Raw genomic sequence first — 57,671 nt, forward strand, 5'->3', positions numbered from 1 at the left:
CGCCGCCCGCGGTGCAGACCTGGGTCTGGCGCGACGCGGCCTATGGACTCGACACCGGCGACGCATGCGCCGCGTGGTTCTCGACATTTCTCGGTGTGCCCGCGCGGCTCTTGCGCTTTAATCCCGAACGCGAACGCATTGTCGATCCGGACTACACGGAGAGCGTGGGCGGCGCCACCACCCATTTCGCGGATGGGTTTCCGCTGCTGGTCATCGGCCAGGCGTCGCTGGACGATCTGAACACGCGCCTGAACGTCAAGGGCGCGCCGTCGATTCCGATCGACCGCTTCCGTCCCAACGTGGTGCTGAGCGGGCTCGACGCGTATGAGGAGGACTATGTGGAGACGCTGAGCGTCGCTGGCGAAGCAGGCGGGGGCGCGCAACTGCAACTGGTCAAGCCCTGCACGCGCTGTCCGATGCCGACCATCGACCAGGCGAAAGGCGCGCCCGATCCGGACTGGCCGAATGAGCCGACCGACACGATGAGCGTCTATCGCGCGAATCCGCAGCGAAACGGGGCGATCACGTTCGGCAACAATGCGCTTGTCGCGAGTGGCGCCGGAACGTGGCTGCGAGTCGGGCAGGCAGTGGAAGCGGAATTGGGCTTCGGCGATTGAGTTGAGGGCTAATGCCGGACACCCACGGTCAACGCCGCGAGAATCACCGGCATCGGCACTGGCTTGACGAAATGATGGTCGAAGCCGGAGCGCAGTGATTCGCTCACTTCCTCGGCACGTTCGAGCCCGGTGACCGCGACCAGCGTCGGCGCCGGAATATCGCCCACGTAGCGGATTCGCCGCGCCACTGCGCGCCCGTCCAGACGCGGCATTTCGACGTCCAGCAGCGCGGCCTGCGGATGCCATGCGCAGTATTGAGCCAGCGCATCGAGGCCGTTGCGCGCCGTTCGGATCTCGAAGCCATGCGCGCTGAAGTAGTGTACGTAAGCGGCCAGCAGATTCGCGTCGTCGTCGGCGATCAGAAGGCGTGCGGCTGGGTGATGGGCCATCTGATTTCCCTCAGGTTGTGATCCTGTCAGGTGAGCAATTTGAAGTCCCGACAGAATCGACGCTCCATCAAGTGACTTTCAGGCCGGATCGGCAAGGATAGGCAGCACCGCTTCTCACGAATAAATTACCGCCCGGCAACGCTGCAAACGCCTGCATCGCGCGCAATATCGAGGCCGTCCAGCATCTCCACGCGATGCCTTCCACCCCGCGCATGATCCTCAAGAACACAGCATGGCTTTGCCGCCGTGGCCCGCGTCACGGCGCAAATCTACAAGGTGGGCAGTTATATCTCCGTACCGATCATTTTTCCCGACGGCAGCTATTTCGGTAATCTCTGCGCGATTGAGCCGAATCCTGGCCGAGGTGTCGAACCCGCGCCTGAGAGTAGCGAGCGGACTTGATTGGTCGAGCAACGCGTGAACCGCTCACGCGGCCTGCGCGATTGCCTCGCGCGCGCCCGGCATGTCGGTTTGCATCGCGTCCCCTTCGCCGCGCCGTGCGTTATCTCCCGCCCACACGCGCTCGACGCTCTCGCCGATCGCGCTGCCCACCAAAATCACCGCCGGGCTGCCGAAGCCCGCGTTCGTCGCATCCGCAGCGAGCCGATCGAGGCGGCTCATCAGACGCCGTTCGTTGCCGCCACCGGCCCATTGCACCACGGCAGCGGGTGTATCGCCCGGCAGACTCGCGAGCAACGCGGCCGCGATACTGTCGATGCGCCGCATCCCCATATAGATCGCCAGCGTGGTGCGTGTCGCGGCCAACGCGGCCCAATCCGGCTCGCCGTGATCCTCGGTATGTGCGGTCACGAAACTGACGCCGTGGCAATGGCGGCGATGCGTGAGCGAAATGCCGAGCCCCGCGGCGGCCGCGAACCCCGATGAGATGCCGTTGACGATCTCCACGGGAATGCCGGCGCCGCGCAAGACCGCGAGTTCTTCGCCGGCGCGTCCGAACAGCAGCGCTTCGCCGCCTTTCACCCGCACCACGTGCAAGCCCTTGAGCGCATAGCGGCGCATCAACCGTTCGATAAACGCTTGCGGTGTCGAGCGGCAGCCACCGCGTTTGCCGACGCGAATCACCCGCGCTTGCGGCGCCAGCGTCACGATCTCGGGATTCGCGAGGTCGTCGAGCAGCACGACGTCGGCGGCGGCTAGCGCTTTCGCGGCCTTGAGCGTAAGCAGATCGAGATCACCGGGGCCGGCGCTCAATAAGGTGACCTTGCCGGTGTTCGTGTTCATCGCGGTATCCATCACGGTGTCCTTCGCTTCTGTGTCGGCCGGCGATCGCTGTCGCGCCGGCGCCCAATAAAAAACGGCGTCCGCTCGTGGTGATCACGAGGGGACGCCGTTGTCCGTTTACTGCGTGTGTGCTGCTCTGCCGTTTCGCTTCCAGCACGGCGAAAACACAGCGTTGTGTTTCGCCCGCATGGGTATGTGCTGCATGTCGTGGCTGCCGCATTGCCGCCATGAACTCGCCACTGCTTATGCAAGGACTACGCCATGCATCGGCCACGCGCGCTGTACGCCTTGCCACGCCTCGCAAATAACGCCGCCGACGCGCACGCTCCGCACCGTTCGCAAGCGTGCACCTCGCACGCGCAGGGTGCTGCGTCGCACCATCCATGTGCCCCGCTGCATCAAAACGCGTCGTGCGCCCGCTTTGCCGCACACGCATGCGATTCGCCGCAAACCCCCGTGCCACGGCCTCCTTACGGGCATTTGGTGCAACTGGCATAGGCTTTGCATTAAGCCTTGCCATCGGATCAACGTGGATCCGGCGCGAGTGCAACACAAAGTACTCGCTGCAGGACAGGTCAGGACAACGGCGTCCCCGAATTCAGTCATCGACTGGGTTCGCGGGACGCCGTTTTTATTTCCAGAATCGTTTTCGCCACCTGCCATACGGCGTCGCTCGCAACCAGCACATTGAGGAAACCGCGCTCATGAAAATCATCGTTATCGGTCACGGGATGGTCGGTCACAAACTGGTCGAGTGCCTCGCCCAGGACGCCGCGCACGGCCTCGATATCACCGTGCTGTGCGAGGAATCGCGGCCGGCCTACGATCGCGTGCACCTGTCCGAGTTTTTCGCGGGCAAGACGGCGGACGATCTCTCGCTGGTCGAACCGGGTTTCTTCGAACGCCAGAACGTGCTGCTGAAGCTGAACGCGAAGGCCGTGGCGATCGATCGCGATGCGCGCACCGTGACGGTATCGACGGGCGAAACGCTGCCCTATGACAAGCTGGTTTTCGCCACCGGCTCCTATCCGTTCGTGCCGCCCGTGCAGGGCCGCGAGCGCGCGGATTGTTTCGTGTACCGAACCATCGACGATCTCGAAGCGATGCGTGAATGCGGCGCGCGTTCGAAGACGGGCACGGTGGTCGGCGGCGGACTGCTCGGGCTCGAATGCGCGAAGGCGCTGCGCGACATGGGCCTGCAAACGCACGTGGTCGAATTCGCGCCGCGTCTGATGGCCGTGCAGGTGGACGACGGCGGCGGCCGCGTGCTGCGCAGCAAGATCGAAGAACTGGGCGTGACGGTGCATACGCAGAAGAACACCACGGCGATCGTCGATGGCGAGCAGGGCACGCACCGCATGCAATTCGCCGACGGCAGCCACCTCGACACCGACATGATCGTGTTCTCCGCGGGCATTCGTCCGCGTGACGACCTGGCGCGCGCGAGCGGACTGACGCTCGGCCCGCGCGGCGGCATCGTGATCGACAACGCATGCCGCACGAGCGATCCGCACATCTATGCGATCGGCGAATGCGCGCTGTGGAACGGCCAGTTGTTCGGCCTCGTGGCGCCGGGTTACGACATGGCTCGCGCAGTGGCGAAACAACTGCTCGGCGACACGGCCGAATTCGCCGGCGCGGACATGAGCACCAAGCTCAAGCTGATGGGCGTGGACGTGGCCAGCATCGGCGACGCGCACGGCAACACGCCGGGCAGCCGCGCGTATCAGTTCAGCGACGAGCGCAAGCAGGTCTACAAGAAGCTGGTGGTGTCCGAGTGCGGCAAATATCTGCTGGGCGGCGTGATGGTGGGCGACGCCGGCGAATACGGCACGCTGCTGCAAATGATGTTGAACCGCATCGAATTGCCCGCGTCGCCTGAATTCCTGATTCTGCCAGCGGCCGACGGCAATGCGAAACCCGCGCTCGGCGTTGATTCCTTGCCGGCTTCCGCGCAAATCTGCTCGTGCAACAACGTCTCGAAGGGAGAGTTGTGCGCCGCCGTTTGTGCCGGCGCGACCGATATCGGCGCTTTGAAATGCGCGACGACCGCCGGCACCTCGTGCGGCGGCTGCGTGCCGCTCGTCACTCAGGTGATGAAGGCCGAGATGAAGAAGCAGGGCCTCGCGGTCAATAACCATGTCTGCGAACACTTCGCGTATTCGCGCCAGGAGTTGTATCACATCGTGCGTGTGGAAGGCGTGCGCAGCTTCGGCGAATTGCTCGCGAAGCACGGCCACGGCCTGGGCTGCGATATCTGCAAACCGGTGGTGGCGAGCGTGCTCGCGTCGTGCTGGAACGAGTTCGTGCTGAAGAAGGAGCACGCTTCGCTGCAGGACACCAACGACTACTACCTCGCCAACATTCAGCGTGATGGCACCTATTCTGTCGTGCCGCGCATGGCGGGTGGCGAAGTCACCCCCGATGGTTTGATCGCGGTCGGCCAGGTTGCGAAGAAGTACGGCCTCTATACGAAGATCACCGGCGGTCAGCGTGTCGATCTGTTCGGCGCGCGCGTCGAGCAACTGCCGCTCATCTGGGAAGAACTGATCGCCGCCGGTTTCGAATCCGGCCACGCGTATGGCAAGTCGCTGCGTACCGTGAAGTCGTGTGTCGGTTCGACGTGGTGCCGCTACGGCGTCGGCGATTCGGTGGGTCTCGCCGTGGAGATCGAGAACCGCTACAAGGGCCTGCGCACGCCGCACAAGATCAAGTTCGGCGTGTCGGGCTGCACCCGCGAATGCGCGGAAGCGCAGGGCAAGGACGTCGGCATCATCGCGACCGAAAAGGGCTGGAATCTCTATGTGTGCGGCAACGGCGGCATGAAGCCGCGCCACGCCGAACTGCTCGCGTCGGACCTCGATAAGGAAACGCTGGTGCGCTACATCGACCGTTTCCTGATGTTCTACGTGCGCACCGCCGACCGTCTGCAACGTACCAGCGTGTGGCGCGAGAGCCTCGAAGGCGGGCTCGATTACCTGATCGACGTGGTCGTCAACGATCGTCTCGGGGTGGCCGGTGAACTCGAGTCGGAAATGCAGCACGTGGTCGACACCTACGAGTGCGAATGGAAGAAGGCCGTCACCGATCCCGAAACGCGCAAGCGCTTCCGTCATTTCGTCAACAGCGCCGAGTCGGACAGCCATGTCGCGTTCGTCGAGGAGCGCGGCCAGATCCGGCCGGCCACACCCGCCGAGCGGCGCTCGAAGCTCGCCGCAATTCCCGTTGTCGTCGAAACCGTTTGATTGAACCGCACTATTCACCGAGGACTTCCGTCATGAACAACGATCGCCTGCCACGCTCCTGGACGCCGGTTTGCCCGCTCGACGACATCGTGCCCAACACGGGTGTTTGCGCGCTCGTCAACGGCGAACAGGTCGCGGTTTTTCACGTGAACAACGGTGACGCGGACCCGATCGTGTACGCGATCGAAAACTTCGATCCGGGCTCGCAGGCGGCGGTGCTCTCGCGCGGATTGATCGGCAGTCTCGGCGAACGCATCGTCGTGGCCTCGCCGATCTACAAGCATCACTTCGATTTGCGTACCGGCGAGTGCCTCGAAACACCGGCGCACTCCGTCGGCGCGTTTGCCGCGCGCGTGGAAAACGGCCAGGTGTGGGTCGCGGTTTGAATCGCTGAATTCTTTTTTAACGACGTTGCCCGCCCATGTCCTCTACAAACGTAAAAACCGTGTGCCCCTACTGTGGCGTTGGCTGCGGCATGGTGCTGCACGTGGAGGACGGCCAGGTCGTAAAAATCTCCGGCGACAAGGAGCATCCGGCCAACTTCGGACGGCTGTGCACGAAGGGGCAATCGGCGCATGTCGCGTTGCGCAAGTCTGGGCGTCTCGAAGGCGCGTTCGTGCGTCACGCGCGTGGCCAGGACCCGGCGCCGCTGCCGATGGCACAGGCGATCAGCACCACCGCAGCGCGTTTGCGCGGCCTGCTCGATGAACATGGGCCGGACGCGCTGTCGTTCTACGTCTCCGGGCAGATGTCGATCGAGGCACAGTACCTCGTCAACAAGCTCGCCAAGGGCTTTGTCGGCACCAACAACATCGAATCGAATTCGCGCCTGTGCATGGCGAGCGCGGGCAGCGGCTACAAACTGTCGCTCGGCGCGGACGGCCCTCCCGGATCGTACGAAGACATCGATCACGCTGACCTGTTCTTCGTGATCGGCGCGAATATCGCCGACTGCCACCCGATTCTGTTCCTGCGCATGATGGATCGCGTGAAGGCGGGCGCCAAACTGATTGTCGTCGATCCGCGCCGCAACACCACGGCGGAGAAGGCCGATCTGTTCATGCAGATCAAGCCGGGCACCGATCTCGCGTTGCTCAACGGCCTGCTGCATCTGCTGCACGAAAACGGCCAGACGGATGCCGCATTTATCGCCGAGGCTACCGAAGGCTGGGATGCGATGCCCGCATTTCTCGCCGATTACACGCCGGATAGCGTCGCGCAAATCACCGGCATCGCCGTCGAGGATATCCGCGAGGCCGCGCGGATGATCGGCACGGCCAAAGAGTGGATCAGTTGCTGGACCATGGGCCTGAATCAGAGCACGCACGGCACCTGGCACACCAACGCGATCTGCAACCTGCATCTGGCGACGGGCAAGATTTGCCGGCGCGGCAGCGGTCCGTTTTCGCTGACGGGCCAGCCCAATGCGATGGGCGGCCGCGAAATGGGTTACATGGGGCCGGGCCTGCCGGGCCAGCGGTCGGTGCTGGTCGAACAGGACCGCGCGTTTATCGAAGACCTGTGGCGCATTCCGAAGGGCACGCTCAAGCCACAGGTCGGCAACGGCACGATCGATATGTTCGCGCGCATGGCGGCGGGCGAGATCAAGGCGTGCTGGATCATCTGCACGAATCCGGTGGCGAGCGTGGCGAATCGTCAGAATGTGATCGACGGTTTGAGCGCGGCGCAACTCGTGATCGCGCAGGACGCGTTCCTCGATACCGAGACCAACCGTTATGCCGACGTGCTGTTGCCCGGCGCGCTGTGGGCCGAAGCCGAAGGCGTGATGATCAACTCCGAGCGCAATCTGACGCTGATGCAAAAGGGCATCGAGCCGCCGGGCGCGGCGCTGCCGGACTGGCGGATCATCGCGCGCGTTGCGTGCGAAATGGGTTTCGCCGATGCCTTCACTTACGCGAGCGCCGAGGAAGTCTTTGCGGAGATCACCCGCGCGTCGAATCCGAAAACCGGGTACGACTTGCGTGGTGCGAGCTATCGCCGCCTGAAGGAGACTCCGTTGCAATGGCCGCTTGCATCGGATGATTCTGCCGACCGCAACCCGGTTCGCTACCTTAACGACGGCGTGAGCCAACCGCTCGAGGAACGGCCCGACGGCAGCCGTCCGCGGCTCGTGTTTCCGACGGCGAGCGGTAAGGCGATGTTCTTCGCACGCGCCTACGCGGCGCCCGCTGAACTGCCGGATCGTGAGTTTCCGATCGTATTGAACACAGGCCGCTTGCAGCATCAATGGCACACCATGACCAAGACCGGCAAGGTCGCGATGCTCAACAGGCTGAACCCGGGCCCGTTCGTCGAGATTCATCCCGAAGATGCCGCCACGCTCGGCATCAAGGCCAAAGACCCGGTGGAGATTCGTTCGCGCCGTGGTCGCGCGGTGTTGCCGGCTGTCGTGACCGAGCGCGTGAGCGCGGGACAGTGCTTTGCGCCGATGCACTGGAACGACGTGTTCGGCGACGACCTGTGCATCAACGCCGTGACGAACGACGCCATCGACCCGGTCTCGCAGCAGCCCGAACTCAAGTTCTGCGCCGTGGCGCTGAGCCCGGTGGCGGTCGAGCGCGTCGAGCCGTTCCTGAATGACGACGACGTATCGTTGGCGGATGCATCCGTTGCAGTCGCCGCGAGCGCTGCGCTGGCCGACACCGTATCGGCTAGCGCCGAGGACCTGGATATGCCCCGTATCGAAGCACTCACCAGCCTGTTGCAGTTGTCGCCGGCTCCCGCGCCTTCATTCACCGATCAGGAGCGCACGTATCTCGCCGGCTTCGTGAATGGACTGCGCTCGGCGGAAGCGCAAGGTATCGACCGCGTGCCGGTTCTGCCGGGTAGCGCGCCGTTCGATACGGCGAGCCGTCTTTACGTCGACGGTCTACTGGCCGGTCTTTATAGCCGCAGTGCGACCGTTCTGGCTGATGCGTTGGCAACGCCGCACGCCGCGGCGAATACAGAAACATTGCACGGGTCGTCCGGCGTGCGCATCGTGCGCGCGCGGCCGAAGGTCACGCTGCTGTGGGCCTCGCAAACCGGCAACACCGAGTCGCTGACCGAAGCCTACGCAACGCGGTTGATGGAGTCGGGCTTCGAAATCCGCACGTCGTGCATGGCGGACTATCAGGCATCGACGCTCGCCAAAGCTCAATACGTGCTGCTGATGACGAGCACCTTCGGCGACGGCGATCCACCCGACAACGCACAAAGCTTGTGGACGCAATTGAACGGCGAGGGCGCGCCGCGCCTCGACGGCGTGCGCTTCGCGGTGCTCGCGCTCGGCGATCGCAACTACGACCAGTTCTGTGGCCACGGCCGGCGTCTCGACGATCGACTCGCTGCACAAGGCGCGCTGCGCCTGACGGAGCGCGTCGATTGCGATAGCGAGTATCAGGAAAGCGCGGACGCGTGGCTCGAACGCATCATCGTGCGTATCAAGGAAGAGGATGCCGCACTGTATGCCGCGCCGCCGGGCGGCATGATCAACGCGGTCGTGCCGGGCACGGTGGCGACCAAAACGCGGCCGGCCGCATCGCGGCTCGTCAGCAATCTGCGCCTGAACAAACAGGGCGCGGCGAAAGACACGCGCTACTTTTCGCTGCGCACCGGCGACTCGGGACTTGAATACGAAGCAGGCGATGCGCTCGGCGTCTGGCCGAGCAACTGCCCGGAACTCGTCGACGAATTGATCGCACTGAGCGGCGTGAGCGCGGACGCCGCGGTGAACGTGGCCGGCGTGGGCGAAATGCGTCTTGCCGATGCGCTCGGCAAGCACTACGAGATCGCGCGGCCGAGTCCCGATCTGCTCGCGTTCGTCGCCGCGCGCAGCAACAACGGCACGCTGCGCGATCTGCTGTCGCCCGAGCGCAAGGCCGACCTCAAGCAGTGGTTGTGGGGCCAGCAGATCGCCGACGTGCTGCACGAATTTCCGCTAAGGCTCACGGCCGCCGAATTGACCGGCATGCTCAAGCGTCTGCAGCCGCGTCTCTATTCGATTGCGTCGAGCCCGAAAGCCCATGTGGGCGAAGTTCATCTGACGGTTGCCGCGGTGCGCTACAGCAATGGCCGGCGTCATCGCAAAGGCGTGTCGTCGACGTTTCTCGCCGACCGCGCGGGTGATGTCAACGTGCCTGTGTTCGTGCAGAAGTCCGCGCACTTTCGTCCTCCTCATGGTTCCGATACGCCGATGATCATGGTCGGTCCCGGCACCGGCGTTGCACCGTTTCGCGGCTTTCTGCACGAGCGGCGTGCGCGCGGCGATACGGGACGCAACTGGCTCTTCTTCGGCGAGCAGCACGCGGCCTCCGATTTCTACTATCGCGACGAACTCGAATCGTTGCGCGATACCGGTGTGCTAACCCGCCTCGACGTCGCGTTCTCGCGCGACCAGGCGGACAAGGTCTATGTGCAGGACCGCATGCGCGAACAGGGTGCGCAACTGTGGTCGTGGCTCGAAGACGGTGCGCATTTCTACGTATGCGGCGACGCCAACCGGATGGCGAAAGATGTCGACGCGGCGCTCAAGGAAGTGGTGGCCCGTCACGGCGGCATGAGCGACGAAAAAGCTCTCGAATACGTGAACCGCCTCGCGCAGGAAAAGCGCTACGCACGCGACGTTTATTGATAGTCATGCGGTTTTCAGCGCAACGAGCGCGCTCGCGTTTCAAGGTTTCAAGGTTTCAAAGAGTACGCAGTACAGCTTCAAAAGAAGGAACCGCATGGCATGGAGGTTGCGTGTTTATGCCGATTATCAACATGGTGATCATTCCGGTGCGTGGCGCGTAGCGCGATCTGCTGGATAGTCGAAAAATCAGTTTTGTGAGGATATCTGATGAAAAACGTGATGAGCTCCCTAAAGAGTGGGGACTGGCGCGCGCTGGTGGCGTGTTTCCTCTATTTCGACACGGGCTTTACCGTGTGGGTCCTGTATGGACCGCTCGCACCGTTCATCAGCAAGAGCATCGCGATGACGCCCGCGCAACAGGGTTTGCTGGTCGCGGTGCCGGTGCTGTCGGCCGCTATCCTGCGCGTGACGCTCGGTAACCTGTATCAATCCGCACATGGCAAGCGCATCGCGCTGATGGGCGTGCTGTTGTCGGCGGTGCCGACCATCGTGTTGCCGTTGATGCCGTCCGTACCGTCGTACACGATGCTGCTGGTGCTCGGCGTGTTCCTCGGCGTGGGCGGTGCGAGTTTCGCGGTGGCGCTGCCGATGGCGGGCAGCAACTATCCGCCGAAGGTGCAGGGCCTCGTGTTGGGCCTCGCCGCGGCCGGCAATATCGGCGCGGTGCTCGACGGCTTTCTGTTCCCGCAACTGGCGACGCACTACGGCTGGCAGATGGCTGCCGGCGGCGCTCTGCCGTTGCTCGCGATCGCCGCGATCACGCTGTATTTCTGGGCGAACGACTCCGGCGTGAAAACGGGCAGCGCGCTACGCGCATTCGGCAGCTTCGCGGTGACGCTGATCGGCTTGATCGTGCTGGTGCTGCTGGTCGAAGCCGGCATGTTCGGCTCGGGCAAAACAGGTGTGCTGCTGTTGCCGGTGATCGGCGCTCTGCTGGCGATTGCGGTACTGCCCAAGCGTTATCGCGCAGTGCTGGCCGAGCGTGACACGTGGGCCATCATGCTGGTGTACAGCATTACGTTCGGCGGATTCGTCGGCATGTCCTCGTATGTCACGCTGCTGCTGACCAACCTCTATCAGCTCTCGAAGATCGACGCCGGCCTCTTCATGGCGCTGCTCGCCGCGACTGGCGCGATGGTGCGTCCGCTCGGCGGTCTGATCGCCGACAAGGTGTCCGGCGTGCGCGCGCTGACCGTCCTGCTCGCGATCATCTCGTTGTGCGACTTCGTGTTCGCTGCGGTGATGCCGACCATGGCCGGCGGCATCGCGTTGCTGCTGTGCCTGTACGTGGCCTTCGGTCTCGGCAACGGCGCGACCTTCCAGCTGGTGCCGCATCGCTGGGCCGGCCGCACGGGTCTGATGTCGGGCATTGTCGGCGCCGCGGGCGGCATCGGCGGATTCTATCTGCCTGTCGTGATGGGTATTGCGAAGGAGAGCACGGGCAGCTATCAGATGGGCTTCGCGACGTTCGGCGCGCTCGCGGCCTGCGCGTTCGTCGCGATCGTCGCGCTGCGCCGTCCGTGGATGGCGTGGTCGATGCACACCGGTGTGATGCACGCGCACGCAACGGAGTGATGCAGTAACGCAGTAACGCGCGCGATCCGGCTGCCACGCTGCCACGCTGACGTGGCGCTGCGGATCGCGCGCCGCGGCCGATCAAAAATCAGCATGAGCGCGTTCGTGAAGAAAACGCAGACGGGATGAGCCACGCAGTGCCGCGTTATTGTCGTATGCTTGGCGTTTTCCAGAACGTCGGGCAAATGTAATGTACAACTGGTGGCACGCGGTGTGGGCAGCCGCCCGGGCAGAGTTCTCCGATCTCGGCAGCGCGGCCGACGTCACTCAGGTCCTGATGCGCCTCGGGCTGGCCTTGATACTCGGCGGCATACTGGGTTTCGAGCGTGAGATGTCACGGCGCGACGCCGGCATGCGCACGCACATGATGGTGTCGGTCGGCGCGGCCTTGTTCGTGGTCGTGCCGCTGCAGGCCGGTTTTTCGCAGGACAACATGAGCCGGGTCTTGCAGGGACTCGTGTCCGGGGTCGGTTTTCTGGGCGCGGGCGCCATCATCAAGCTCAGCGCCGAGCGCGAGGTGCGCGGTCTGACGACGGCGGCAAGCTTGTGGCTCAGCGCGGGCGTCGGCGTGGCGGCGGGGCTCGGGCGCGAGGCCACGGCGATTCTCAGCGTGGCGATCGCGCTGGCCATTCTGTCGAGCGCGCGGCTGTTCAAGAGCGGGGAACAGGAAGAAAAATAAAGGCACGGTGGGCGCATGAGCCTACGAAAAACCAGCATGCAAAAATGCAGTCAAATACTTGCATGTTGGCCGCGCGGCTTCTAATATGCAGCTCGCGACTATGTTGCATGGTCGACAGGAGGCTGCATATGAACACATCCACCGATCGCATCGAAAAACAGATTCTGCTGAAGGCGCCGCGCTCGCGAGTCTGGCGTGCATTGTCCAATGCCGAGGAATTCGGTAACTGGTTCGGCGTGAATCTCACCGGCAAAGAGTTCGTGGCCGGCCAGTCCGTGCAGGGCAACATTACTTATCCGGGCTACGAGTATCTGGTCATGGACGTGCATGTTGAACGCGTCGAACCGGAGCATCACCTGTCTTGGCGCTGGCATCCGGCCGCGGTCGATATCAAGGTGGACTATTCGCCGGAGCCGACCACGCTGGTGGTCTTCGAGCTGACCGAGGTCGAGTCGGGCACCCTGTTGCGCGTGGTCGAGTCGGGCTTCGATCAACTTCCCCCCGGCCGCCGCGAAGAGGCGTTCCGTATGAATAGCGGCGGTTGGGAAGAACAGATGACCAACATCGAACAGCATGTCGCCAAGGCTTAAGAAGGCGTCTGGCGGAGCGGCTCTGAAGGCGGCGGCGCTGCGCAGTTCCGCGGCCATTTTCGCGGCGCTCGGCGACGAGACACGTCTGCGTCTGGTCGCGGTATTGTGCGCGGGCAGCGCGATGTCGATCGCGCAACTCACGGCGGGAACGGACATCACGCGGCAGTCCGTCACGCAGCATTTGCAGGTGCTCGCCAACGCGGGTCTCGTGCGCGACGTGAAGGTGGGCCGTGAACGCTTGTGGGAATTCGAGCCCACCCAACTCGACGCAGCGCGCCGCGCGCTCGACGCGATCTCGCGGCAGTGGGATCACGCGTTGTCGAAGTTGAAGGCGGCGGTGGAGGACTGAAAACCGTCGCTTAAAACTTATGCCGCAGCGCCAGCCGAACGGCGACCTGCGTGCCCGTCGACGACGGTGCCTGCACACCGGGAATGAACGCGTTGTCGAGAATCGAGTGAGTCGAATCGCCCGCGACCTTCTGATACTCGCCCTGCACATACACGTCGGTGCGCTTCGACAGGTTGTAATCCGCCATCAGGCCGACCGAGTGAATCTTCGGCTTCACGCTGCCTGACGACGCATCGTAGTTTTCCATCGTGTACACGTACTGCGCGCCGACAAAGAACGCCGGCGTGAACTGGTATTTGCCGTTCACTTCGAAGTTCTGATACTTCAGCGTATTCAACGTGACGCCCGGCGCGGCCAGCGGACTGCCGATATAGCCGTTGCCCGTCGGATTCTTGTAGTTCGAGTTGGTGTAGGCAAAACCGGCCGTCGCCGAGCCGAACGTGTAGTTGATGCCGCCGCCGAACACCCGCATGCGTCCGGCGATAAAGCTGGCGTCGTTTGCGGTAATCGCGCCGGTCGAGCCCACGCCGGGATTGTCCGCCTGCATATAGGCCGCCGCGACCAGCAGCCCGCCGTTCGCATATTGACCGCCGAAGCTATACGCGCGGTTGTTCGCGAAGTGGGTGTCGTTACTGAAGGCGTAAGCGCCGCCGAACTGAAAGCCCGCCATCTCCGGGCTCGCGTACTTCACGCTGTTGCCGAGGCGGAACGAGTTGTCGGTGTTGTCGTTGTCATACGGATGCGCGAACAGGTAGCCGGCCCAGTTGCCGTTGGCCGTGGTCTGCGCGAGGTAATCGACCACGGAATCGTACTGGTGCCCAAGCGTGACCGTGCCGAAGCGACCATCGCTCAGACCCACATACGCCTGACGCCCGAACATGCGGCCGCCCTGGGCGAGCCGTCCCGAACTCACGTCGAAGCCGTTTTCGAGTTGAAACACGGCCTTCAGGCCGCCGCCCAGATCCTCCGAACCCTTCATGCCCCAGCGGCTGCCTTGCGCATAGCCGCTCGCCATTTCCCACACCGCGCCGTGCCCCGCGTTGTTGGTGTAGTCGATGCCTTCGTCGAGCACGCCGTACAGCGTGACGCTGCTTTGAGCGAAGGCCGGCGACGCCACCAGCGAGGCGAGTGCGGCGAACGCGGCGGTCGCAATGCGGTTCTTTTTCATCATGAGCTCCATACCTTGGTAGTGAGCGGACCGAATTCCCCGGACGAACCCGCAGGCGTTCGACGACCGCTGCTTTTTGGCAAAGCCCGGATTCTGCTATTCGGGATGGGAATCGCGAATGAGGCACATCCCTGGATAAACGTGATTTTTTCGAATGTTTGTCCCGCGAATTATTCGCTTGTGGCGGGGCGGTGACCCAGAGAAAAATTCCGTTCATGCACCTTTGGCATGAAGGCCATAGCCGAGGGCAATGCGTTTTTCGCACCATGCTTTTCAGGAGACGACCATGCGACTCGATCGGAATTTTGCTAACGGCCGGTTTATCGAACCCGCGACCGACACCGCTAGCCGCGAGCTCATTGCCGTTTGCAATCCGGCCACCGAGGCCGTGATCGCCCATGTCACCGGCGCCACCCAGGCCGAAGTCATCGCCGCGGTCGATGCCGCCGCGGTTGCGCAAAAGGGCTGGCGCAAGCTGCCGGCGGCCGAGCGCGCCGTCTATCTGCACAAACTCGCCGACGCGCTGACCGAATGCTCGCCCGCCATTGGCGCGGCGCTCGCGCTGGAGTCCGGCAAGAGCGTGGCCGACGCCACCAACGAAGCGATCTACGCCGGCCAGATCACCCGCTACCACGCAGAGTGGGCGCGCCGCATCGAAGGCGAAGTGATTCCAAGCGATACGCCCGACGAAAACCTCGTGCTGCATCGCGAGCCGATCGGCGTGGTCGCGTGTCTGATCCCGTTCAACTATCCGGTCTATACGTTCATGCGCAAAGTGGCGCCGGCGCTGATCGCCGGCAACACGGTCGTCGTGCGTCCGAGCAACAACACGCCGACATCCGCATTCGAAATCGCCAGGGCGGTGGAGAAGGCCGGTTTGCCGGCGGGCGTCGTCAACATTCTCGCGATGAACCACGCCACCGCCGAGGCGCTTTGCACGCATCCCAAGGTGGGCATGATCACGCTGACGGGCAGCGTCGGCGCGGGCCGCAAGGTGCTCGACTATTGCAAGGCGAACATCGCCAAGCCGTCGCTCGAACTGGGCGGCAAGACGCCCGCGATCATCGAGGCCGATGCCGATCTCGAGAAAGCCGCGCGCGATCTGGTCGCGTCCAAGACCACGCATTGCGGCCAGTTGTGCACGGCGATCGAACGCGTCTACGTGCAGGAAAGCGTGCATGACCGCTTCGTCGCGCTGCTTAAAAAGCACATGAGCGCGGTGGAAAGCGGCGATCGCAGCGAACAGCCGTCGTTGATGGGTCCGCTCGTCAACGAGGCGTCGCGCCAGTCGATTCACGCGATGGTGGAACGTGCGGTCGCAGCGGGCGCCACGCTCGAAACCGGCGGCAAGCTGCCCGTACCCGGTCAAGGCAAAGGCTTCTTCTATCCGGCCACGTTGCTAACGAACTGCCGTCAGGACATGGAAATCATCCAGGAAGAGACCTTCGGTCCGATCATGCCGGTCGTCAAATACCGCACGCTCGACGAAGCGCTGGAGATGGCCAACGATCATCAATTCGGTCTCTCGTCGGTGTTGTATACGGAGAACTATCGCAGCGCGATGAAGATCGCCAACGGCATTGAAGCCGGTGAACTGTACGTGAACCGTACGCCGGCCGATCCGTATCAGGGCTTCCACGCCGGCTGGAAACGTTCGGGCCTCGGCGGCGACGACGGCAAGCACGGCATGCTCGAATTCACCCAGACCCGGCTCGTGGTCATGAAGTACTGAAGCTGAACCGGCGCGCGCCGCATGTTGAAGCTTCGGCGCGTGTCTGCCTTGCAACCTGAAAACGCGCAGCGATTCTGCTGCCAGTCCAAAACAAAACATATTGGAGACCGGGCGGCCCGATGGGCCGGCGCTGTGTCTCTGAGGAGCGCTCACGTGTCATCCCAACCCGTTCGAACCGATGCTTCGCTCGCTTTAAGCGACGAAGAGGCCGCGCTGCAAAACAGCAAGACGCAGCGTTATGTCCAGCTCATTCTGCTGGTGATCGCAGCCGGCGCGATCTATCCGATTCTGTATCTGCGGCAGGTGTATCAGCCGACGATGCTCGAAGTGTTCCACATCACCGATAGCCAGCTCGGCTATCTGTATTCGTCGCTGGGCACGATCTTTCTGTTGAGTTATCTGCCGAGCGGCTGGCTCGCGGACCGCATCGCGCCGCGTTTGCTGATCTGCTTTTCTCTGATCGCCACCGGCGTGCTCGGGCTGTGGTATTCGACCGCGCCGTCGTTCCCGATGCTGATGATGATCTTCGGCGGCTGGGGCTTATCGACCGGTTTGACGTTCTGGGCCGCGGTCATCAAGCGCGTGACGATGATTGCCGGCACGCATGAACAGGGCCGTTTCTTCGGCTTGCTCGACGGCGGACGCGGCCTGATCGAGGCGATGCTCGCAACCATTGCGATCACGCTGTTCGCGTGGATCACGCAGACCAAGGGCGAACCGGTCGCGGCCGGATTCAAGCTGGTGGTGTACATGTACGCGTTTCTTTGCATTGCGCTTGGCGTCGTGCTCGCACTCGTCAAGGATTCGCAGGGCAAAGCAGATGCCGCCGCCAATCGCGCCGCGCGTCAACGCAACAACGTTCTGGTCGATCTGAAGACGCTCGCGAAGATTCCCGAACTGTGGCTCGTCGCGGCGATCGTGTTCTGCGGTTACCAGGTGTTCTGGGCGACCTACAGTTTCTCCGCGTATCTGCATGAAGGCGAAATCGGCCTGACGGTCGTGATGGCCGGCACGATCACCACGCTCAAGCTGTGGATGCGGCCGATCGGCGGCATCGGCGGCGGCTTTCTCGGCGATCGCTATTCGAAGGTGTCGGTGCTCGTGATCGCGCTCTTTCTGGCCGCGCTGTCGCTGCTGGGTCTGATGGCGGCGCCGCGTATTTCGAGCCACGTGCTGCTGGTGTTTCTCGTGCTGTTCATCGGCATTCTGACTTACGCGATTCGCGGCCTGTACTGGTCGCTGCTGGATCGCTGCAATATTCCGGTTGCCACGATGGGTCTCGCGATCGGCCTCATCTCCGTGCTCGGCTATTCGCCGGACGTGTTCCTGCCGCTCATCAACGGCTATCTGACGCAGACGTTCCCCGGGGTCTTCGGCTACCAGCTCTACTTCGGCTATGTAGCCGCGATGGCGGCGCTCGGCGGCTTTGCCGGGCTCGCGCTGAGAAGCATGCTCAATAGAAAAGAGGTTGCGTAAATGAAAGTCGTCTCGCTCGAAACGCATATCGTCGCCGTACCGCCGCCGCATGTGGGCGGCATGTACTGGATCTTCGTCAAGCTCAAGACCGATTGCGGGATTGAAGGTGTCGGCGAAATCTATTCGGCGACGTTCCATCCGAAAGCGATGACCCACGTCATCGACGATGTATTCGGCCGCTATCTGCTCGACAAGGACCCGCACCATATCGAGCGGCTCTGGCGCGAAGCGTATTCGAGCGGTTTTACGCAACGCCCCGATCTGACCATGATGGGCGTGGTCAGCGGCCTCGAAATGGCGTGCTGGGACATTATCGGCAAGGCGGCTAACAAGCCGGTGTATGAGTTGCTGGGCGGCATGGTGAATCAGCGCCTGCGTTCATATACCTATCTGTATCCGAAGAACAGCCGCGGCGAATACGACTACGACGATCCCGATCTGGCCGCCGAATGCGCGCTCGAAAACGTCAAACGCGGCTTCACGGCGGTGAAGTTCGATCCGGCCGGACCGTACACGGCGTACTCGGGCCATCAACTGTCGATGGAAGTGCTGGACCGTTGCGAAACCTTCTGCCGGCGCGTGCGCGAAGCAGTCGGCAGCAAGGCGGATCTGCTGTTCGGCACGCACGGGCAGATGGTGCCGTCGTCGGCGATCCGGCTTGCGAAACGCCTCGAAAAGTACGACCCGCTATGGTTCGAAGAGCCGGTTCCGCCGGGGCAGGAAGGAGCGATGGCGCAGGTCGCGCGGCACACCAGCATTCCGATTGCCGCGGGTGAACGCCTCACTACCAAGTACGAATTCTTCAAGCTGCTGGAAGCCGGCGCCGCGTCGATTCTGCAATTGAACGTGGCGCGTGTTGGTGGCTTGCTCGAAGCGAAGAAAGTCGCCACGCTGGCCGAGGTGTACTGCGCGCAGATCGCGCCGCATCTGTACAACGGGCCGATCGGCGCGGCGGCCAGCATTCAGCTCGCGACGTGCACGCCGAACTTCCTGATTCAGGAAAGTATCGGTACGTGGGACGGTTTTCATGCGGCCGTGCTGAAGAAGCCGATTCAATGGGAAGACGGCTACATCATTCCGTCGCAGGAACCGGGCCTTGGCGTCGAGCTGAACATGGAAGTCGTCAGGCAGCACACGCCGTACACCGGCGAGCGTTTGCATCTGCAAATGGCGGCGCAACCGGCGGATGTGAAGGATCTCGCGCCGGCCAAGGGTTGAGTGCGCCTTGCATTTGACGGGTTTCACCACTACGTTTCAATGGATTGAGCGCCGTCTGGCGATATAGAGCATGAACTACGATTACATCATCGTCGGCGCGGGTTCGGCGGGCTGCATTCTCGCCAATCGCCTGTCGGCGTCGGGTCAATATTCGGTGCTGCTGCTCGAAGCGGGCGGCAAGGATAGCTCGTTCTGGTTCAAGATTCCGGTGGGTTTCACCAAGACGTACTACAACGAAACCTACAACTGGATGTACTACAGCGAGCCGGAAAAAGAACTCGACAACCGGCCGATCTATTGTCCGCGCGGCAAGGTGCAGGGTGGTTCCGGCTCGATCAACGCCATGATCTACGTGCGCGGCCAGCCGCACGATTTCGACGACTGGGCCGCCGCCGGCAACCCGGGCTGGGCATTTCGCGACGTGCTGCCGTACTTCCGCAAGCTCGAATCGCATCCGCTCGGCAACACGGACTATCACGGCGCGGACGGCCCGATCCGCATCTCGCCGATGAAAGACGCGGTGCATCCGATCTGCCACGTGTTCCTGAAAGGCTGCGATCAAGCCGGCTATCAGCGCAGCGACGACTTCAATGGCGCGCAATTCGAAGGCGCCGGCATTTATGACGTGAATACGCGCAACGGGCAGCGCTCGTCGAGCAGCTTCGAGTATCTGCACCCGGTGCTGTCGCGCAAGAACCTCACGGTCGAACGAGACGTGCTGGCAAGCCGCGTTCTATTCGACGGCAACCAACGCGCAATCGGCGTGAGCGTCACGCAGAATGGCACCACACGGCAATTCATGGCGACGCGCGAAGTGATTCTGTCGGCGGGCGCGGTCGATTCGCCGAAGCTGCTGCAACTCTCCGGCGTGGGCGACAGCGCATTGCTGGCGAAGCATCGCATCGCCATGGTGAAAGAACTGCCCGCGGTGGGCCAGAATCTGCAGGACCATTTGTGCGTGAGCTTCTACTATCGCGCGAACATGAAAACGCTGAACGACGAAATGCGGCCGCTGCTCGGCAAGCTCAAGCTCGGTCTGCAATATCTGCTGACGCGCAAGGGGCCGCTCGCGATGAGCGTGAACCAGTCGGGCGGCTTCTTCAAGGGCAACGATCGGCAAGCGCAGCCGAATCTGCAGTTGTACTTCAATCCGCTGTCGTACCGGATTCCGAAGAGCAACAAGGCGAATCTCGAACCTGAACCGTATTCGGGCTTTCTGCTGGCGTTCAATCCGTGCCGGCCGACCAGCCGCGGTTCGATCGAGATCGCGTCGAATCGCGCCGAAGACGCCGCGAAGATCCGCATCAACGCGCTGACCACGGAGAAGGACATCGACGAAGTGATCCAGGGTTGCGAACTGGTGCGCAAGGTGATGGCGTCGCCAGCGCTGAAGGCGATCACGGTCGAGGAAATCTCGCCAGGGCCGCAGGTGAAGACGCGCGAGGATTTTCTGCAGTACTTCCGTGAGCAATCAGGTTCGATCTATCATCTGTGCGGTTCGTGCGCGATGGGCGACGACCCGCGAAGCTCGGTGGTGGATGCGCGTTTGCGGGTCCACGGTATCGCCGGTTTGCGCGTGGTCGATGCGTCGATCTTTCCAAACATCACGTCGGGCAATATCAATGCGCCGACCATGATGGTGGCGGAGAAGGGCGCCGACATGATTCTCGAGGACGCCGCGAGCGAAGTTGCGTATCGGCCTGTGGCGGCGGAGATGGCCGCGACGGCTTGATGCGGTAGCGCAGGTGTTAACCGGCGTCGCTCAAAGGCGCCGATTCGGACGCATCCAGCGCCCGTCCGCTCAACCAGATTTCCTGCTGCAGCCAGTCGCGAAACAGCGCGACGTGCGGCAGTTCTTCCTGTTCCGTGCGCGTGACGAACCAGTACGACTGATGCCCATCCACGTGCACGTTCAACACCTGCACGAGTTGGCCTTCGGCCAGTTCGCGCGCGATCATGTGGCGATCGGCGATGGTCACGCCGAGCCCGTCGATTGCCGCGCGAATCGCGTGATCGAGCAGATCGAATTCGTAACCCCCGCGCGTATCCACGTTTTCAATGCCCGCCGCCTTGAGCCAATGCTGCCAGGTGAGGTAGCGCTGATCGGCGCTCGCCAGCACATGCAACAGCGTGAACTGATTCAGATCGATTGCCGCGCTGCCTGCCTGGCGCGCGAGCAAGGCGGGCGAGCAGACCGCGATATGCCGCTCGCTCATCAACAGGCGGTTTTCGACACCTTCCCATTCGCCATTGCCGAAGCGGATAGCGCAATCGAGCACGCCGGATTCCGCGAGGTCGTCGTCGACGCGCGTCGACAGACTCAGTTCGAGTTGCGGATGCGCGTCACGCAGGCGGCCGAGGCGCGGCATGAGCCAGCGGCTGGTGAAGGTGGGCGGCGCATTGATGCGCAGGCGATTGCGATGGGTCTTTTCCTGCAGGCCGCGTACCGTGAGTTCGATACGATCGAACGACTGCTGCAGCGCTTGCAGAAGAACGCGGCCGGCAGCCGACAGTTCCAGATGGTGATGGTGACGCTGCAGCAGCGTCTCGCCCAATTGCGCCTCGAGTTGCCGGACCTGGCGGCTGACCGCGCTTTGCGTGACGTTGAGCAGTTCCGCGGCGCGGGTGAAGCTGCCCGTGCGGCCGGCGACTTCGAAGGCTTTTAGCGCGTTCAGCGCGGGCATTTTGCGTTTCAAGATGTTCGACCGGGAGGTAAGGCGCGGCGGCGCGATATCCCGGTATTTTACTGGTTTGCCTGCGCGGCGCGGCGCCCATGATGCGCCGTGCAGGCGTCGCAGCGTCAATAAGCAATACAGACCGACTTGCTCTCCGTATAGGAATCGATGATCGATTTGCCGTGTTCGCGGCCGATGCCCGACGCCTTGAAGCCGCCGAACGGCATGGCCGGATCGACCATGTTGTGCGTGTTGACCCACACCGTTCCGGCCTCGATGCCGTCCACGAGCCGCAGCGCCTTGTCGAGCTGATTGGTCCAGACGCTCGCGCCGAGACCGTATTCGGAGGCGTTCGCCTGAGCCAGCACTTCATCCAGGTCGTCGTAAGGCATGGCGACCAGCACCGGGCCGAACACCTCTTCCCTGACGACGGAAAGCGGCTTGCAGGCGCGATTGGCGATCACGGTCGGACGCACGAAGTAGCCCTCGCGCTCCACGCGCGCGTCACGCGACACGATCTCGCCGCCTTCGTCCTTGCCCTGCGCGATCATGCCGGCCACTTTGTCGCGATGCCGCGCGGAGACCATCGGGCCCATCTGCGTCGCCGCGTCGAAGCCGGAGCCGAGCGTGATGCCGTCGGCGACGGCGGCAATGCCTTGCACGACTTCGTCGTAAATGGAGCGCGCGACATACAGGCGCGAGCCCGCCGTGCAAACCTGGCCGTGATTGAAGAAGATCGCGCCGGCCGCGCCTTCGATCGCCTTGCGCGGATCGCAGTCGTCGAGCACGATCACCGGGCTCTTGCCGCCCAGTTCGAGCGACGCGCGCTTCAGATCGTCCGCGCACTGACGGCCGATGATGCGCCCGACCTCGGTCGATCCGGTGAAAGTGACCTTGTTCACCAGCGGATGCCGCACGAGCGCCGCGCCTGCTGTTTCGCCGCGGCCGGTCACCACGTTGAACACGCCGGCCGGGAAACCCGCTTCATGCGCGAGTTCGGCGAGACGGATGGCCGTCAGCGGCGTTTCTTCAGCCGGTTTCAGCACGACGGTGCAGCCGCAGGCCAGCGCCGGGGCAATTTTCCATACCGCCATCAGCAGCGGAAAATTCCACGGGACGATGGCGGCCACCACGCCCGCCGGCACGCGTCTGGTGGAGGCGTTGTAGCGTGTGCCCGGCGGGAACGGAATCGACAGATCGAACGTGCTGCCTTCGATCTTGGTCGCCCAGCCTGCCATATAGCGCAGCCATTGGACGCTGCCCGCCACTTCCAGCATCTTCGAGAAACCGATCAGCTTGCCCTGATTCAGCGTTTCCAGCGCGGCGAGTTCGTCGCTATGCCGCTCGACGAGGTCGGCGAGTTTCAGCAGCAGACCCTCGCGGACGGCCGGCGGCATTCTGCGCCACGCGTCGGATTCGAAAGCCGCCTTCGAGGTTCTGACGGCGTGATCGATATCGGCTTCCGACGCGTCGGGAATCTGCGCGATTTCTTCCGCGGTGGCCGGGTTGAATACCGGAAAGGTTTGGCCCGCGGCGCTGCCGGTTTGTTCGCCGTTGATGAACATGGTGTGCGGCAATATGGCCGCCAGCTTGTGTTCGGTCATGGTGGTTCGTCTCCGTTGGGGGTGAGTGGCCGTGGCGCTAGCCGGAAGGGTTTGTCTGACGGCGGAATGGGTTGAGGCGCGGGTGGACGTGCCGCCTGGCGCGCCAACGCGTTGCTAACGACGCGGCGCAGATCACGTTTGCCGTCGCGCTCAATGCGTACAGCAAGACGAATCCTTCGCCGAAAAAGTAGGGTGTGGTCGACAGCGCAGCACCCAGCAGCATGCCGATGTGATGCGCGACGCCAGGGCAACTCGCGCTCAATACGCTGGTCGCGCTGGTCGTGATGCCGCGCAAGTTGGCGAGCGCGGGAATCGTCACGCAATCGAGAATCAGAAAGACCGCGGCCGCGAGTGGCGCAAGCGCGGGATTGTCGTTCGCCGCGAGCGTACCGATCAGCGTCGCGCGAGCGATGTACAACGCGATCAACAGACGATTGCCGCGCAAGCGGTCGGCGATCAACGCCAGCACGCAGACGGCCGCAAGCGAAAGCGAGATTCGCCAGAACGGTTGTGCGCCGCTGACACCGCAGATAGCAAAAAGCTGGAAGCGTGCGAGGCTGCCGCTCGATAGTCCCGCGAGCAAGGCGAGAAAAGCCGTCGCACTTGAAGGAGTCGCCGCTTTGATCGAATCGGAATCTTGCTGAGTGCCGCGCTCCACGTTATGACGCCTTTCGGCGTTAGCGCGCAGCCAGTTGAGCAACATGACGACGCCCGTCGCGATCATCAGCACGGCAATCGCCATGCCGTGCGCCGAATCACTCAAATACGCGGGTACGCTATTCATTGCGCTGATCGTCACGATAAGCGTCGCGGCGCTCGCCAGCAGCGTGGTTCGGCCCGATGAGCGCGACATCAGCAGTGGCACGCTCATCATGGCCGCAAGCATCAGCGCGCTCATCCATAACTCGGTGGCGTGCCGGCCGAGGCCGGCCTGCATCACCAGCGCAGCGCCGCCGCTCGCGAGGCACACGCATGCCGCACTCGCGCACAGCATGCGTGCCAAAGCGGCGTGCCACGCACGAGGCATGAGCAGATCAGTGCTTGCAGCAGCCATGATCCGTGGACTTGCCGTCTTCGACGCTGTTCAGATCACGCTCGGCCGGCAAGTCCATCGTCGGGTTGGCCGAGAAGAAGTTGTTCGGCTTGAGCATGAAGCCGGCGTATTCCACCGGCATCACCGGGAAGTCCTCAGGCTTGCACACATGCGTGTGGCCGAAGCTGTGCCACAGCACGACATCTTCATTCTCGATGTTGCGGTTCGCCTCGATATAACGCGGCAGGCCGTCGCCGCCAGAATGCTGATTCGGATAATCGCCGCTTGCATAGCGCTCAGCCGGATCGAACGGCGTGACCCACACGTGGCGCGTGGCAAAACCGCCGCGCTGACGCACTTTCGAACGTTCGTCGGCCAGCATCAGCGGCGAGTCGTTCACGACCAGCTTATAGCCCGGATTCGCGCCCAGGGCATTCTTCACATTCGGGTTGCTGACCTTCCAGTAGCGACCGGTGCTGCCGTTCGCGTTGCGGGCGGCTTCGCTTTCGGTCTTCAACACGCGCCTGGTTGTATCGAATACATTGCCGTACGGATTGTTCTCGCCCATTGGACGCGGCACGAATTCGTGTTCGGTCACCGTGTTGCGCTCGCCGTCCACCATCATGTGCATGCGGGCGTTGAAGAAGTGCTGATGCGTCGGGCCGCCGAGGTTCTCCGTGATCATGCCGCCCCACGGATAGGTGTCGCCATCGGCCACGGCGGACGTTTGCACAATGCCGGTCAATTTGCATTCGAGCTGAATCGTGCCGTCCTGGTACAGATACCAGTAGAAGCCGTAGTCGTAGTTGCCGACCGTGGCGAAGAAGGAAATCACGAGGCGTCGCGAGCGGCGCATTTCGAATACGCCGGTGCGGAATTCATAGTGCTTCCACAGCGTGCCGTAGTCTTCTTCGTGCATGCAGACGGCGTTCTTCATCACGAACGCGTTGCCGAAATCGTCCGCGGACGGAATGTCGAAATAGCGGATCGTGCCGAGGCAATCGCAACCGAGTTCGAGCTGGTTCGCCAGTTTGCCGAGACCGTATTCACCCGCGTCGAACGCGCTTTTCCAGTAGTGATTAGTGGTCGGGTCGGAGTAGGGCACGCACATTTCCGTGACGCTTGCACGGTAGATGATCGGGCGTGTGCTCTTGCCGTCGTCCCATGACAGTTGGTGCAGCACCAGCCCTTCGCGCGGCGTGAAGCCGACGCGGAAGTTCCAGTTCTGCCAGTTCACGTGCCAGCCGTCGATCGTGAAGCTCGGGCCGTCGGGCTGATTGATCGAGAGCGGCTTGAGCGTGCTGCGCGGTTCGCCGAGACTCGGTGTGTCGTAGTTGTGCTTGGCGCGCGGAATCGGAATGATGCGGCCGTCGTCGACCAGTTCGATCACTTTCTTTTCCAGCAGATCGACCACGGCCATCACGCCTTCAATTGGATGCGCGTAGCCGTTATCGGTTAGTGTCTCGCGGTAATAGCTCACGCAACGCACAAGACGCCGGCCGTTTTCGTTCTCGCGATCGAAGCATCCTGCCGAGAACGGGTCGACCTGGACGCGTTCCAGATCCTTTTCGCTGAGGCCGCGCTTCATCACGGCCACGCGCCATGCTTCGTCGCTTTTGACGATCTGTTCCGCGTTCATGAAGTCGTCGATCATGATGGGCGGCTGGCCGTACGGCGCCTCGCCGAACGGCATCACACGGCGCGCGGCGATTTTCTTTTCTCTCAGGTCCACCTCGAATTCGATCGTCGCGCCATTCGACCGATCGATGACGAGTACGAAGGCCGTGCGCGAAAAATAGTTGCCGGTTTTGAATGCCACCACTTCGGCTTTCGGCGGCTCGCGCAGTTCGACCATCGGAAAACGTGCGTGCGAGTCGAGTTTCTCGGCGGCTTTCACGAGATCGCACGCGAGCTGCATTTCTGCGCCGCTCAGCGGATCGAGCGGATGAACGGGGACGTGAGCGGCTTTCGTGGCATTCGTGTTCATAAGATTCCCGTAAGGAGTTGCTGGACCGGACAGCGTGCTCGCGAGGCGAATGAGGCACGGCGAACGCTGAGTCGATGGCAAATCGTAGGAACCCAATAATATTTTCGCGCTTGCGTATTGCGCCAAATGAACGATAAAGTGCGCCAGGGAATGACTCGAGCAATCGTCAGCGAAGACTGGAGAGGAGACGCTCAGCATGAAGAAAGTCACGCTCAACGGCAGTTTCCCGATGGTCCGCGCCGCGGTCATGGGACCGGTTGTGCGCGCACTCGATGCATCGGGCGCGCAATGCGACACGCTGCTGGAGGAGTTCGGCATGAGCCGCAAGCTTCTGTCGAATCCGTACGAAATCCTGCCGCTCACGCGCTACGTAGCGGCGTTCGAACGTGCCGCGGAGGTCCTTGGCGAGTCCGCGCTCGGCCTGCGTTTAGGCAGTGAGTTGCAATTGACGGAACTCGGGCCCGCAGGTCTGGTGTTTCTCTCATCGCCCACCTTGAATGCGGCCATGCGCAAGTTCGTGCTCGCGCTCGCGTCGTGGCAAAACACCACGACCTGCGAATTGCTGCGCGACGACGAATGGCCGATCTGGACCTACCAGATCGCCAGTCCGCAAATCTGGCCGCGCCGCCAGGATGCGGAATACAGCCTCTCGACCATGTGCCATATGGTGCGCCTCGTGCGCGGCGCGGCGTGGAATCCGGTTGAAGTGCATTTCGAACATGCCGCGCCCGCCGACCTCAAACCGTATGCGCGCATCTTCCATGTGCCGGTGCGCTTTCAGCAGCCTTTCAATGGCTTGATTCTGCGGCCGCAGGATCTCGACGCTTCGCTCAAAAGCGCCGACACGCAAATGGCGCGCATGATGGAGCGCCACGCTACCGATCTGATCGCACGGGATGCGATGCCGCACAGCATCGCCGAGCAGGTTCGCGATCTGGTGACGCGGCGGCTCGCGCACGAAAAGCTGATCGTCGCCGACATTGCGAAGGATCTCGGTCTCTCGCATCGCTCGTTGCAACGGCACCTCGCGCAAGAGGGCACTTCCGTGCGACAGATCGTGCGCGAGGAACGGCAACGCAGCGTCGAAGGCCTGCTCGAACGGGAAGAACTCACCAATGCCGCGATCGCACGCGCCGTCGGTTATGCGGACGCCACGGTCTTGTGGCGCGCCACGCGTAGCTGGAAGAAAAACAGCGCGTGACGTGGCCGTATTTTCTTTCAACCTGAAAGTAACGCGCGAGAATAGTTCAGGTTCCTAAATATCCGCCGAAATATTCGCCGAGAGCGTCCGTATTCGGGCTTCCCCGCATTGGCGCAAATTATCGAAAATTTGGCGCGGTTGGCGAAGTCGCTTTATTTTTTAGCTACCTACCATGCGCTCACACCGAAGCATCGGAGATCGGTCAAGCGAGCGTCTGGATCAGCAGTGCAGGGTTCAGGCGAGTCCCAGACTAGCCAACACAACAGAGGCAGCGATGAGTGAACCCTATTCTCCGACCCGAGCGGTCGACGCGGAGAACCCCGTGGAATTGAAAGGCAATACGCTGGGCTTATGGCAGATCGTGTTCCTGGTGATTTCGGCGGCCGCGCCGCTGACCGGCATGCTCGGCGCGGTGCCGCCCGCGATCAGTCTGGGCAACGGTGCGGGCATTCCGGGCGCGTTCGTGATTGCCGGCGCGGTGCTGCTGATTTTCAGCGTGGGCTTTGCGTCGATGAGCCGGCACGTGGTGCGCGCCGGCGCGTTTTACGCGTACATCACCGCCGGACTCGGGCGGCCGTTGGGTATGGCCGGCGCGCTCGTCGCGCTGATGTCGTATACGTTCATCCAGATCGCGCTATACGGACTGTTTGGTTTCTTCTGCACGGTGATCCTCTCGCCGCTGTTGCCTGTCGCGTTGCCCTGGTACGGGTATTCGTTGATCTGCGTGGCCGTGGTGCAATTCACCGGCATTCGCGGCATTGATCTGAATAGCCGCCTGCTCGGCGTGCTGATGTGCCTCGAACTGGGCATTCTGCTGGTGCTCGCCATCGCGATCGTCGTGCATGGCGGCGGACCCAGCGGGCTCACGCTCGCACCATTCACGCCGCAGCATGTGTTCAGCGGCCACCTCGGTATTGCAGTGATGTTCGCCTTCGCGTCGTTCATCGGCTTCGAAGCGACCGCGATATACGGCAAGGAATGTCGCGATCCGAAGGTGACCGTGCCGCGCGCCACCTACGTGTCCGTGGTGCTGATTCTCGTGTTCTTCGCCTTCGTCACGTGGACCATTGTTTGTGCGTACGGCCTCGCCGATGTGGTCACGGTGGCGACCAAACAGCCTGGCGATTTCTGGTTCATCCAGTCCGGCAAATATCTGGGCAATGCAGCGACGACGGTGATGAGCTTCCTGCTGCTCAGCAGTATTTTCGCGAGCCTGTTGTCGTTTCATAACACGCTGGTGCGTTATATCCATGCGCTGAGTCTCGAAGGCATCCTGCCGCAAGTCCTCAACCGTGTGCATGAAAAATATCGTTCGCCGTATGTGGCGAGCTATCTGCAGACGGTCTCTGTCTGCGTGCTGCTCGGCCTCTTTATCGCGGCAGGCAGCGACGTGTTCAATATCGTGTTCAGCTGGAGTTCGGCGCTCGGCACGATCGGCATTGTGATGTTGCAGGCGGTGACGAGTTTTTCGGTGATCGCGTTCTTTCGCAAGACGCGCAAGGACACGCGCGTATGGCACGCGGTCGTTGCGCCGCTGGTGGGTGGCTTCGGCCTGTTGTATATCGGTGTGATTCTGGTGCGCAATCTCGACGCGCTCAGCGGCTCCGATAGTCCGATCGTCAAATCGTTTCCCTGGATCGTGTTCACGGTGGCGCTGGTCGGCGTGCTGATCGGTCTCATTCTGCGCAAGAAGCGCCCGGATATCTACGCACGCTTCGGCCAGTAAAAGCAAACCGCGCGCACCGCGCGAATCGCGCCAACCCTGCGCGACAACCACCTACCTCACTTCTCGACAAGACAATCATGGCAGACACTTTCGTCAAGCGCTCGGCGCTTGCGCTGGCCGCGTTCGGCCTTTCGATGGGCGCACACGCGCAATCTTCGGTGACGCTTTACGGCACGGTCGACGCCGGCCTCATCTACACGAGCAACCAGCAGACGACGCTCGCCAACGGCAGCACCAACGGACACGCGAACTATCAACTCGGCGGCGGCAATCTGGTGCCGTCGCGCTGGGGCTTGATGGGCACGGAAGATCTCGGCGCGGGCACGACGGTCAACTTTGCGTTGGAGAACAGTTTTCTGATCGGCAGCGGCGCGATGCTGCAATCGAATACGCTGTTCAATCGCAATGCGTGGGTCGGCGTGAACAATGCGACGTATGGCGCGCTGACCTTCGGCCGTCAATACGATCCGTTCTCGGATTACATGGGTGCGTATGCATCGAGTAATAACTGGGCGACGCTGTACGGCTCGCATTTCGGCGATGTTGATAACCTGAACGAGGCGTTCAACTTCAACAATTCGATCAAGTACATCAGTCCGAGCTTCGGCGGATTCACGCTGGGGGGATTGTTCAGCCTCGGCGGCGTAGCGGGGAATTTTTCGCAGAACAAGGGCTGGGCGCTGGCGGCGAATTACGCGCAGGGGCCGCTGTCGCTGAGCGCGGGGTATCTGGAGTTGAATCAGCCGTTGCAGGCGGCGCTGGGTGGCACGAGTGGCTATATCGGCGACTTCAGTTGTGCGAACGCGGACGCGGCGTATTGTCTGCTGCAGGATGCGAGCAAGTTGCGGATTTTCGGGGCAGGGGGTTCGTATTCGTTCGGCAAGGCGAACGTGGCGGTGACTTATACGCATACGCGGCTGTCGCAGAGCCAGTACTTCGCGACCGCGGCGCGACCGGCCGGCACTGACGTTTCATTCGATATCGCCGAATTGAACACTACCTATGCGCTTGCGCCGGATTTGCAGCTTGGGTTCGCCTATATCTTCAACGACGTCAAACCTGGCGGCAGCGGCTCGACCCGCGTGCATCAGATCAACCTCGGCGCGGTGTATAGCTTGTCGAAACGGACCGCCGTTTATGCCGTGGCGATTGGGCAGAAATCTTCCGGTGCCGGATTAGGGGTTGATCCGGCGACCGGGGCGAGCGAGAACCTGGCGCAGATTCCGAACGTGGTGAATTCGGATACGGACCGGCAGGTTTCGGTGGTGTTGGGGTTGCGGCATAACTTTTGACGTCACGCTTTGAACGTCGCCTGCTCGAGAATCATGTCGTAGAGCGCTTGCGCGGCAGGTGACAACTGCGCGGTCTTGCGCGCCACGAGCACGAGCGTGCGCGACACGACCGGCTGTGTGAGTTCGACAATGCGCACCGTCGGATACGCGCCTTTCTGCAACGCAAGCGCCGGCACCACGGCCGCGCCCACACCCTGCGCGACCAGCCCGACAGCCGTCGAGCTGCGCTGCACTTCGTAGAACGAGCGCAGCGCCAGGTGGCTCGGCGCCAGCGCTACGTCCAGCAACGCACGGTTGCCGCTCACCTCGCCGGCAAAGATCAGCGGATACGATTGCAACTGCTGCCAGGCGATGCGGCGCCGCTTTGCCAATGGATGATCCTCGTGGCAAATCAAAACGTAGCGGTCCTCCGTGAGCGGCACGCTCGCCAGATCGGGATGATGCTCGCCCGCGATATTGATGCCGAATTCGACTTCGCGGCGCAGCACGGCCGCTTCCACCGCGGACGACGCATGATCGAGAATCCGGATGCGGTTATGCGGATAACGCGCCGAATACGCCTGCAGAATACGCGGCAGATACTGCACGCCAACCGTCGGCACACAAGCTATGGACACATCGCCGCGGCGCGCCACGCCCGTCTCGCGGATTTCGACCAGCGCATCGGCGAGTTCGCGGAGCAAGCGGCGCGCTTGCGGCAGAAAACCGCGCCCGATTTCGGTGAGCGCCATGGAGCGCGTGGTCCGCTCGATCAGCGTGACGCCGAGATAGGTTTCGAGCTTGCGCAGACGCTGCGTGATGGCGGTTTGCGTGACGTGCAGCGAATCGGCGGCACTCTGGAAGCTGCCGCGATCCGCGATGGCGACGAACGCCTGAACGCCGAGCGTGTCGATTTTCATCAGTAAAATTGAGGAATCGGAGTGATAAATTCATTTTACTCCGCACGTCGCGCCGCCGAGAATGGGCGGATTGGATCGGCTGGAATGCCGCGCGGTTCAGATCGACGGTCACCGATCCGGCCACCCTGAACACAAGGAGTCCCAGATGACGTCGAAGAAGGATTGGCACGCGAAGCAGTACGTGATGTTCGAAAACGAGCGCACGCGTCCGGTCAGGGATCTGCTGGCGGCCGTGCCGACGGCGAATGTGAAGACTGCGGTGGACATCGGCTGCGGACCCGGCAACTCGACCGAGACACTCGCGGCGCGCGTGCCGGGAGCGGCGGTCAGCGGTATGGACAGTTCGCCCGACATGATCGCGGCGGCCCGCCAGCGACTGCCGCAATTCCGCTTCGACGTGAGCGACATTGCCACGTGGGACGCGCCCGGACCCTACGACCTGATCCTCGCCAATGCGGTGCTGCAGTGGGTGCCCGACCATGAGCGGCTGTTTCCGTCGCTCGTCGGCAAGCTCGCGCCGGGCGGCAGCCTCGCCGTGCAGATGCCGGACAATCTCGACGAACCGGCGCACCGCCTGCTGCGCGAGATTGCCGCCGATGGTCCGTGGGCGCACAAGCTCAAAGGTGTCGAGCGCACCATGCGCTACGGCGCACAGTGGTATTACGCGTTGCTCGAACCGCTGTGCGCGCGGGTCGACGTGTGGCGCACCGTCTATCACCACCCGCTCGCGGGTGGCGCGGACGCCGTGGTCGAATGGTTCAAGGGCAGCGCGCTGCGGCCGTTTCTCGCCGAACTCGACGACGCGGAGCAAGCCGCCTTTCTCGGGCGTTACCGCGAGGCGATTGCCGCGGCTTATCCGGCGCTCGCCGACGGCACGGTGCTGCTGCCGTTTCCGCGCCTGTTCATCGTCGCTACGCGCTAGCGGCGCGGGCTCGCGAGCGAGGCGTGGTGCGGCCCGCGGGCCGGTTGCCGTGCCGATGTGGCGCCGCCGCGCCAGGGTACTCAGGAATTGCCGCGCTTGAATTCTGCGTGATATTGTTCTATCGAAGCGGAGGCCGGCGACACGCCGTCCTCACCGGAACGCAATCCACCGCAGCGAGCGTCGCCATGAGTGATGTACGCCATCATCTGAGTCCACGGGACCGTCTGGAGCTGTTGTGCTGGCTCACATGCGGCAGTCTTGGCGCTTATTACCTGAATGAGGACTGGCCCGACGCGGCGTTCCACGTGCAAGCCGCGCACAAGTGGCTCGACCGCCGGGCGCGGGAGGCCGACTGGCTGACGATCGCCAAGCTGACCGCTACCGCGGTGGAGATCGCGCGGCGCCACGCGCGGTTTGTCGAGGCGGACTGGGCGAGAGACGCGGTCGAGGAGATTCTCGATACGGATGAACTCGATCCTCAGGCCCGGCTCGTTCGGCAAGTCATTGCCGATTGTCAGAATGCTTTGTCGGATAAAAGGTTGGCGGATTAAGGTTCAATCACGCACGCCATCGGCTGAGCAGTTCGGGGTGAGGCGTTCGCCACCACCTCGCCGCCGGCCCCACCAGATCGCGCTCGATCGGCCGCCGCATGCCGGCCGTCCTGCCGTTGGGCGTTGACGACCGAACGGCCGAGTGCCCCACTCAGCGCGCTTTTCTGCGGACGAACGTTGTTCCGTTTCGGGGCACGCACTCGCCTCGCAATTTCGCAAGCTCAATTGAGTTATCGCGTCAGGCGAAGTCAGTCGAGCGCGACAACGCCTCCCACGTTTCGATTTCCTCCTTCAGTGCCGCCAGCTTCGTCTTCACCAGATCGAGCGCATCGTTGCCGAGCAGCAGATGCACGGGCGGATTCTTTGCCGCGACGATTTCCAGCAGCGCCTGCGCCGCCTTGCGCGGATCGCCCGCCTGCTTGCCGCTCTTTGCTTCGCGCGCTTCGCGGATCGGGTCGAACAGGGCGTCATAGTCGGCGATGCTCCGGCCCGCGCGGACCATCGAGCGGCCGGCCCAATCGGTGCGGAACGAGCCGGGCGCGACCGCCGTGACCTTGATGCCGAAGCCCGCCACTTCTTTGGCGAGCGTGTCGGTGATGCCTTCGAGCGCGAACTTGCTGCCGCAGTAGTACGCAATGCCGGGCATCGTGATGAAGCCGCCCATCGAGGTGATGTTGACGATGTGGCCCGAGCGCCGCTCGCGCATGGCGGGCAGCACGGCCTTGATCATCGCCACCGCGCCGAACACGTTGACGTCGAATTGACGGCGCAGATCGTCGAGCGGCGATTCTTCCAGCGTGCCCTCGTGTCCGTAGCCGGCGTTGTTGACGAGGACGTCGATCGGGCCGACAGTGTCGGTGATCGCGGCGATAGCGGGCGTGATCGCCTCGAAATCCGTGACGTCGAGCACGACCGCGTGCGCCCGTTCGGCCGCCAACGCCGTGAACGCATCGCGCGCGGCCTCATTGCGCACCGTGCCGACGACGGTATGGCCCGCGTCGAGCGCCGCCTGCGCGAAGGCGCGGCCGAAGCCGGAACTGACGCCGGTGATCAGAAACGTTTTGCTCATGGTGATCCACTCCTTGATTTTGTCCGTCATCACATGGCGCTTTCGGGCGAAAACGCGGGGCATCGACGGAAACAGCCCAGAACTGAATGGTAGGAGCGGCAGGGCCGGGCGCGAATGCCGGGTCGTCTGCGTTGATTGCCTAATCCTATGAACGGATGGATTTTTCGACGCCGCGGTGGCACAGTGCAATCTGCTTAACCATGTCGACAGGGCCCGCAATGAAGCACAAACATCAGGATCCGGGCGCGAGCCAACGCATGGTGGCCTTGCTCGAAAATCTCGCGCCGCTGGAAGGCTACAACCTCACCGTGCTGCCCGACGTGCGCTTTCTGCGGTCGAACCGGCCGCTGAGCCGCACCCCGGTGCTGTACGACCCGGGCGTCGTGATCGTCTGCCAGGGGCGCAAGCGGGGCTTTCTCGGCGAGACGGTCTACGTGTACGACGCGCAGCACTATCTGGCCGTCTCTGTGCCGGTGCCGTTCTCGATGGAAACCGAAGCGAGCGAGGCCAAGCCCTTGCTCGCCATCTATTTCCGCCTCGACTTCAAAGTCGCCGCGGACCTGATGCTGCAACTGGACGAGCGGGACGCGGGCGTGCCGGCCGAACCGCGCGGCATGATGTCGACGCCGCTCGACGCGAAGCTGAGCGCTTCGGTATTGCGCTTTCTTGAGGCGATGAGCGTGCCGCTCGAGGCCGAACTACTCGGACCAGCGCTGGTGCGCGAAATCTACTTCCACGTGCTGACCGGCGAGCAGGGCGGATCGATGCGCGCCGCGCTGACCGCGCAGGGCCAGTTCGCGCGGATCGCCAGAGTGATCCGCAAGATTCACGCGTGCTATCGCGAACCGCTCGACATCGGGCAGCTCGCGCTGGAAGCGAACATGAGCGTGCCCAGCTTCCACTCGCACTTCAAGGCGGTGACGCGCACGTCGCCGATGCAATATCTGAAGTCGACACGGCTTCATCAGGCGCGCCTGCTGATGGTGAGAAACGAGGTGACGGCGGCGCACGCGTGTGTGCAGGTGGGCTATGAAAGCGCCTCGCAATTCAGCCGCGAATTCAAGCGCCTGTTCGGCCGCAGTCCGGTCGAAGAGGCTGAACGGATGCGCAAATCCTTCGCCGTGCCGCCGCCCGCGCCGGGTACCGTATTCGTCGCCTCGCACTGAGCGGAGCTGGCCCGGTGCGCGTGGCGCAAACTGTGTCTGTCCGTTCCATCGAGCCGTCGATACGCTTTGAACCCATGCTACAGATCCTCGGCAAGACCTCATCCATCAACGTCCGCAAAGTCTTGTGGACCTGCGCCGAACTCGCGCTTCCATTCGAACAGCAAGACTGGGGCTCCGGATTTCGCGCGACCAACGTACCGGAATTTCTCGCGCTGAACCCCAACGCCATGGTGCCCGTTATCAAAGACGGCGAGTTCCTGCTGTGGGAGTCGAATTCGATCATCCGCTATCTGACCGGCCGCTATCGAGGCGAGTGGCTATATCCGCTCGATCCATGCGAGCGCGCCCGCTGCGATCAATGGATCGACTGGCAGGCAAGCGAATTGAACCGTTCCTGGAGCTACGCCTTTCTGGCGCTGGTCCGGCATTCTCCGGCCCACCAGGATCCGCGGCAGATCGAGCTGTCTTGCGCGAATTGGGCGAAGCATATGGACATGATCGAAGGACAGTTGCGGAAAACCGGCGCGTTCATCGCCGGGGATGCGTTTTCGCTCGCGGACATTCCGCTTGCGCTGTCCATCAACCGCTGGCTGGAAACACCGCTGCAGCACAGCGATTTGCCGGCGGTTGACGCGTATATGACGCGTCTCGCCACGCGCGAAGGCTACCGGATGTATTGTCGCAACGGTACGCCGTAACGCACGCGCAAACTCCCACGCCTTACAACAATCCGTGCGCAATGCTTACGGATTCCCGAGCACGCACGCGCTGCTGCGCGGCGCGCCCCGACTCGCCTACAATGGCCACTTTTGCGACACCGATTGAAGGTTCCATGATGCGGGTATCGAAAGTTGCGCTGGCGTTGCTGGCCGCGTGTTTCACTCTGAATGCGAGCGCCGAGATGACGGCCGCGCAGTACAAACAATGGGCGCATGCCGATAACAACTCGATCTACGCCGCGTACATTACCGGCACGATCAACGCGTTCGGCTGGGCGAACGGCGAACTGGTATCGAAGAAGAAGCCGCCGCTCTTCTGTCCGCCGCAAAATCTCGCCATCGGCAACCAGAACGTCTATCCGTTGCTCGACACGTTCTTCACCAACCACCCCGGCCTGTCGGACGATTTTCCGGTCGGCCTCGCGATCCTCCGTTCGCTTCAGGCGGCGTTTCCCTGCTGAGGCACATTCTGAGGAGCACCGCTTGCCGGTGAGTGGCAGCAACGCGGGATAACCGGTGTAAGCCCGAAGCGGGGCCACTCAAGGCCCCGCGTTTCGTCAAACCTGCACGAGCTTCGGAATCTGCACGTCCGGATTGACGTCTGCTTCGTAATCCACGCCCGCGATCTCGAAGCCGAACAGACGCAGGAAATCCGTCTTGTAGCCGCTGAAGTCGGTGAGTTCGTAGATATTGTCGTTGGTCACCTGGGTCCACAGTTCCTGCACGCGGTTCTGCACCTCGGGGTCGAGCTCCTTGTAGTCCGCGCGCAGACGGCCTTCTTCGTCGATGTGCGGGGCCGCGCCGTACAGGCTGTCTTTGTACAGGCCATAGACCTGCTCGATGCAGCCTTCATGCGTGCCTTTCTCCTTCATGACCTTGAAGAGCAGCGACAGATACAGCGGCATCATCGGAATCGCGGAACTTGCTTGCGTGACGACCGCCTTCAGCACCGAGACACGCGCATCGCCGCCCTTGGCCGCCAGCTTTTCGCGAATGCCCAGCACCTTCTGGTCGAGGTCCTTCTTGGCCGCGCCGATCGAGCCGTTCCAGTAAATGTCGTGTGTGATCTTCTCGCCGAGGTAGGTGAACGCGGTGGTCTTCGCGCCGTCCGCGAGCACGCCGGCTTCGAGCAGGGCGTCGATCCACATCTGCCAGTCTTCGCCGCCCATCACCGCGACGGTGTCGTCGATTTCCTTCTGGGTGGCGGGTTCGAGCACGGTTTCCTTGATGACTTCCTTGTCCGTGTCGATGCCGCGCAGATTTACCGCCTTGCCGACCGGCTTGAGCGTCGAGCTGAACACTTCGCCGCTCTTCGGATGCGTGCGCTTCGGCGCGGCGAGGCTGTAGACGACCAGGTCGACCTGACCCAGATCGCGCTTGATGACTTCGATGGTGCGCGCTTTGACTTCATCGGAGAAGGCGTCGCCGTTGATGCTGGTCGCGTACAGGCCTTTTTCCGTCGCGAATTTCTCGAAGGCGGCGGTGTTGTACCAGCCGGCCGTGCCGGCCTTGGTTTCGCTGCCGGCGCGCTCGAAGAACACGCCGAGCGTGGCGGCGTCCGAGCCGAACGCCGCGCTGATGCGGGCGGCGAGGCCGTAGCCCGTGGATGCGCCGATCACCAGCACTTTCTTCGGGCCGTTGGCGATGGGGCCGCGTGCCTTGACGTAGTCGATCTGTTCGCGGACGTTGGCTTCGCAGCCGGTCGGATGGGTGGAAACGCAGATGAAGCCACGCACGCGCGGTTTGATGATCATGAAGCACCTCTTGTCGGAATTGGCGACATTATAGTGGGCCGCGTAGTGGGCCGCGATGGTTGCGGGCGCGCCGCGGCGCTTTGGCTTCTGGCTGCGCTCCGGCCGCGCGCCGTGGGCAAAAAATCGGCCGCTGCCGCGCGACTTGGTAGGATTGCGCCTTTCCCGTCCGACGATTGGCTAGTGTGAAGCGCCTCATCCCCTCATTTCTGGCGGCCCTCGATAAAGGGCTGACCCTCGCCAACCCGCTCGTCGCCCAGGCTTTGTGGCACCTGCGCCACCCGACGCGCCGTGGCGTGCTGAAGGCTTGCGCGGAGCTTCCGCTGTTGCTGGTGCTGTACGTGCTGATCCTGATTCCGTTCACACCGGGCATCGGCGACATCCGCAAGGCCAAGATCGAGCAGCCGGCGCAGATCCTCTCGGCGGACGGCAAGCTGCTGGCCGAATTCAAGCCGTCCAACCGCGAGTGGGTCAAGCTCAAGGACATCTCTCCGAACGTGGTGAATGCGCTGATCGCCACCGAAGATCACCGCTTCTACGAGCATTGGGGTCTCGACTGGCGGCGCACGGCCTCGGCCGCGCTGCATACGTTTTCCGGCGACCGGCAGGGCGGCTCGACCATCACGCAACAACTCGCCCGCAATCTCTATCCCGACGAAATCGGCCGCGCGCCGACGCTCACGCGCAAGCTGAAGGAAGCGATTACGGCCTTCAAGATCGAGGCGCTCTACAGCAAGGACGAGATTCTCGAGACCTACCTGAACACGGTGCCGTTCCTCTACAACGCCTATGGCATCGAGATGGCGGCGCGCACCTATTTCGACAAATCGGCTTCCGACCTGAACGTGCTGGAAAGCGCGACGCTCACCGGCATGCTCAAGGGCAACAGCTACTACAACCCGGTGCTGAACCCCGAGCGCGCGCTGCAGCGGCGCAATACGGTGCTTGGCCAGATGGTCAAGTACGGAAAACTGACGCCGGCCGCCTACGCCACGTTGAGCCGCCGGTCGCTGCGCATCGATTTCGAGCGCCAGACCGAGCCGCCCGGCCCCGCGCCGCATTTCGCGCAGCAACTGCGCAAGTGGCTCGCGTCGTGGGCGGACCGGAACGACTACAACATGTATGCCGACGGGCTGGTGGTGCGCACCACCATCGATTCGCGTCTGCAGACCATGGCGACTCAGGCCGTGACCTTGCAGGGCAACCAGTTGCAGGGCATCGCCAATGCGGCGTGGGGCAGCCGCGCGGGCTGTTCGAACGGCCGCGATCTGCTGCAGATTTTCCTGCGCGAAACGCCCGACTACCGTGCTGCCAAAGACGCCGGCCTGACCGATGACGACGCGCTCAAGCGCGTCTCGTCCGACCGCAATCTCGTGAAGTCGGTGTGCGAGTCCAAAACGCGGGTGCAGGCGGATTTTCTCGCCATGGACCCGCGCAACGGCCAGATCCGCGCGTGGGTGGGCAGCCGCGACTTCAGCCAGGACCCGTTCGACCATGTCCAGCAGGCGCGGCGCCAGCCGGGCTCGACCTTCAAGCCATTCGTCTACGCGGCGGCTTTCGAGTCGGGCGCGAAACCCGCCGACACTTTCATCGATAAGCCCGTGGAAATTCCGCTGGCAGGCGGCGAAATCTGGCGTCCAAGCGACGAGGACGAGCCGAGCGAGCGCAAGATCAGCCTGCGCGACGGGCTGGCGTATTCGCGCAACCGCATTACCGCGCAACTGATGGAGACGGTCGGGCCGGACAAGGTTGCCAGATTGGCCCGCGCGATGGGCGTGCGCGACAGCGAACTGGATCCGGTGCCGTCGCTCGCGCTCGGCACGAGCCCTGTCACGCTGAAGGAAATGGTTTCGGCCTACGGCACGATCGCCAACCTCGGTGCCTACGTGGAGCCGGTTATGGTGACACGCATCGAGAACCGCAAAGGCGAGGTGCTGGCCGAGTTCGCGCCGGTGTCGCCGAAACAGGAACTGCCCGCCGACACCGACCGTGTGCTGATCGACGTCATGCGCGACGTGGTGAACCGTGGCACGGGTTCGAGCATTCGCAGCCGCTTCGGCGTGCGCGGCGACGTCGCGGGCAAGACGGGCACCACACAGGGCAATGCGGACGGCTGGTTCATCCTGATTCATCCGCAGCTCGTGGCGGGGGCGTGGGTCGGTTTCAACGACAGCCGCGTGACCCTGCGCAGCGACTACTGGGGCCAAGGGGCGCACAGCGCGCTGCCGATTGTCGGCGATTTCTTCCAGCGCGCGCAGCGTTCGAGGCTGGTCGATAGCCGCGTCAAATTCGCCACCGACCAGCAGCCGGGTTGGTTCGCCGAACGCTCGGCCAGGTTGCGCGAGTGGTTCCAGAATCTGTTCGCAGGGTCGCCGGGCAAGCCGGAGGCGCCGGTGGGGCAGCGCGGAACGACGCGTCGGCCGCCGGCTGCCGTGGCGGAACAACCGGCAGTCGCGCCGTCGGCGTCGGGGGCTTTGGCCGAGCCGCGGGGATTGCCGCAGCCGCCGATGCTGCCGTCACCAGCTTCAGCGCCGGCGGCGGCGAGCGGGGCGGTCGACGGTGAAGCGCGCGGTGGCGGTGAACCGGCACTGGCGCCGACGCCCACGCCCGACGACGTGGTGCCGCCGGACGCCGGCAGCCCGGCAAACGCGTTGCCGGAGACGTCGGCGGGCGGGCGCGGGTCGCCGTGAGCGGTGCGGCGTAGTCCGCGCTGCGCGGTTGAGCCGGGTCGGCGCTTTTCTCGGGAGCGGCTCAATTCGCAGCGCTTTCCGCAGGTACGGCCGCGCTCGCGTGGTTTCTTTTCAAAGCACGGCCCTGCTCGTGGGGCGCTTTCCACAAATGCGTCTGAGCCACGCATTACTTTTCAGCGGCGCGGCGACCTGACGCGACTCGCTTCGGCCGCGGCGGCCAGCGCCGCTACGACCTGGCCGCCTCGGTCGCCCCCGTTGGCTCCGAATCCGAAAACCCCGCCGCCGCTTCGAGCGAAGCATCGTGATGCAGCAACAGCACGGCCGCGACGCCGACCAGCCCCGCGCCCGACAGGCACAGCAAACCGGCGCCGAAGCCGCCGGTGCTGTCCTTGATCCAGCCCATCGCATACGGTCCGAAGAAACCCGCCAGATTGCCGAGCGAATTGACCGCCGCGATGCCGCCCGCTGCCGCCGCACCCGACAGGAACGAGGCCGGCAAGGTCCAGATCACCGGCAGGCAACCGAAGATGCCGAACCCGGCAATCGACAGCGCGATCATCTTCTGCACCGGGTTGTCGAGCCCGGCGGCCGCCGCGATGCCGCCCGCCGCCACCAGCAGCGCAATCGCCACGTGCCGTTTGCGTTCGAGCTTGCGGTCCGAGTGCCGTCCCCAGAACACCATGCTGATCACGCCGACGATATACGGCAGCGACGTCACGAAGCCCGTCTGCAGATTGGTGAGCCCGAACGATTTGACGATCTGCGGCAGGAAGAAGCTCAGCCCGTAGTTGGTTGCGTTCGCACCGAAATAGATCAGGGCGACCGCGAGCACGCGCGGGTTGAACAGCGCCTCTTTGACGCTGAACTTATGCACCGCTTCGCGATGCGCGCGCTCCTGCGTCTGGCGCGCGACCAGCCAGCCGCGTTCGTCGGCGGCGAGCCAGGCGGCGTCGGCGGGCTTGTCGGTGAGGTAGGAGAGGACGACGAACGCGAGCACCAGCGCGGGCGCCGCCTCGATCAGATAGACCCACTGCCAGCCGGCCAGTCCGGCGAAGCCGTCCATCGACAGCAAGGCGCCGGAAATCGGGCCGCCGATCACCGTGGACAGCGGAATCGCCGCCATGAAATAGCCGACTACGCGACCGCGATACGCGGCGGGAAACCACAGCGTGAGCAGGAAGATGATGCCCGGGAAGAAACCCGCCTCCGCCACGCCGAGGAGAATCCGCAGCCCGTAAAACACGTGCGCGGGGGAGAGTCCCGTGAAGCGCGCAATATCTGGGATATACGCCATTGCGCCCGCGAGAACGCCCCACGTGAACATGATCCGCGCGATCCAGCGGCGCGCGCCGAATTTCTCCAGCAGCAGATTAGATGGGACTTCGAAGAAAAAATACGCGATGAAGAAAATCCCGGCGCCGAAGCCGAAAGCACTCGCGGACAGGCCGAGCGCCTTGTTCATCTGCAGTGCAGCAAAGCCGACGTTGACGCGGTCGAGATAGGCAATGAAATAACACAGGATCAGGAACGGCACGAGCCGAACCGTTACGCGTTTCATGGTGCGTGCTTCGAGATCCATCGATGTCTCCTCCGGTTTGGCATCCGGCTGGTTTAAATGATGTCGTTACAGACTAGACGCTGAAAACCGATTCCGGAAGGTTTTTGCACAGTGCGCAATGCGGCGTGCTCAGGTCCACGGAACGTGAACCTTGTCGAGATTGCGGTCGAGCTGGTACGCCGCGCTGATCAGCGCGAGATGCGTGAGCGCCTGCGGGAAGTTGCCGAGCGCCTCGCCGCTGGTGGCCACTTCCTCGGAAAACAGGCCGACGTGATTCGCGTACGCGAGCATCTTTTCGAACACGAGGCGGCCTTCGTCCACGCGTCCGGCGCGCGCCAGCGCTTCCGCATACCAGAACGAACAGGCGCTGAAGCCGCCTTCGACGCCGGGCAGTCCGTCGAGTGTCGTACCGCGCGTATAGCGGAAGATCAGCGGGTCCACTTTCAGTTCGCTGCCGATCGCGTCGAGCGTGCCGAGCCAGCGCGGATCAGTCGGCCCGATGAAGCGCACGAGCGGCATCATCAACGCGGACGCATCGAGCCGTTGCGAATCCGGCGTCTGCACGAACGCGTTTAGTTCGTCGTTCCAGAAGTGCTCGTGAATGTCGGCGTGGATCGCGTCGCGCGTGTCGAACCAGCGTTTGAGCGGCGCAGGCAGGGAACGCTTTTCCGCCAGACGCAGCGCGCGGTCCACCGTGACCCAGCACATCAGCCGCGAATGGAGCAGGGGCCGCAGGCCGTTGCGAAACTCCCAGATGCCGTGGTCCGGTTCGCGCCAGTGCTCGACGACATAGTCGACCGTGCGCGTGACATCGCGCCAGCCGTCGTGCGAGATCGCGGCGCCGTACTTGTTGTACAGATAGATCGCGTCGAGCAGCGCGCCGTATACGTCGAGCTGGACCTGATCGCGCGCGGCGTTGCCGACGAGCGGTACGCCCGCTGTGCCATCGCCGTTCGACAGCGCCGCGATTTCGGTTTCTTCCGGCGGCTCCTTACCGTCGACGGTGTACATGACGTTCAGCGAGCCGTCCGAGTCGCACTGCCGGCTGCGTCCGGCGATCCATGTCATGAAATTGCGCGCTTCGCCGGTATAGCCGAGACGCAGCAGCGCGTACACGGAGAACGCGGCGTCGCGAATCCATGTGAAACGGTAGTCCCAGCGGCGCGAACCGTCGAGCGCTTCGGGAAGCCCGAAGGTCGGCGCGGCGACGATCGCGCCATGCTCGCTGGAACTGAGCAGCTTCAAGGTCAGCGCCGAGCGCATCACGACCTCACGATAGCGGCCGCGATAGGTGGATTGCGCCGACCAGCTTCGCCAGTAGCGGACCGTATCGGTCAGTGCCGTTTCGCAATCGAACGATTTTTCGCGCAAGCCTTCGGCGTCGCCGAAAGCGAAGCCGGCCGTTTCGCCATGACTCAGCTCGAATTCCGCGTGCGCGGCGCCGTGGTCGAGCGCGAGCGGCACGGTGCTGTTCAGGCGCAGTTGCATGCCGCTTTCAACGCCGGTTTCGGCGGCGGCGTGGAATTCGACGCCGCCGTTTTTATCGATGTGAGCCGTGTGCGCGCCGCGTGCATAGTCGAAGCGCGGCTCGCAGCGCATCCTGAACGCCATGCGGCCGTGCACGACCCGCACGACCCGGATCACGCAGTTGGGTAGCGGCGCGTCAGCAGCGGCGCTGCCGCCGTCCTCGGGCACCGGCATGAAGTCCATCAGTTCGCAGACGCCCTCGGGCGTCATGAAACGGGTCAGCAGGACATTGGTATCGGGCAGATACATCTGCTTGACGTTGGCGCCTTCGCACGTGGGTTCGATCGAGAAAGCGCCGCCGCGCGACGGCTCAAGCAGGCCGGCAAAAATCGCCGGCGAGTCGATGCGCGGAAAGCACATGAAGTCGATCGAGCCGCGCAGCGAGACGAGCGCCGTGGTCTTCATATTGCCGATCACGCCGCGCGCGTCGGTCGGCAGGGCGGGTCTCGGTGGGACAGGTCGTTGATCGGGCATGTCTGCACACTCCGTGAAGCGAGCCGCGATGCGCTCATACGAAACCCGTCAGCAACGTCTGTGCCGCGCCGTTTGCGCGGGCCGGGCGGGGATTGTTCGGGCGCGCGCAACAGTGTTTTCGGGTGGTGAGGCTGATCTCTTACGCGTGATTGCGGATAATTTCATCATTGGTCAATCCGCAAAAATTCTGCAGGTGATACATGTTCAACATTGTCTCAGGCCGCGTACCCGAACGGGGCGACGTATCCGGGGCGCTCGCGGCGCGAAACGCATTGTCGGGGCGCGCCCGTGCCTTCATCGCGGCGGTGGCCGCGTGCGCGAGTCTCGTGGGCTGCGCCAGTTCCAGCGACGTGGTCGCCACCGGCAAAGCCAATACTTATACGGTCGCGGCCAGCGCGACAGGCGGACGCCTCGCGTGGGCCCGCGCGCATGAGCATGCGATGAGCGAGGCGCGCGATTACTGCGAGCGTCGCGGCATGCAGGCCAGCGTGGTGACGGAAACCGTCAGCGGCGTGCAAGGGTTGACGGAGCATGGGTCGTCGATGAGTTTCGAATGTCATCCGAAGTTTTAGGCGCGGCGGGGGCGCTGCGAAGTCGGCAAGCAACTCGGGCGTAAGAATTCCCGCGCTCCTCCGCTTGCCGGTCAGGCGTCGACGTCAATGCAGTTTCACTTCTTGTCAAACGTAACCAGCTTCTTGTCTTTCGTATCGGCCACGAAAATCGCCAGCAGCCTGGCGGGTTCGGCATCGCTCGCGTTTTCGCTCACGGTGTGATGCACGCCGGGCTTCTCGGTCCAGTGCTCACCCGCATGGTAGACGCGTTCTTCGCCGTCGTTCACGCGGCTGCGGATCGCCCCCGACAGCACGTAGCCGACCACGAAAGCCTGGCCGTGCCGATGCGGCGTCGACTTGCCGCCGGGCGCATAGTCGACGACGAGCGCCGTCATCGTCTTGCCCGGCACGTTGGCGATCGCCTCGGTGAACGCGGGCGTGATCGTCTCGTGCGGCGCGCTTGCGTCAGCGGCGAATGCGGGTGAGGCAGCGCCGAAAAAGGAGAGGCCGACGAGCACGGCCGCCGCGCTCAGTGTGCGATTCTTCATGCTGTAACTCCTGACAAAGCGTGAATGGTTGCATTGCTCAAATCCGCTGACGACAACGCCCAGTTCGACGCCACCGCGTCCAGTTCGGCGCGTGCGCGCTGAAGCGCTTCGGCGCGCGCCTCGGGAATGGCAAACTGCAGCGGTTGGGCATCGACAAAGGTCGGATCGGCGACGCCGAGAAAGCCGAACGCGGCTCTCAGCGAAGGCGTGAGCGCATCCATGCCTTCATAAGGCGAACCCGCGCGCAAATCCGCGCCGCGGCTCGTGATGAAGAGCACTTTCTGACGTGAAAGCTGGCCGACCACGCGGCCGTCGTCCGCGCTCACATAGGTCAGGCCCGTACGCGTGATGCTGTCGATAAACGCCTTGAACGCGGAAGGCATCGACCAGTTGTACATGGGCATGGCGAAGACGAACGCATCGGCGTCGAGCAGGCGCTGGCACAGCGCATCCGAACCGGCCAGCGTCGCCTCCATGGCAGGCGTGCGATCCTGCGCGGCCGTGTACGTGGCGATGGCGAAAGCCTCGTTGACGTGCGGCGGGGTATCGATCGTGACATCCAGATAATCGACTTCGACCTGCGCGCCTTCTTCGCGCAGGCGTTCCAGAAAATAGCGGCTCAATGAGCGGGAGTTGGATCGCTCGCGCTTGGCGCTGGCGTCGACGTGCATGATCTTCATGATTTCCGTCCTTCCGTGAGTGACTGGGTGGTTTAGCGTGAGAGCAGATTAAATGCTCGAATGGCTTTGCGAAATGACCGATTTTCGGTAATTCAAGGTGACCACTTTGCGCACCTGCGGTAGCCAGCACGCAGCGGACTAGGGCATATAAATGAAACAGTCATGTGCCGGAAGCGATCCTTGCGGATATCTGACTTTGCAGATAAAGTTAAACGCACTGAACGAGGGGGCACGCATGAAGCACTACACGCCGGACAATTTCAGCCTGACGCTGAGCGTGGGTTTCTTGATCAACAAAGCACGCAACCTGTTGATCAACGAAATGGACGCCGCGCTGAAGGATCTGGACATCACCAGTCAGCAGATGGGCATTCTGCTTTCCATGCGCCGGGGTTTCGCCACCACGCCGTTCGAATTGTCGCGCTTGCTCGGCATCGACACCGGTTTGATGACGCGCATGCTCGACAAGCTGGAAATCAAGGGCTTGCTGGAACGCTCGCGCAGCATAGAAGACCGCCGCGTCGTTAACCTGAAACTGACGGAAGAGGGCGAAGCTGTCGCCGCGCGGCTTCCGGAGATCGCGCCGGTGGTGCTGAACCGCCGCCTGAAGAAGTTTACGAAAGCCGAATTCGAGGAATTGCGCCGTCTGCTGAACAAGTTTCTCGCGGAGTAGGCGAGGCCAGCCAAACATGCTGCGAACGCTCGCGGCAATTTTTTCAACCTTTTATTTGACAAGTCAGACAATGAAACCTCAGTTAATTCCACGGACAGCCGGCTCGCGGATCGCGAAGGCTGGTGTGACGGTGATCTTCGCGGCCGTACTGTCCGCTTGCGCGAATTACGCCGGTATCTCGAGCGACAAGCAGATGGCGCAAGCGCAGACCTACGCGACTCAACAAAGCATTCCGCAGGACAGCGGTCATTGGCCGGCCGCCGATTGGGCCGACCAGTTCGGCGACGCGCAACTGAAGGCCTTGCTCGTTGAAGCGCTGAAGGGCAATCCGTCGGTCGAGCAGGCCCGCGCCCGCGTCGCGGCGGCAGCCGCGTACAGCGACACGGCGAAGGCGAGTACCCTGCCGAAAGTCGGCGCGGACTATTCGCTGACGCGTCAGCAGTATTCGGGCACGGCGCTCGTGCCGCCGCCGTACGGCGGTTCGTGGCAAACGGAGAACAAGGGCTTGCTGTCCGCGTCCTACGATCTCGATCTGTGGGGCAAGAATCGCGAAGCGCTGAAAGCGTCGCTGTCGCAGCTGCAGGCGACCCAGGCGGACGAGGAAGTCGTCAAGCTGTCCCTCACGTCGGTCATGGCGCGCGACTACAACCAGCTTGCGCGGCTCTATGCGTTGCGTGACATCGCGCAGGAAGAAATCACGCAGCGCGAACAGATCGACCGCATTACCGCCGGACGCATCGCAACGGGCCTCGACACGCAAGTGGAGCGCAAGACGGCGCAGGCGAATCTCGCCACCAGCCGCGCGACGCTCGCGTCCATCGACGGCAGCATCGTCACGACGCGCTATCAGTTGGCCGCCTTGCTCGGCGCCGGACCGGACCGCGGTCTTGCCATCGCGCGGCCGACACTCGGCGTGGGCGACGAAGTGCGCCTGCCCGACAACCTGCCGGCCGATCTGGTGAGCCGCCGCCCCGACCTGGTCGCGGCGAAATGGCGCGTCGATGCGCTCACGCACGACGTCAAGGAAGCCAAGGCCGAGTTCTATCCCGACATCAACCTGAGCGCCGCGATCGGTCTCGACGCGTTCGGTTTCGGCCGTTTCCTGACGGCGGCGAGCCGCACGGCGTCGGTCGGCCCCGCGATCCATTTGCCGATTTTCGACGGCGGTCAGTTGCGCGCGCAACTGAAAGGGCGTTACGCCGATTTCGACTACGCCGTTGCCACTTATAACCAGACGCTGGTCACGGCCTTGTCCGAAGTCGCGACGCAACTCGCGCAAATCCGTTCGACGGACGAGCAGCTCGCCGATGCGCAAGCCGCCCAGCAAGCCGCCCGCGACGCCGATCAGTTGGCGCTCGTGCAGTACAAGGCCGGCCTCACGAATCAGCTGACGGTGCTCAACGCCGACACCACGGCGCTCGCCGCCGACCAGCAGGTCGCGAATCTGAAGATGAGCCGGCGCGATCAGCAGATCGCGCTGGCTGCGGCGCTTGGCGGCGGTTATGTCGATAACGCCGCTTCGCTCGCCAGCAGCGGCGCCGCCGTTCCCGCCGCCTCGGCCAATCCCGTCGTCGCCGCCGCGCGTTAAAGCGCCGTCGCGACACCTTGCCAAACTGTCAGGACCCACATCATGAGCGACACGATCAACACCAGCCGCAAGACGGCGGACGCGGACCAACCCCTGCAAACGCAGCCCCCCACGAGGCGCAAACTGCTGCTGTCCCTGCTGGCCGCCACCGTTGTACTGGCCGGCGCGGGCTACGGCGGGTACTACTACACGAGCGGGCGCTACTACCAATCTACCGACGACGCCTACGTGAGCGGCAACCTCGTGCAATTGACGCCGCAAGTGAGCGGCACAGTGGTCGCGGTCAACGCCGACGATACGCAGATCGTCAAGCAGGGCGCGCCGATCGTCACGCTGGATAACGCCGATGCGAAGGTCGCGCTGTCGAACGCGGAAGCGACACTCGGCCAGACCGTGCGGCAGGTCAGCGGCCTGTATGTGAACAACGATTTCTACGCGGCGACGGTCGCGCAACGTCAATCGGATCTGGCCCGCGCCATCGACGACCTGAAGCGCCGTCAGGCGGTGGCCGAAACAGGCGCGGTGTCCGGCGAGGACATCGATCATGCCCGCGACGCCGTCAGTTCCGCGCAGGCCGCGCTCGACGCCGCGCGTCAGCAGGCCGAGGCCAATCATGCGCTGACCGACCGCACGTCGATCGAACAGCACCCGAACGTGCAGGCTGCGGCCTCGAAAGTGCGCGACGCCTATCTGAGCTACGCGCGCAACACCTTGCCCGCGCCCGTGACCGGCTACGTCGCGCGCCGTTCGGTGCAGGTCGGCCAGCGCGTTGCGCCGGGCACCCCGTTGATGGCGATCGTGCCGCTCGACGGCGTGTGGGTCGACGCGAACTTCAAGGAAAGCCAGTTGAGGCGCATGCGCATCGGCCAGCCCGTCACGCTCACCGCTGACGTGTACGGCTCCAGCGTCAAGTATCACGGCCGGGTTGAAGGCTTCTCGGCGGGCACGGGCTCGGCGTTCGCTGTACTGCCCGCGCAGAACGCCACCGGCAACTGGATCAAGGTCGTGCAGCGTCTGCCGGCGCGGATCCTGCTCGATCAGAATGAACTGAACGCGCACCCGCTGCGCATTGGCCTGTCGATGCAGGTCGAGGTCGACACGCACGAGGAAACCGGCGCTCAACTCGGCGCGGCGGTCAACACCTCGTATCACACCGACGTATTCGCGCAGTACGGCGACGAAGCCGACGCGGAGATTGCCCGGATCATCGAGCAGAACATGCCGGCGAAGCACGCGGTGGCCGCGAGCCCCACGCAGAAAAACACCGCGCGCAAGGCCGGTTGAAGCCACGACCACCGAGCGCCGTTTTTTTTGCGCATTTAACTGATAAGTCAGATAGTTTTGCCTTCCTCGACAGGTGATGAAATGAATGCATCGACGCAGCCCGCCGCACTGCCGCCGCTAACCGGCGGCAAGCTGGTGCTGGCGACGCTCGCCGTGGCGCTCGCCACGTTTATGAACGTGCTGGACTCATCGATCGCGAACGTGGCGATTCCGACGATTGCCGGCAATCTCGGCGTGTCGGTGGACGAGGGCACCTGGGTGATCACGCTGTTCGCCGCCGCCAACGCCATCGCGATTCCGTTGACCGGCTGGCTCGTGCAGCGCGTCGGGCAGATCAAGCTGTTCGTCTGGGCGATTCTGTTGTTCGTGCTGTCGTCGTGGCTGTGTGGAATCGCGCCGAATCTGCCGGTGCTGCTCGCCGCGCGGATTCTGCAGGGCGCGGTGGCGGGTCCGTTGATCCCGTTGTCGCAAGCCATTCTGCTCGGCTCGTATCCCAAAGAGAAATCCGCGACCGCGCTCGCCTTGTGGGCGATGACCGCGACCGTCGGCCCGATTGCGGGTCCGGCGCTCGGCGGCTGGATTACCGACAGCTACTCGTGGTCATGGATCTTCTACATCAACATTCCGGTGGGCCTGTTCGCGGCCGGCGTGACGTGGGCGATCTACCGCACCCGCGAAACCCCGACGAAGCGCTTGCCGATCGACAAGGTCGGCCTGCTCTCGCTGATCGCATGGGTCGGCTCGTTGCAGATCATGCTCGACAAGGGCAAGGACCTCGACTGGTTCAACTCGCCGGTGATCGTGACCCTGACCGTGTTCGCGGCGATCAGCTTTGCGTTCTTCGTGATCTGGGAGCTGACTGAAAAGAATCCGATCGTCGATGTGCGCTTGTTCGGCAAACGCAATTTTCTCGGCGGCACGATTGCGATTTCGGTGGCGTACGCGGTGTTTTTCTCCAACCTCGTGCTGTTGCCGCAGTGGATGCAGGAGTATCTGAACTACCGTTCCGTCGACGCGGGTCTGGCCACCGCGCCGCTTGGCATCTTCGCCGTCATTCTCGCGCCGGTCATGGCGAAGATCATGCCGAAGTCCGATGCGCGGGTGCTGGCTACGCTGGCTTTCGTCGGCTTTGCCGGCGTGTTCTTCATGCGCTCGAACTACACCACCGGCGTGGATACGTGGACGCTGGTCCTGCCGACGCTGTTGCAAGGTATCCCGACCGCGCTCTTCTTCGTGCCGCTGACCGCGATCATTCTGTCCGGCCTCGCGCCCGACCGGATTCCGGCCGCGGCGGGTCTGTCGAACTTCGCGCGGGTGTTCGCCGGCGCGGTCGGCACGTCGCTGGCCTCGACGGGATGGAACGACCGGACGATCCTGCATCATGCGCAACTGGCCGAGCAGACGAGCGTGAATAATCCGACTTACACGGCTGCGCTGGATGCACTGCAAAGTACTTTGGGCGGCGGTCAGGCCCAGGCGATGGCGTTCTTCGAACGCTCGATGAATACGCAGGCGGCCATGCTGGGACTGAACGATATTTTCTGGCTGTCGGCGGTGATCTTCGTATTGATCATCCCGTTGATCTGGGTGACGAAACCGGATCGCTCCAGTTCCGCCGCGGCGGCGGGAGCGGGCGGTCATTGAAGGCGGCACGGGCGGCGAGCGGCATGGTTTCCCGTATTTACTAAGGCCTGTTCGCCGCCTACGATAGATTCAGATTTCGGGGTGGCGCGCAATCTGTTGGTATAAAAAATACCGTGCGCTTCGAGGTCTTACGTTGCTCCTGTGCGTCTTACGGCACTAACGTCTTGCGGGAGAGCGCCATGATTCGCGCCGAACGTCGGATTGTATTCGCGGCCATTGCGGTGTTCGTCGCGCTCGGCGGCATGGCGATGGTCATTCACGGCGTGCTGTTCGACACGCGCAATGCCATGTTATACGGCGGAATCTTGCTGGTGCTCGGCGTCGCCGTGCTGGCGCTGATGCTGACGCCACGACCGACGGATAGCTCCTGAAGTCACGCTGCCGCCAGCAAACAGAAATATTGCCAAGCCAACGAATGCGGCGCGCCACCGGTTTTTTCCGGTTGGCGCGCCTTGAGTTTTGCATCGGCCGGTCGGCAATTCGCCGCGCGTTTTGCGCAGATCGTTATTCCGCCGCGGCGCCGTGATGGCATCCCGCGTGATGGACGTGACCCGCCTGGCTGTCATCCCATGCCGAACCGAGAATGATCTTGCAGAAGTTCAGCCGCTTGTAGCTGGGATCTTTCATCTCCAGCACGTCGGCTTTGACGTTGCCGAAGGTGGTTTCAGGCTTGCTGATCGTGCCTTGCGCGAACGCGTCGATGATCAGGTTCTTGAAGTCCCGCTCGCGCGGATGCGCGGCCACCACGCTGACGCGTTGCGCGTCGTCGAACTCGTGGTAGCGCATGCCGAGCACGTCCATTTCGACGCCCGCGGTCACTAGCGAAACCACCGGCTTCAGATGCTCCGGAACACCCGGCGTGGTGTGAAGCGCGATCGACAGCCAGACCTGCTCGATGTCGTATTCGTCGACGCCATGACTCTTGAGAAAGTCGCGCGCCGCATTGGCGCCGTCGACTTCGAAGCGATCAGTCTTGCTGGCGTAGCCCGGCGTGAGGCCCATGTCATGAAACATCGCGCCGATATACAGCAACTCGGGGTCATACGCGAGCTTGCGCCGCGTACCGGTCAGCGCGCCCCACAGGAACACGCGGCGCGAGTGATTGAACAGCAGATCGTTTTCGGTGTCGCGGACCAGATCGGTTGCGGCTCTTGCGAGACGGCTGTCTGGAATGTGAATGCCGGCAATGGTCGTACTCATCGAATTTCTCCTGGACAAAGATAGTGCCTCGTGAGGCGGTGGACTTCGCGTCGTTCGGACAATGTCCATGCAGCCGTTTGAACGGTCGCTGTGAGCACCGTCCGGGGATGTCCAAGTATCTGTCGGAGTCGTATCGAGGGGAGGGGCAATCGACCGGCAAAGCGTGCCAGTGATACGTTGTTTGCTGCCAACCGCGCCTCGCCGAGGCATGGGCGGCCGGCTTGGCGCGCGCTGAACGCGTCAAGCGCTATCTGCGATAACCGGCAAGCAGACGGCGAGGGCGCCGTTCGACCCGATTGCGCAGCACACACGCCATGCCCGAGGTCACGCACATCGTGGCGATGGCTTGGCGTTGCGGTTCAAGCGCTGTGCGTCGCGTTCACGGCGCCGACTAACGAGGACAGGCTTCACCGGTCTTCCGCGCTTGATCTGCGAACCGCTGCGGCTTCCGTGAACTTCACATCGCGACGCACATCGCGCCTCCTGGCCGATGGAGCGCGGCGAGGAGAGGGCGAGAGCGTAGCAGCAGGGCGCCCGCTTTCCACCAACTGACGGGACAGCGTTTCAAGTTTCTTGCGAAGGAGCTCGCCCGCGGCTATCTGTTGGTCGAGCGCGATTTCGCGCGACGCCAGCTCTCGTTCGACGCTCGCGCAACGCGCCATCGACGTCGTCAACTGTGTTTTCGCCTCGGCAAGTGCATCGCGCAACTGATCGCGCTCGGCCTGATGGGCGGCTTGAGCCTCGGCCATCCGATTGATCGCCGCTTGCAACTCCTGGCGCGTCTGGCGTGCCGCCGTCCGCTCGCTGTCGATCTCCAGCAGCGCCCGCTTTTCAGTCGCGGCCAGGCGCTGTTCGCTCTGATCGTGCATGACTCGCAGCTTGCCCAATTCCTCGGCGAATTCACGTCGGGCGTCCGACAGCGCCGTGGACGCCGCCGCGCTTTCATTTCTGGACTGTGCAAGCTGATCTGCCAGCATGGTTTTGGCGGTTTCCAGTTCGACCAGACGCGCGAGCAGTTTCGCATTCTCCCTGCGGACGTCAGCCGCGTCGCGGGACGCCTGTTCACTGGCGGCGATCGCGGTGTCGCGTTCCGCAGCGGTTTGTTGTGCATGGTCCACTGCCGTGGCGATTTCGCGCTGGGCGTCCTGCTTGAAAACTTCCAGCGCGGCGCTGGCCGCGTCGCCGGCTAGCCGCCAAAGGGTCGCCGCCAGTTCGCCGGCGGCGCTTGCGACTTCCGGTGGCAAATCCGGTTGCCCGACGTCGACCCGCGTCTTGTCCCTGACTTCCGCCCAGAAATCCCGCAATGCCTTCGCCGGCGCGCTCATGCTGCCTTTGCGAACGAATTGATAGAGCTTGTTCGCTGTCGGCGTTTCGCCGTGACGGAAGAACATCAGCGCGCAAACCTCGCGATAGAGCTCCTGTGTGTCCGAGATGCGTTCACGGAGGGCTTCAATGTCGGCTTCAAGAGGCATGGGAATCCTTTGGCGGCTGATATGTCTTGATGTGTTGATAATACAACGTATAACGTTGAAAAACCAATTTATCACTATCCACTACACGACATTAGTACTATAATGTCGTGTAGTATGTAGCAGACGTTTTTTGTGTCGGACTTTGCCTCTGGAGCCTCCAAAACCGTGCCTGATGCCCAACTCGTCACCGTTCAGCCGGTCGAATTGCTTGTCGTTCCCGAAATTCTCGACGGTCGCGACGGCACGAACCGTGGCGCGGCCGGTGGCTCGCAGCTGTCCGCCACCAACGATCTCGACGCCGTCCGCGCCTGGCTGTCGAACTACGCCGACACGAAAACAACGTTCGATAACTACCGCAAGGAAGCTGAGCGGCTGCTGCTGTGGGCCGTCGTGCAACTCGGCAAACCGCTGTCGTCGCTGACGCATGAGGATCTGCTGCTGTTCAAGGGGTTTCTCGTTGATCCGCAGCCGGCGGCTCGCTGGGTGTCGAGCACGGGCGGCAAGTTTCCCCGCGGCGACGAGCGCTGGCGTCCGTTCAATGGGCCGCTGTCGCCGGCAAGCCAGCGTCAGGCGTTGATCATCCTGAATGCGATGTTCACGTGGCTGGTCAACGCAGGTTATCTGCGTGGCAATCCCATGGCACTGCTTCGACAGCGCGCCAAACGCTCGGCGCCGCGCGTAACGCGCTATCTATCGACGTCGCTGTGGGATGAAGTGAAGGTGTTTGTCGAGCAATTGCCGCGCGAGACGGCTGACGAGCGGGCCTATTACGCCCGCAGCCGCTGGCTGACGACACTTTTCTATCTGCAGGGCATGCGTATATCTGAAGTCGCCGGCGGGAAAATGGGGGATTTTTCCCGTCGACTAGGCGCCGACGGCAAGGATCAGTGGTGGCTCGAAACGCTCGGCAAAGGGAACAAGGAACGCATTGTTCCCGCTTCGCCCGAACTGATTCAGGAAATGCGGCTTTATCGAACTGAAAATGGCTTGGCGCCGCTGCCCACTCGCAGCGAAGAAACGCCCTTGGTGATTCCATTCAGAGGCCGCAACCGATGCTTGTCCCGTTCCGCCATTCACGACGCGATCAAGAGCATTTTTGGCAATGCGGCCAGCTGGCTGCGCTCGAAAGGCGCCGACTTTTCCGATCGGGCGGATGAACTGGAGCGAGCCTCGGCGCACTGGCTTCGACATACCGCCGGTTCGCATCAGGCGGACGGCGGCGTGGATCTGCGCACGATCCGTGACAACCTGGGTCACGTGTCGCTCAACACGACCAGCCTCTACCTCCATACCGAAGACGACACGCGCCATCGTGAGACGGTGGATCGTCACCGTATGAACTGGGATGAATCCAAGCCTGAGGGGAAGTGACGCCGATCCGGACGGCAGGCGCGCGGATCGACAGACACGCCCGCGCCTGTCGATCCGTTCCGGCTCCGGCCGCCCGACATCGAGCGCCAGAGCCGTTCCTCATCACTTGCGTTTGAGTTGCGAGAGATCCCGCACTGCGCCGCGGTCCGCCGAGGTCGCCAGCGCGGCGTAAGCCTGCAACGCTTGCGACACCACGCGTTCACGATTCGCCGGCTGCCAGGCCTTGTCGCCGCGAGCCTCCATGGCTTCGCGACGGCGCGCCAGTTCCGCATCCGACACCACCAGGTGCATCTTGCGGTTGGGAATGTCGATCTCGATCACATCGCCCTCTTCCACGAGGCCGATCGTGCCGCCTTCGGCCGCTTCCGGCGACGCATGCCCGATCACCAGCCCCGACGAACCGCCCGAGAAGCGGCCGTCGGTAAACAGTGCGCAGCTCTTGCCCAGTCCTTTGGACTTCAGATACGACGTGGGGTAAAGCATTTCCTGCATGCCGGGGCCGCCCTTGGGACCTTCGTAGCGGATCACGACCACGTCGCCCGCCACCACCTTGTCGCCCAGAATGGCTTCGACGGCGTCGTCCTGACTCTCGAAAACGCGCGCGCGCCCGGAGAAAATCCACTGCGATTCGTCGACGCCGGCGGTCTTGACGATACAGCCCTTCTCCGCGAGGTTGCCGTACAGCACGGCGAGGCCGCCGTCTTTCGAGTACGCGCTCTGCTTGCTGCGGATGCAGCCAGTGTTGCGGTCGGTATCCAGCGCGGCATACGTGGCTTCCTGGCTGAACGCAACCGTCGTGGGAATACCGCCCGGCGCCGCGCGGAAGAACTTCTGCGCTTCCTCGCCCGCGCCACCGGCGACGTCCCATTTGGCGATGGCGTTGCCCAGCGTGCCGCTATGCACGTTGCCGCACGACAGATCGAGCAGTTCCGCGCGGGCCAGTTCGCCAAGAATGCCGGGAATGCCGCCGGCACGATGCACGTCTTCGATATGGAACTTGTCGGTGGCGGGCGCCACTTTGCACAGGCACGGCACTTTACGCGAGATGCGATCGATGTCGGACATCGTGAAATCGACGCCACCTTCCTGCGCGGCGGCCAGCAGATGCAGCACGGTATTGGTCGAACCGCCCATGGCGACGTCGAGCGCCATGGCGTTCTCGAAGGCCTGCTTGCTGGCGATGCTGCGCGGCAGGACCGATGCGTCGTCTTCCTGATAGTAGCGGCGGCACAGGTCCACCACGAGACGGCCGGCCTGCTCGAACAGACCCTTGCGCCACGCGTGCGTGGCGACGATCGTGCCGTTGCCGGGCAGCGCCAGACCGATCGCTTCGGTCAGGCAGTTCATCGAGTTCGCGGTGAACATGCCCGAGCACGAACCGCACGTCGGGCACGCGCTGCGCTCGATCTCCGCCACTTCGGCGTCGCTCACGCGGGAGTCGCCTGCCTTGATCATCGCGTCGATCAGGTCGATCTTGGCGATCACCTGGCCGTCCGTCGGCGATTTGACCTTGCCCGCTTCCATCGGACCGCCGGAGACGAACACGACGGGGATGTTCAGGCGCATGGCGGCCATCAGCATGCCCGGAGTGATCTTGTCGCAATTGGAAATGCAGACCATGGCGTCGGCGCAGTGCGCGTTGACCATGTACTCCACCGAGTCGGCGATCAGTTCGCGTGAAGGAAGCGAGTACAGCATGCCGCCGTGACCCATGGCGATGCCGTCGTCGACGGCGATGGTGTTGAATTCCTTGGCGACGCCGCCGGCCGCTTCGATTTCCTTCGCGACCAATGCGCCCAGGTCGCGCAGATGCACATGGCCCGGCACGAACTGCGTGAACGAGTTCACCACCGCGATAATCGGCTTGCCGAAATCACCGTCCTTCATTCCGGTGGCACGCCACAAGGCGCGCGCGCCGGCCATGTTGCGGCCATGGGTCGAAGTTTTCGATCGATAGTCAGGCATCTGTGTCCTTCAGGTATGGGGGTCGTCAAAATTGGAATTGTGCCCAGACCGGCCGCTGCGCCCTTCGCGGGCAGCGACGCCACCGCGTTTGCACGCAGGCGGCCGCCGGCGTTGACGCGCGCGCGTGGCTGGGAAGGTACGAATAGTGCGAGAGGACGGCTAAGACGTCCAATATATTTTTCCGGCGCAATTAGGTCGGAAAAGATATTACTAGACGATGGGGCGAGACGGGCGCTCGGCCGTCTCTTGAACGCTGCGCGCCGTGCGCGGCGTCAACGGAAACCGTATTCGGGATTACGTCGGTCGAAATCCGTTTCGCTCCAGTGGCGCGGCACGACGTCTTCGAAGCGGATCAGCTCCAGCAGGCCGCCCTGCTCGTCCCACGCGGCTTCGCCGCTGGGCCATGTGTGCTGAAGGTCGAACAGGAGCCGCACCCGTGGTGCGTAATGCGCGGGCGGTCCCGACGGAGCCGTCCATGTCCACGCCAGCAACCGCGTGCCGTGCGCGTTCATGAGTTCGATGCGGCTCGGCTTTTCGCTGAGCCCCTCTTCACGAAAACTGCGCGCATCGTGCTCGACGGTGCGGGCGATGAACTGCAAGCCCAGATCCCGGACACTATGGCGTGACTGCGCGTGCGCGAATGGACCGTCGACGGCGACTTTGCCCGACACGACATGCAGCCGGCCGCCAAGATGGCCGACGATGCTGTCGGGGTCCGTGGTTTCGTCGTAGACAATCTCCTGTCCCGCATGGGCGCCGCCGGGCAGCCATTTTGCGTAGACTCTTCGCGGGCTGTCCTGATATCGGATCACCATGTGATCGGGCCGCTCCGGCCATCTTCCTGAGACGCGCTCCTGCCGGAACATGCTGTATTCGTAGGCGTCGTCAGGAATCATCTCGGTCTTCGCGTACTCGACGAAGGCGTCGGGCTTCATCGC

At 63.2% G+C, this 57,671-nt stretch carries 46 protein-coding genes (2 of these 46 running past the window's edge); 28 read left to right on the top strand and 18 right to left on the bottom strand.

Going from position 1 to position 57,671, the window contains the following annotated elements:
* Positions 1–617, top strand: the 3' portion of a protein-coding gene (locus tag B0G81_RS34765) for an MOSC N-terminal beta barrel domain-containing protein (RefSeq protein WP_134141813.1). The gene continues 259 nt to the left of window position 1, outside the view; 617 of the gene's 876 nt are visible here — the last part of the coding sequence; its start codon lies off the left edge, out of view; its stop codon occupies positions 615–617.
* Positions 618–625: 8 nt separating this feature from the next.
* On the opposite strand, the gene B0G81_RS34770 is transcribed toward B0G81_RS34765, so the two are convergent.
* Together B0G81_RS34770 and cobA are read right to left on the bottom strand one after the other, a co-directional pair.
* The gene (locus B0G81_RS34770; protein WP_134141818.1) at positions 626–1,006 is read right to left on the bottom strand and encodes a response regulator; all 381 of its coding nucleotides are present in this window, start codon (positions 1,004–1,006) and stop codon (positions 626–628) included.
* Positions 1,007–1,432: 426 nt separating this feature from the next.
* Positions 1,433–2,248, bottom strand: a complete 816-nt coding sequence (gene cobA, locus B0G81_RS34780) for a uroporphyrinogen-III C-methyltransferase (RefSeq protein ID WP_134141822.1) — start codon at positions 2,246–2,248, stop codon at positions 1,433–1,435.
* 704 nt (positions 2,249–2,952) lie between these two features.
* Here cobA and nirB point away from each other — a divergent pair.
* From nirB to B0G81_RS34815, 7 genes are all read left to right on the top strand, one after another.
* Positions 2,953–5,493 carry a nitrite reductase large subunit NirB gene (nirB, locus tag B0G81_RS34785; protein WP_134141825.1) on the top strand — a complete coding sequence of 847 codons (2,541 nt, stop codon included), beginning with the start codon at positions 2,953–2,955 and terminating at the stop codon, positions 5,491–5,493.
* Between the two features lie 32 nt (positions 5,494–5,525).
* The gene (nirD, locus tag B0G81_RS34790) at positions 5,526–5,879 is read left to right on the top strand and encodes a nitrite reductase small subunit NirD (RefSeq protein ID WP_106281190.1); all 354 of its coding nucleotides are present in this window, start codon (positions 5,526–5,528) and stop codon (positions 5,877–5,879) included.
* A 35-nt stretch (positions 5,880–5,914) separates the two neighbouring features.
* Positions 5,915–10,126: a bifunctional nitrate reductase/sulfite reductase flavoprotein subunit alpha gene (locus B0G81_RS34795; protein WP_134141826.1), complete on the top strand. Its 4,212-nt coding sequence runs from the start codon at positions 5,915–5,917 to the stop codon at positions 10,124–10,126.
* 207 nt (positions 10,127–10,333) lie between these two features.
* Positions 10,334–11,701 carry an MFS transporter gene (locus B0G81_RS34800; RefSeq protein ID WP_134141828.1) on the top strand — a complete coding sequence of 456 codons (1,368 nt, stop codon included), beginning with the start codon at positions 10,334–10,336 and terminating at the stop codon, positions 11,699–11,701.
* A gap of 190 nt (positions 11,702–11,891) precedes the next feature.
* The gene (locus B0G81_RS34805; protein WP_106281196.1) at positions 11,892–12,380 is read left to right on the top strand and encodes an MgtC/SapB family protein; all 489 of its coding nucleotides are present in this window, start codon (positions 11,892–11,894) and stop codon (positions 12,378–12,380) included.
* Positions 12,381–12,508: 128 nt separating this feature from the next.
* Positions 12,509–12,970: an SRPBCC family protein gene (locus tag B0G81_RS34810; protein ID WP_134141833.1), complete on the top strand. Its 462-nt coding sequence runs from the start codon at positions 12,509–12,511 to the stop codon at positions 12,968–12,970.
* Entirely contained in the window at positions 12,954–13,319 is a 366-nt protein-coding gene (locus B0G81_RS34815; protein ID WP_134141837.1) for a metalloregulator ArsR/SmtB family transcription factor, read from the top strand. Before B0G81_RS34810 ends, B0G81_RS34815 begins: the two co-directional genes overlap by 17 nt.
* A 10-nt stretch (positions 13,320–13,329) precedes the next feature.
* On the opposite strand, the gene B0G81_RS34820 is transcribed toward B0G81_RS34815, so the two are convergent.
* Positions 13,330–14,487: a porin gene (locus B0G81_RS34820; RefSeq protein WP_134143296.1), complete on the bottom strand. Its 1,158-nt coding sequence runs from the start codon at positions 14,485–14,487 to the stop codon at positions 13,330–13,332.
* 286 nt (positions 14,488–14,773) lie between these two features.
* Between B0G81_RS34820 and aldA the strand changes: the two genes are divergently transcribed.
* From aldA to B0G81_RS34840, 4 genes are all read left to right on the top strand, one after another.
* On the top strand, positions 14,774–16,219 hold the full coding sequence (gene aldA / locus B0G81_RS34825; RefSeq protein WP_134141841.1) for an aldehyde dehydrogenase: 1,446 nt from the start codon (positions 14,774–14,776) through the stop codon (positions 16,217–16,219).
* 153 nt (positions 16,220–16,372) lie between these two features.
* Entirely contained in the window at positions 16,373–17,695 is a 1,323-nt protein-coding gene (locus B0G81_RS34830; protein ID WP_134141846.1) for an MFS transporter, read from the top strand.
* Positions 17,696–18,913 carry a mandelate racemase/muconate lactonizing enzyme family protein gene (locus tag B0G81_RS34835; protein WP_134141849.1) on the top strand — a complete coding sequence of 406 codons (1,218 nt, stop codon included), beginning with the start codon at positions 17,696–17,698 and terminating at the stop codon, positions 18,911–18,913.
* A 70-nt stretch (positions 18,914–18,983) separates the two neighbouring features.
* Positions 18,984–20,645, top strand: a complete 1,662-nt coding sequence (locus B0G81_RS34840) for a GMC family oxidoreductase N-terminal domain-containing protein (protein WP_134141853.1) — start codon at positions 18,984–18,986, stop codon at positions 20,643–20,645.
* 16 nt (positions 20,646–20,661) lie between these two features.
* On the opposite strand, the gene B0G81_RS34845 is transcribed toward B0G81_RS34840, so the two are convergent.
* The 4 genes from B0G81_RS34845 to B0G81_RS34860 all read right to left on the bottom strand — a co-directional run bounded on the left by B0G81_RS34845 (position 20,662) and on the right by B0G81_RS34860 (position 26,212).
* Positions 20,662–21,597: a LysR substrate-binding domain-containing protein gene (locus tag B0G81_RS34845; protein WP_134141856.1), complete on the bottom strand. Its 936-nt coding sequence runs from the start codon at positions 21,595–21,597 to the stop codon at positions 20,662–20,664.
* Between the two features lie 116 nt (positions 21,598–21,713).
* Positions 21,714–23,192 carry a phenylacetaldehyde dehydrogenase StyD gene (gene styD / locus B0G81_RS34850; protein WP_134141860.1) on the bottom strand — a complete coding sequence of 493 codons (1,479 nt, stop codon included), beginning with the start codon at positions 23,190–23,192 and terminating at the stop codon, positions 21,714–21,716.
* Between the two features lie 37 nt (positions 23,193–23,229).
* Positions 23,230–24,219 (bottom strand): hypothetical protein, encoded by a 990-nt coding sequence (locus B0G81_RS34855; RefSeq protein ID WP_166679106.1) that lies wholly within the window; start codon positions 24,217–24,219, stop codon positions 23,230–23,232.
* A gap of 7 nt (positions 24,220–24,226) precedes the next feature.
* Positions 24,227–26,212, bottom strand: a complete 1,986-nt coding sequence (locus B0G81_RS34860) for a primary-amine oxidase (RefSeq protein ID WP_134141866.1) — start codon at positions 26,210–26,212, stop codon at positions 24,227–24,229.
* Between the two features lie 196 nt (positions 26,213–26,408).
* Here B0G81_RS34860 and B0G81_RS34865 point away from each other — a divergent pair, with 196 nt between their 5' ends.
* The 3 genes from B0G81_RS34865 (at position 26,409) to B0G81_RS34875 (ending at position 30,431) form a co-directional block, all read left to right on the top strand.
* Positions 26,409–27,413 (top strand): AraC family transcriptional regulator, encoded by a 1,005-nt coding sequence (locus B0G81_RS34865; RefSeq protein WP_134141868.1) that lies wholly within the window; start codon positions 26,409–26,411, stop codon positions 27,411–27,413.
* 274 nt (positions 27,414–27,687) lie between these two features.
* Positions 27,688–29,139, top strand: a complete 1,452-nt coding sequence (locus B0G81_RS34870; protein WP_208328580.1) for an APC family permease — start codon at positions 27,688–27,690, stop codon at positions 29,137–29,139.
* Between the two features lie 77 nt (positions 29,140–29,216).
* Positions 29,217–30,431 carry a porin gene (locus B0G81_RS34875; protein ID WP_134141873.1) on the top strand — a complete coding sequence of 405 codons (1,215 nt, stop codon included), beginning with the start codon at positions 29,217–29,219 and terminating at the stop codon, positions 30,429–30,431.
* A 2-nt stretch (positions 30,432–30,433) separates the two neighbouring features.
* Here the strand turns inward: B0G81_RS34875 and B0G81_RS34880 are convergent, their stop codons facing one another.
* Complete coding sequence (locus B0G81_RS34880) at positions 30,434–31,330, bottom strand: LysR family transcriptional regulator (protein WP_134141878.1); 897 nt, start codon at positions 31,328–31,330, stop codon at positions 30,434–30,436.
* 145 nt (positions 31,331–31,475) lie between these two features.
* Here B0G81_RS34880 and tam point away from each other — a divergent pair, with 145 nt between their 5' ends.
* Positions 31,476–32,252 carry a trans-aconitate 2-methyltransferase gene (gene tam / locus B0G81_RS34885; protein WP_134141883.1) on the top strand — a complete coding sequence of 259 codons (777 nt, stop codon included), beginning with the start codon at positions 31,476–31,478 and terminating at the stop codon, positions 32,250–32,252.
* 185 nt (positions 32,253–32,437) lie between these two features.
* A complete protein-coding gene (locus B0G81_RS34890) occupies positions 32,438–32,803 on the top strand; it encodes a hypothetical protein (protein WP_116116971.1) in 366 nt (121 codons plus the stop codon).
* A 238-nt stretch (positions 32,804–33,041) separates the two neighbouring features.
* Here B0G81_RS34890 and B0G81_RS34895 read toward each other — a convergent pair whose 3' ends face one another.
* Positions 33,042–33,878, bottom strand: a complete 837-nt coding sequence (locus B0G81_RS34895) for an oxidoreductase (RefSeq protein WP_208328622.1) — start codon at positions 33,876–33,878, stop codon at positions 33,042–33,044.
* Positions 33,879–34,090: 212 nt separating this feature from the next.
* Between B0G81_RS34895 and B0G81_RS34900 the strand changes: the two genes are divergently transcribed.
* The 3 genes from B0G81_RS34900 to B0G81_RS34910 all read left to right on the top strand — a co-directional run bounded on the left by B0G81_RS34900 (position 34,091) and on the right by B0G81_RS34910 (position 36,218).
* Positions 34,091–35,038, top strand: coding sequence for an AraC family transcriptional regulator (locus B0G81_RS34900; protein WP_116116972.1), 948 nt, complete (start codon positions 34,091–34,093; stop codon positions 35,036–35,038).
* 74 nt (positions 35,039–35,112) lie between these two features.
* The gene (locus tag B0G81_RS34905) at positions 35,113–35,736 is read left to right on the top strand and encodes a glutathione S-transferase (RefSeq protein ID WP_134141890.1); all 624 of its coding nucleotides are present in this window, start codon (positions 35,113–35,115) and stop codon (positions 35,734–35,736) included.
* 134 nt (positions 35,737–35,870) lie between these two features.
* Positions 35,871–36,218 carry a hypothetical protein gene (locus B0G81_RS34910; RefSeq protein WP_241974594.1) on the top strand — a complete coding sequence of 116 codons (348 nt, stop codon included), beginning with the start codon at positions 35,871–35,873 and terminating at the stop codon, positions 36,216–36,218.
* Between the two features lie 96 nt (positions 36,219–36,314).
* Here B0G81_RS34910 and fabV read toward each other — a convergent pair whose 3' ends face one another.
* A complete protein-coding gene (gene fabV / locus B0G81_RS34915) occupies positions 36,315–37,511 on the bottom strand; it encodes an enoyl-ACP reductase FabV (protein WP_012433018.1) in 1,197 nt (398 codons plus the stop codon).
* Between the two features lie 182 nt (positions 37,512–37,693).
* On the opposite strand from fabV, the gene B0G81_RS34920 reads away from it, so the two are divergent.
* Positions 37,694–40,198, top strand: a complete 2,505-nt coding sequence (locus B0G81_RS34920; protein WP_134141892.1) for a transglycosylase domain-containing protein — start codon at positions 37,694–37,696, stop codon at positions 40,196–40,198.
* Between the two features lie 226 nt (positions 40,199–40,424).
* Here the strand turns inward: B0G81_RS34920 and B0G81_RS34925 are convergent, their stop codons facing one another.
* A complete protein-coding gene (locus tag B0G81_RS34925) occupies positions 40,425–41,777 on the bottom strand; it encodes an MFS transporter (protein ID WP_134141895.1) in 1,353 nt (450 codons plus the stop codon).
* Positions 41,778–41,885: 108 nt separating this feature from the next.
* Positions 41,886–43,757 carry a glycoside hydrolase family 15 protein gene (locus B0G81_RS34930; RefSeq protein ID WP_134141900.1) on the bottom strand — a complete coding sequence of 624 codons (1,872 nt, stop codon included), beginning with the start codon at positions 43,755–43,757 and terminating at the stop codon, positions 41,886–41,888.
* Between the two features lie 200 nt (positions 43,758–43,957).
* Here B0G81_RS34930 and B0G81_RS34935 point away from each other — a divergent pair, with 200 nt between their 5' ends.
* On the top strand, positions 43,958–44,329 hold the full coding sequence (locus tag B0G81_RS34935) for a hypothetical protein (RefSeq protein WP_134141902.1): 372 nt from the start codon (positions 43,958–43,960) through the stop codon (positions 44,327–44,329).
* 95 nt (positions 44,330–44,424) lie between these two features.
* Here B0G81_RS34935 and B0G81_RS34940 read toward each other — a convergent pair whose 3' ends face one another.
* Together B0G81_RS34940 and B0G81_RS34945 are read right to left on the bottom strand one after the other, a co-directional pair.
* A complete protein-coding gene (locus tag B0G81_RS34940) occupies positions 44,425–44,856 on the bottom strand; it encodes a cupin domain-containing protein (RefSeq protein WP_134141904.1) in 432 nt (143 codons plus the stop codon).
* The gene (locus B0G81_RS34945; RefSeq protein WP_134141906.1) at positions 44,853–45,536 is read right to left on the bottom strand and encodes an NAD(P)H-dependent oxidoreductase; all 684 of its coding nucleotides are present in this window, start codon (positions 45,534–45,536) and stop codon (positions 44,853–44,855) included. The genes B0G81_RS34940 and B0G81_RS34945 overlap by 4 nt, the downstream gene beginning before the upstream one ends.
* Positions 45,537–45,771: 235 nt before the next feature.
* On the opposite strand from B0G81_RS34945, the gene B0G81_RS34950 reads away from it, so the two are divergent.
* The 5 genes from B0G81_RS34950 to B0G81_RS34970 all read left to right on the top strand — a co-directional run bounded on the left by B0G81_RS34950 (position 45,772) and on the right by B0G81_RS34970 (position 51,096).
* Positions 45,772–46,209 (top strand): MarR family transcriptional regulator, encoded by a 438-nt coding sequence (locus B0G81_RS34950; protein WP_106281245.1) that lies wholly within the window; start codon positions 45,772–45,774, stop codon positions 46,207–46,209.
* A gap of 70 nt (positions 46,210–46,279) precedes the next feature.
* Positions 46,280–47,797, top strand: coding sequence for an efflux transporter outer membrane subunit (locus tag B0G81_RS34955; RefSeq protein ID WP_134141908.1), 1,518 nt, complete (start codon positions 46,280–46,282; stop codon positions 47,795–47,797).
* Positions 47,798–47,839: 42 nt separating this feature from the next.
* Complete coding sequence (locus tag B0G81_RS34960; RefSeq protein WP_134141909.1) at positions 47,840–49,081, top strand: HlyD family efflux transporter periplasmic adaptor subunit; 1,242 nt, start codon at positions 47,840–47,842, stop codon at positions 49,079–49,081.
* Positions 49,082–49,162: 81 nt separating this feature from the next.
* Positions 49,163–50,725: a DHA2 family efflux MFS transporter permease subunit gene (locus B0G81_RS34965; protein ID WP_134141914.1), complete on the top strand. Its 1,563-nt coding sequence runs from the start codon at positions 49,163–49,165 to the stop codon at positions 50,723–50,725.
* A 179-nt stretch (positions 50,726–50,904) separates the two neighbouring features.
* On the top strand, positions 50,905–51,096 hold the full coding sequence (locus B0G81_RS34970; RefSeq protein ID WP_106281251.1) for a DUF2964 family protein: 192 nt from the start codon (positions 50,905–50,907) through the stop codon (positions 51,094–51,096).
* 133 nt (positions 51,097–51,229) lie between these two features.
* Here the strand turns inward: B0G81_RS34970 and B0G81_RS34975 are convergent, their stop codons facing one another.
* Both B0G81_RS34975 and B0G81_RS34980 read right to left on the bottom strand, forming a co-directional pair.
* Entirely contained in the window at positions 51,230–51,925 is a 696-nt protein-coding gene (locus B0G81_RS34975; RefSeq protein ID WP_134141919.1) for an HD domain-containing protein, read from the bottom strand.
* A gap of 407 nt (positions 51,926–52,332) precedes the next feature.
* Complete coding sequence (locus B0G81_RS34980; protein ID WP_134141923.1) at positions 52,333–53,397, bottom strand: DNA-binding protein; 1,065 nt, start codon at positions 53,395–53,397, stop codon at positions 52,333–52,335.
* Between the two features lie 165 nt (positions 53,398–53,562).
* Here B0G81_RS34980 and B0G81_RS34985 point away from each other — a divergent pair, with 165 nt between their 5' ends.
* Positions 53,563–54,768 (top strand): tyrosine-type recombinase/integrase, encoded by a 1,206-nt coding sequence (locus B0G81_RS34985; protein WP_134141928.1) that lies wholly within the window; start codon positions 53,563–53,565, stop codon positions 54,766–54,768.
* Positions 54,769–54,870: 102 nt separating this feature from the next.
* Here the strand turns inward: B0G81_RS34985 and ilvD are convergent, their stop codons facing one another.
* Together ilvD and B0G81_RS34995 are read right to left on the bottom strand one after the other, a co-directional pair.
* Complete coding sequence (ilvD, locus tag B0G81_RS34990; protein WP_134141934.1) at positions 54,871–56,733, bottom strand: dihydroxy-acid dehydratase; 1,863 nt, start codon at positions 56,731–56,733, stop codon at positions 54,871–54,873.
* Positions 56,734–57,005: 272 nt separating this feature from the next.
* On the bottom strand, positions 57,006–57,671 hold the 3' portion of the coding sequence (locus B0G81_RS34995; RefSeq protein ID WP_134141938.1) for a DUF1571 domain-containing protein. Its footprint extends 411 nt past the window's final position; 666 of the gene's 1,077 nt are visible here — the last part of the coding sequence; the start codon falls outside the window, past its right edge; it ends in the stop codon at positions 57,006–57,008.

This window comes from Paraburkholderia sp. BL6665CI2N2 (assembly GCF_004366535.1).
Taxonomy (GTDB): domain Bacteria; phylum Pseudomonadota; class Gammaproteobacteria; order Burkholderiales; family Burkholderiaceae; genus Paraburkholderia.

Bases quoted from the DNA above. Each gene is read 5' to 3' on its own strand.
- B0G81_RS34950 (WP_106281245.1), top strand. From the start codon at position 45,772: ATGAAGCACTACACGCCGGACAATTTCAGCCTGACGCTGAGCGTGGGT.
- B0G81_RS34805 (WP_106281196.1), top strand. From the start codon at position 11,892: ATGTACAACTGGTGGCACGCGGTGTGGGCAGCCGCCCGGGCAGAGTTC.
- B0G81_RS34865 (WP_134141868.1), top strand. From the start codon at position 26,409: ATGAAGAAAGTCACGCTCAACGGCAGTTTCCCGATGGTCCGCGCCGCG.
- styD (WP_134141860.1), bottom strand. From the start codon at position 23,192: ATGACCGAACACAAGCTGGCGGCCATATTGCCGCACACCATGTTCATC.
- B0G81_RS34860 (WP_134141866.1), bottom strand. From the start codon at position 26,212: ATGAACACGAATGCCACGAAAGCCGCTCACGTCCCCGTTCATCCGCTC.
- B0G81_RS34870 (WP_208328580.1), top strand. From the start codon at position 27,688: ATGAGTGAACCCTATTCTCCGACCCGAGCGGTCGACGCGGAGAACCCC.
- B0G81_RS34875 (WP_134141873.1), top strand. From the start codon at position 29,217: ATGGCAGACACTTTCGTCAAGCGCTCGGCGCTTGCGCTGGCCGCGTTC.
- B0G81_RS34855 (WP_166679106.1), bottom strand. From the start codon at position 24,219: ATGCCTCGTGCGTGGCACGCCGCTTTGGCACGCATGCTGTGCGCGAGT.
- B0G81_RS34890 (WP_116116971.1), top strand. From the start codon at position 32,438: ATGAGTGATGTACGCCATCATCTGAGTCCACGGGACCGTCTGGAGCTG.
- cobA (WP_134141822.1), bottom strand. From the start codon at position 2,248: ATGAACACGAACACCGGCAAGGTCACCTTATTGAGCGCCGGCCCCGGT.
- B0G81_RS34840 (WP_134141853.1), top strand. From the start codon at position 18,984: ATGAACTACGATTACATCATCGTCGGCGCGGGTTCGGCGGGCTGCATT.
- B0G81_RS34795 (WP_134141826.1), top strand. From the start codon at position 5,915: ATGTCCTCTACAAACGTAAAAACCGTGTGCCCCTACTGTGGCGTTGGC.
- B0G81_RS34975 (WP_134141919.1), bottom strand. From the start codon at position 51,925: ATGAGTACGACCATTGCCGGCATTCACATTCCAGACAGCCGTCTCGCA.
- ilvD (WP_134141934.1), bottom strand. From the start codon at position 56,733: ATGCCTGACTATCGATCGAAAACTTCGACCCATGGCCGCAACATGGCC.
- B0G81_RS34810 (WP_134141833.1), top strand. From the start codon at position 12,509: ATGAACACATCCACCGATCGCATCGAAAAACAGATTCTGCTGAAGGCG.
- B0G81_RS34815 (WP_134141837.1), top strand. From the start codon at position 12,954: ATGTCGCCAAGGCTTAAGAAGGCGTCTGGCGGAGCGGCTCTGAAGGCG.
- nirD (WP_106281190.1), top strand. From the start codon at position 5,526: ATGAACAACGATCGCCTGCCACGCTCCTGGACGCCGGTTTGCCCGCTC.
- fabV (WP_012433018.1), bottom strand. From the start codon at position 37,511: ATGATCATCAAACCGCGCGTGCGTGGCTTCATCTGCGTTTCCACCCAT.
- B0G81_RS34935 (WP_134141902.1), top strand. From the start codon at position 43,958: ATGTTCAACATTGTCTCAGGCCGCGTACCCGAACGGGGCGACGTATCC.
- B0G81_RS34820 (WP_134143296.1), bottom strand. From the start codon at position 14,487: ATGAAAAAGAACCGCATTGCGACCGCCGCGTTCGCCGCACTCGCCTCG.
- B0G81_RS34845 (WP_134141856.1), bottom strand. From the start codon at position 21,597: ATGCCCGCGCTGAACGCGCTAAAAGCCTTCGAAGTCGCCGGCCGCACG.
- B0G81_RS34880 (WP_134141878.1), bottom strand. From the start codon at position 31,330: ATGAAAATCGACACGCTCGGCGTTCAGGCGTTCGTCGCCATCGCGGAT.
- B0G81_RS34900 (WP_116116972.1), top strand. From the start codon at position 34,091: ATGAAGCACAAACATCAGGATCCGGGCGCGAGCCAACGCATGGTGGCC.
- nirB (WP_134141825.1), top strand. From the start codon at position 2,953: ATGAAAATCATCGTTATCGGTCACGGGATGGTCGGTCACAAACTGGTC.
- B0G81_RS34925 (WP_134141895.1), bottom strand. From the start codon at position 41,777: ATGGATCTCGAAGCACGCACCATGAAACGCGTAACGGTTCGGCTCGTG.
- B0G81_RS34930 (WP_134141900.1), bottom strand. From the start codon at position 43,757: ATGCCCGATCAACGACCTGTCCCACCGAGACCCGCCCTGCCGACCGAC.
- B0G81_RS34980 (WP_134141923.1), bottom strand. From the start codon at position 53,397: ATGCCTCTTGAAGCCGACATTGAAGCCCTCCGTGAACGCATCTCGGAC.
- B0G81_RS34770 (WP_134141818.1), bottom strand. From the start codon at position 1,006: ATGGCCCATCACCCAGCCGCACGCCTTCTGATCGCCGACGACGACGCG.
- tam (WP_134141883.1), top strand. From the start codon at position 31,476: ATGACGTCGAAGAAGGATTGGCACGCGAAGCAGTACGTGATGTTCGAA.
- B0G81_RS34945 (WP_134141906.1), bottom strand. From the start codon at position 45,536: ATGAAGATCATGCACGTCGACGCCAGCGCCAAGCGCGAGCGATCCAAC.
- B0G81_RS34960 (WP_134141909.1), top strand. From the start codon at position 47,840: ATGAGCGACACGATCAACACCAGCCGCAAGACGGCGGACGCGGACCAA.
- B0G81_RS34800 (WP_134141828.1), top strand. From the start codon at position 10,334: ATGAAAAACGTGATGAGCTCCCTAAAGAGTGGGGACTGGCGCGCGCTG.
- B0G81_RS34835 (WP_134141849.1), top strand. From the start codon at position 17,696: ATGAAAGTCGTCTCGCTCGAAACGCATATCGTCGCCGTACCGCCGCCG.
- B0G81_RS34965 (WP_134141914.1), top strand. From the start codon at position 49,163: ATGAATGCATCGACGCAGCCCGCCGCACTGCCGCCGCTAACCGGCGGC.
- B0G81_RS34955 (WP_134141908.1), top strand. From the start codon at position 46,280: ATGAAACCTCAGTTAATTCCACGGACAGCCGGCTCGCGGATCGCGAAG.
- B0G81_RS34910 (WP_241974594.1), top strand. From the start codon at position 35,871: ATGATGCGGGTATCGAAAGTTGCGCTGGCGTTGCTGGCCGCGTGTTTC.
- aldA (WP_134141841.1), top strand. From the start codon at position 14,774: ATGCGACTCGATCGGAATTTTGCTAACGGCCGGTTTATCGAACCCGCG.
- B0G81_RS34940 (WP_134141904.1), bottom strand. From the start codon at position 44,856: ATGAAGAATCGCACACTGAGCGCGGCGGCCGTGCTCGTCGGCCTCTCC.
- B0G81_RS34970 (WP_106281251.1), top strand. From the start codon at position 50,905: ATGATTCGCGCCGAACGTCGGATTGTATTCGCGGCCATTGCGGTGTTC.
- B0G81_RS34905 (WP_134141890.1), top strand. From the start codon at position 35,113: ATGCTACAGATCCTCGGCAAGACCTCATCCATCAACGTCCGCAAAGTC.